The sequence below is a fragment of the Pseudomonas sp. CP-1 genome, from assembly GCF_021213715.1.
Taxonomy (GTDB): Bacteria; Pseudomonadota; Gammaproteobacteria; order Pseudomonadales; family Pseudomonadaceae; genus Pseudomonas; species Pseudomonas aeruginosa.
The window spans coordinates 1-55,802 of record NZ_JAJQKY010000004.1 but is presented as its reverse complement, the minus strand read 5'-3'; the positions used below and the strand labels follow the sequence as shown (position 1 = coordinate 55,802).

At 66.7% G+C, this 55,802-nt stretch carries 53 protein-coding genes (1 of these 53 running past the window's edge); 20 read left to right on the top strand and 33 right to left on the bottom strand.

What is annotated here, in order from left to right; genetic code table 11:
* The 5 genes from LT948_RS09645 to LT948_RS09625 form a co-directional block, all read left to right on the top strand.
* Nucleotides 1-864: the 3' portion of an asparaginase gene (locus LT948_RS09645; RefSeq protein WP_003109247.1), read on the top strand. The gene continues 225 nt to the left of window position 1, outside the view; only the last 864 of its 1,089 coding nucleotides appear in the window; its start codon lies off the left edge, out of view; it ends in the stop codon at nt 862-864.
* Nucleotides 865-959: 95 nt separating this feature from the next.
* Complete coding sequence (locus LT948_RS09640) at nt 960-2,861, top strand: sensor histidine kinase (RefSeq protein ID WP_003140368.1); 1,902 nt, start codon at nt 960-962, stop codon at nt 2,859-2,861.
* Nucleotides 2,858-4,183, top strand: coding sequence for a sigma-54-dependent transcriptional regulator (locus LT948_RS09635; protein WP_003086877.1), 1,326 nt, complete (start codon nt 2,858-2,860; stop codon nt 4,181-4,183). Before LT948_RS09640 ends, LT948_RS09635 begins: the two co-directional genes overlap by 4 nt.
* Nucleotides 4,184-4,518: 335 nt before the next feature.
* A complete protein-coding gene (locus LT948_RS09630) occupies nt 4,519-5,631 on the top strand; it encodes an alkene reductase (protein ID WP_103119341.1) in 1,113 nt (370 codons plus the stop codon).
* Between the two features lie 194 nt (nt 5,632-5,825).
* Nucleotides 5,826-6,032: a hypothetical protein gene (locus tag LT948_RS09625; protein WP_003086874.1), complete on the top strand. Its 207-nt coding sequence runs from the start codon at nt 5,826-5,828 to the stop codon at nt 6,030-6,032.
* A 5-nt stretch (nt 6,033-6,037) separates the two neighbouring features.
* Here the strand turns inward: LT948_RS09625 and LT948_RS09620 are convergent, their stop codons facing one another.
* Nucleotides 6,038-6,661 (bottom strand): class I SAM-dependent DNA methyltransferase, encoded by a 624-nt coding sequence (locus tag LT948_RS09620; RefSeq protein ID WP_003086873.1) that lies wholly within the window; start codon nt 6,659-6,661, stop codon nt 6,038-6,040.
* A gap of 325 nt (nt 6,662-6,986) precedes the next feature.
* Between LT948_RS09620 and LT948_RS09615 the strand changes: the two genes are divergently transcribed.
* On the top strand, nt 6,987-8,534 hold the full coding sequence (locus LT948_RS09615; protein ID WP_003082751.1) for a TerC family protein: 1,548 nt from the start codon (nt 6,987-6,989) through the stop codon (nt 8,532-8,534).
* A gap of 55 nt (nt 8,535-8,589) precedes the next feature.
* Here LT948_RS09615 and LT948_RS09610 read toward each other — a convergent pair whose 3' ends face one another.
* Together LT948_RS09610 and LT948_RS09605 are read right to left on the bottom strand one after the other, a co-directional pair.
* Nucleotides 8,590-9,369, bottom strand: a complete 780-nt coding sequence (locus LT948_RS09610; protein ID WP_003109252.1) for an SDR family oxidoreductase — start codon at nt 9,367-9,369, stop codon at nt 8,590-8,592.
* Between the two features lie 5 nt (nt 9,370-9,374).
* Complete coding sequence (locus LT948_RS09605; protein WP_003082743.1) at nt 9,375-9,806, bottom strand: GlcG/HbpS family heme-binding protein; 432 nt, start codon at nt 9,804-9,806, stop codon at nt 9,375-9,377.
* 84 nt (nt 9,807-9,890) lie between these two features.
* Here LT948_RS09605 and LT948_RS09600 point away from each other — a divergent pair, with 84 nt between their 5' ends.
* Nucleotides 9,891-10,799, top strand: a complete 909-nt coding sequence (locus LT948_RS09600) for a LysR family transcriptional regulator (protein ID WP_003140381.1) — start codon at nt 9,891-9,893, stop codon at nt 10,797-10,799.
* A 3-nt stretch (nt 10,800-10,802) separates the two neighbouring features.
* Here the strand turns inward: LT948_RS09600 and LT948_RS09595 are convergent, their stop codons facing one another.
* The 12 genes from LT948_RS09595 to LT948_RS09540 form a co-directional block, all read right to left on the bottom strand.
* Complete coding sequence (locus LT948_RS09595) at nt 10,803-12,731, bottom strand: DNA/RNA non-specific endonuclease (RefSeq protein ID WP_023101409.1); 1,929 nt, start codon at nt 12,729-12,731, stop codon at nt 10,803-10,805.
* An 86-nt stretch (nt 12,732-12,817) separates the two neighbouring features.
* Nucleotides 12,818-14,365, bottom strand: a complete 1,548-nt coding sequence (gene ilvA / locus LT948_RS09590) for a threonine ammonia-lyase, biosynthetic (RefSeq protein ID WP_023097814.1) — start codon at nt 14,363-14,365, stop codon at nt 12,818-12,820.
* Nucleotides 14,362-14,769, bottom strand: a complete 408-nt coding sequence (locus LT948_RS09585; protein WP_003086867.1) for a YybH family protein — start codon at nt 14,767-14,769, stop codon at nt 14,362-14,364. Before LT948_RS09585 ends, ilvA begins: the two co-directional genes overlap by 4 nt.
* Nucleotides 14,770-15,034: 265 nt before the next feature.
* Complete coding sequence (locus tag LT948_RS09580; RefSeq protein WP_003082734.1) at nt 15,035-15,547, bottom strand: prealbumin-like fold domain-containing protein; 513 nt, start codon at nt 15,545-15,547, stop codon at nt 15,035-15,037.
* 59 nt (nt 15,548-15,606) lie between these two features.
* The gene (locus LT948_RS09575; RefSeq protein WP_003082731.1) at nt 15,607-15,939 is read right to left on the bottom strand and encodes a DUF883 family protein; all 333 of its coding nucleotides are present in this window, start codon (nt 15,937-15,939) and stop codon (nt 15,607-15,609) included.
* Nucleotides 15,940-16,067: 128 nt separating this feature from the next.
* Nucleotides 16,068-18,266, bottom strand: coding sequence for a TonB-dependent receptor (locus tag LT948_RS09570; RefSeq protein ID WP_023095898.1), 2,199 nt, complete (start codon nt 18,264-18,266; stop codon nt 16,068-16,070).
* Nucleotides 18,267-18,504: 238 nt separating this feature from the next.
* Nucleotides 18,505-19,395: a heme o synthase gene (gene cyoE, locus LT948_RS09565; RefSeq protein ID WP_003082726.1), complete on the bottom strand. Its 891-nt coding sequence runs from the start codon at nt 19,393-19,395 to the stop codon at nt 18,505-18,507.
* Nucleotides 19,396-19,405: 10 nt separating this feature from the next.
* Nucleotides 19,406-19,741, bottom strand: a complete 336-nt coding sequence (cyoD, locus tag LT948_RS09560) for a cytochrome o ubiquinol oxidase subunit IV (RefSeq protein WP_003109258.1) — start codon at nt 19,739-19,741, stop codon at nt 19,406-19,408.
* Nucleotides 19,741-20,370, bottom strand: coding sequence for a cytochrome o ubiquinol oxidase subunit III (gene cyoC / locus LT948_RS09555; RefSeq protein ID WP_003086858.1), 630 nt, complete (start codon nt 20,368-20,370; stop codon nt 19,741-19,743). Before cyoC ends, cyoD begins: the two co-directional genes overlap by 1 nt.
* Before the next feature lie 3 nt (nt 20,371-20,373).
* Entirely contained in the window at nt 20,374-22,350 is a 1,977-nt protein-coding gene (cyoB, locus tag LT948_RS09550) for a cytochrome o ubiquinol oxidase subunit I (RefSeq protein WP_003082705.1), read from the bottom strand.
* Nucleotides 22,351-22,356: 6 nt separating this feature from the next.
* Nucleotides 22,357-23,352: a ubiquinol oxidase subunit II gene (cyoA, locus tag LT948_RS09545; RefSeq protein ID WP_103119340.1), complete on the bottom strand. Its 996-nt coding sequence runs from the start codon at nt 23,350-23,352 to the stop codon at nt 22,357-22,359.
* 626 nt (nt 23,353-23,978) lie between these two features.
* Nucleotides 23,979-25,520, bottom strand: a complete 1,542-nt coding sequence (locus LT948_RS09540) for an MFS transporter (RefSeq protein WP_031686032.1) — start codon at nt 25,518-25,520, stop codon at nt 23,979-23,981.
* A gap of 157 nt (nt 25,521-25,677) precedes the next feature.
* Here LT948_RS09540 and LT948_RS09535 point away from each other — a divergent pair, with 157 nt between their 5' ends.
* Complete coding sequence (locus LT948_RS09535) at nt 25,678-26,292, top strand: TetR/AcrR family transcriptional regulator (RefSeq protein WP_003082696.1); 615 nt, start codon at nt 25,678-25,680, stop codon at nt 26,290-26,292.
* A 7-nt stretch (nt 26,293-26,299) separates the two neighbouring features.
* On the opposite strand, the gene LT948_RS09530 is transcribed toward LT948_RS09535, so the two are convergent.
* Nucleotides 26,300-26,686 (bottom strand): DUF4440 domain-containing protein, encoded by a 387-nt coding sequence (locus tag LT948_RS09530; RefSeq protein WP_003082694.1) that lies wholly within the window; start codon nt 26,684-26,686, stop codon nt 26,300-26,302.
* A gap of 13 nt (nt 26,687-26,699) precedes the next feature.
* Nucleotides 26,700-28,058 carry an MDR family MFS transporter gene (locus LT948_RS09525; RefSeq protein WP_003133440.1) on the bottom strand — a complete coding sequence of 453 codons (1,359 nt, stop codon included), beginning with the start codon at nt 28,056-28,058 and terminating at the stop codon, nt 26,700-26,702.
* 107 nt (nt 28,059-28,165) lie between these two features.
* Here LT948_RS09525 and LT948_RS09520 point away from each other — a divergent pair, with 107 nt between their 5' ends.
* The gene (locus LT948_RS09520) at nt 28,166-29,077 is read left to right on the top strand and encodes a LysR family transcriptional regulator (protein WP_003133443.1); all 912 of its coding nucleotides are present in this window, start codon (nt 28,166-28,168) and stop codon (nt 29,075-29,077) included.
* 50 nt (nt 29,078-29,127) lie between these two features.
* On the opposite strand, the gene phnX is transcribed toward LT948_RS09520, so the two are convergent.
* Nucleotides 29,128-29,955: a phosphonoacetaldehyde hydrolase gene (gene phnX, locus LT948_RS09515; protein ID WP_003100114.1), complete on the bottom strand. Its 828-nt coding sequence runs from the start codon at nt 29,953-29,955 to the stop codon at nt 29,128-29,130.
* A gap of 35 nt (nt 29,956-29,990) precedes the next feature.
* Nucleotides 29,991-31,106, bottom strand: coding sequence for a 2-aminoethylphosphonate--pyruvate transaminase (gene phnW / locus LT948_RS09510; RefSeq protein WP_003086851.1), 1,116 nt, complete (start codon nt 31,104-31,106; stop codon nt 29,991-29,993).
* Nucleotides 31,107-31,273: 167 nt separating this feature from the next.
* Between phnW and LT948_RS09505 the strand changes: the two genes are divergently transcribed.
* A complete protein-coding gene (locus LT948_RS09505; protein WP_003109262.1) occupies nt 31,274-32,134 on the top strand; it encodes a LysR substrate-binding domain-containing protein in 861 nt (286 codons plus the stop codon).
* A gap of 9 nt (nt 32,135-32,143) precedes the next feature.
* Here LT948_RS09505 and LT948_RS09500 read toward each other — a convergent pair whose 3' ends face one another.
* From LT948_RS09500 to LT948_RS09485, 4 genes are all read right to left on the bottom strand, one after another.
* On the bottom strand, nt 32,144-32,668 hold the full coding sequence (locus tag LT948_RS09500; protein ID WP_003086848.1) for a DUF2937 family protein: 525 nt from the start codon (nt 32,666-32,668) through the stop codon (nt 32,144-32,146).
* Between the two features lie 26 nt (nt 32,669-32,694).
* The gene (locus LT948_RS09495) at nt 32,695-33,468 is read right to left on the bottom strand and encodes a class II glutamine amidotransferase (protein ID WP_003082680.1); all 774 of its coding nucleotides are present in this window, start codon (nt 33,466-33,468) and stop codon (nt 32,695-32,697) included.
* A gap of 3 nt (nt 33,469-33,471) precedes the next feature.
* Nucleotides 33,472-33,933, bottom strand: a complete 462-nt coding sequence (locus LT948_RS09490; protein WP_003086845.1) for an HIT family protein — start codon at nt 33,931-33,933, stop codon at nt 33,472-33,474.
* A 63-nt stretch (nt 33,934-33,996) separates the two neighbouring features.
* Complete coding sequence (locus LT948_RS09485) at nt 33,997-34,470, bottom strand: hypothetical protein (RefSeq protein WP_003086834.1); 474 nt, start codon at nt 34,468-34,470, stop codon at nt 33,997-33,999.
* Between the two features lie 148 nt (nt 34,471-34,618).
* On the opposite strand from LT948_RS09485, the gene LT948_RS09480 reads away from it, so the two are divergent.
* Nucleotides 34,619-36,670: a S9 family peptidase gene (locus LT948_RS09480; RefSeq protein ID WP_003109264.1), complete on the top strand. Its 2,052-nt coding sequence runs from the start codon at nt 34,619-34,621 to the stop codon at nt 36,668-36,670.
* Nucleotides 36,671-36,746: 76 nt separating this feature from the next.
* Nucleotides 36,747-37,286: a signal peptidase I gene (lepB, locus tag LT948_RS09475; RefSeq protein ID WP_003133458.1), complete on the top strand. Its 540-nt coding sequence runs from the start codon at nt 36,747-36,749 to the stop codon at nt 37,284-37,286.
* A gap of 6 nt (nt 37,287-37,292) precedes the next feature.
* On the opposite strand, the gene hxuC is transcribed toward lepB, so the two are convergent.
* From hxuC to LT948_RS09450, 5 genes are all read right to left on the bottom strand, one after another.
* Nucleotides 37,293-39,848, bottom strand: a complete 2,556-nt coding sequence (hxuC, locus tag LT948_RS09470) for a heme receptor HxuC (protein WP_073657146.1) — start codon at nt 39,846-39,848, stop codon at nt 37,293-37,295.
* A 128-nt stretch (nt 39,849-39,976) separates the two neighbouring features.
* Nucleotides 39,977-40,960, bottom strand: a complete 984-nt coding sequence (locus LT948_RS09465) for a FecR family protein (protein WP_073657147.1) — start codon at nt 40,958-40,960, stop codon at nt 39,977-39,979.
* A complete protein-coding gene (locus LT948_RS09460; protein WP_073657148.1) occupies nt 40,957-41,484 on the bottom strand; it encodes an RNA polymerase sigma factor in 528 nt (175 codons plus the stop codon). Before LT948_RS09460 ends, LT948_RS09465 begins: the two co-directional genes overlap by 4 nt.
* 149 nt (nt 41,485-41,633) lie before the next feature.
* Nucleotides 41,634-42,083, bottom strand: a complete 450-nt coding sequence (locus LT948_RS09455) for a YcgN family cysteine cluster protein (protein ID WP_003082662.1) — start codon at nt 42,081-42,083, stop codon at nt 41,634-41,636.
* 76 nt (nt 42,084-42,159) lie between these two features.
* Nucleotides 42,160-42,435, bottom strand: a complete 276-nt coding sequence (locus LT948_RS09450) for a metal/formaldehyde-sensitive transcriptional repressor (RefSeq protein ID WP_003082658.1) — start codon at nt 42,433-42,435, stop codon at nt 42,160-42,162.
* Between the two features lie 67 nt (nt 42,436-42,502).
* On the opposite strand from LT948_RS09450, the gene aitP reads away from it, so the two are divergent.
* Nucleotides 42,503-43,459: a CDF family iron/cobalt efflux transporter AitP gene (gene aitP / locus LT948_RS09445; protein ID WP_023086424.1), complete on the top strand. Its 957-nt coding sequence runs from the start codon at nt 42,503-42,505 to the stop codon at nt 43,457-43,459.
* Nucleotides 43,460-43,470: 11 nt separating this feature from the next.
* Here the strand turns inward: aitP and LT948_RS09440 are convergent, their stop codons facing one another.
* The 3 genes from LT948_RS09440 to rnd all read right to left on the bottom strand — a co-directional run bounded on the left by LT948_RS09440 (nt 43,471) and on the right by rnd (nt 46,072).
* Nucleotides 43,471-44,403 carry a D-2-hydroxyacid dehydrogenase gene (locus tag LT948_RS09440; RefSeq protein WP_003086815.1) on the bottom strand — a complete coding sequence of 311 codons (933 nt, stop codon included), beginning with the start codon at nt 44,401-44,403 and terminating at the stop codon, nt 43,471-43,473.
* Nucleotides 44,404-44,657: 254 nt separating this feature from the next.
* Entirely contained in the window at nt 44,658-44,951 is a 294-nt protein-coding gene (locus tag LT948_RS09435; RefSeq protein ID WP_023097819.1) for a YcgL domain-containing protein, read from the bottom strand.
* Nucleotides 44,948-46,072: a ribonuclease D gene (gene rnd / locus LT948_RS09430; RefSeq protein ID WP_003086813.1), complete on the bottom strand. Its 1,125-nt coding sequence runs from the start codon at nt 46,070-46,072 to the stop codon at nt 44,948-44,950. Before rnd ends, LT948_RS09435 begins: the two co-directional genes overlap by 4 nt.
* Before the next feature lie 140 nt (nt 46,073-46,212).
* Here rnd and LT948_RS09425 point away from each other — a divergent pair, with 140 nt between their 5' ends.
* Entirely contained in the window at nt 46,213-47,274 is a 1,062-nt protein-coding gene (locus LT948_RS09425; protein ID WP_003082649.1) for an SMP-30/gluconolactonase/LRE family protein, read from the top strand.
* Nucleotides 47,275-47,421: 147 nt separating this feature from the next.
* Here the strand turns inward: LT948_RS09425 and LT948_RS09420 are convergent, their stop codons facing one another.
* Complete coding sequence (locus tag LT948_RS09420; RefSeq protein WP_003083340.1) at nt 47,422-48,201, bottom strand: GntR family transcriptional regulator; 780 nt, start codon at nt 48,199-48,201, stop codon at nt 47,422-47,424.
* Nucleotides 48,202-48,575: 374 nt separating this feature from the next.
* Here LT948_RS09420 and LT948_RS09415 point away from each other — a divergent pair, with 374 nt between their 5' ends.
* Nucleotides 48,576-49,925: an NCS2 family permease gene (locus LT948_RS09415; RefSeq protein WP_003087209.1), complete on the top strand. Its 1,350-nt coding sequence runs from the start codon at nt 48,576-48,578 to the stop codon at nt 49,923-49,925.
* 240 nt (nt 49,926-50,165) lie between these two features.
* Here LT948_RS09415 and uraH read toward each other — a convergent pair whose 3' ends face one another.
* Nucleotides 50,166-50,546, bottom strand: coding sequence for a hydroxyisourate hydrolase (gene uraH, locus LT948_RS09410; RefSeq protein ID WP_003087207.1), 381 nt, complete (start codon nt 50,544-50,546; stop codon nt 50,166-50,168).
* 372 nt (nt 50,547-50,918) lie between these two features.
* Here uraH and puuE point away from each other — a divergent pair, with 372 nt between their 5' ends.
* From puuE to LT948_RS09385, 5 genes are read left to right on the top strand one after another with little or no spacing between them, the layout of a single operon-like run.
* Nucleotides 50,919-51,845: an allantoinase PuuE gene (gene puuE / locus LT948_RS09405; RefSeq protein ID WP_003083336.1), complete on the top strand. Its 927-nt coding sequence runs from the start codon at nt 50,919-50,921 to the stop codon at nt 51,843-51,845.
* Nucleotides 51,842-52,357: a 2-oxo-4-hydroxy-4-carboxy-5-ureidoimidazoline decarboxylase gene (uraD, locus tag LT948_RS09400; protein ID WP_073657149.1), complete on the top strand. Its 516-nt coding sequence runs from the start codon at nt 51,842-51,844 to the stop codon at nt 52,355-52,357. The genes puuE and uraD overlap by 4 nt, the downstream gene beginning before the upstream one ends.
* A 17-nt stretch (nt 52,358-52,374) precedes the next feature.
* Nucleotides 52,375-53,373, top strand: coding sequence for an allantoicase (gene alc, locus LT948_RS09395; RefSeq protein WP_003120468.1), 999 nt, complete (start codon nt 52,375-52,377; stop codon nt 53,371-53,373).
* Between the two features lie 54 nt (nt 53,374-53,427).
* The gene (locus LT948_RS09390; RefSeq protein WP_003083329.1) at nt 53,428-53,937 is read left to right on the top strand and encodes an ureidoglycolate lyase; all 510 of its coding nucleotides are present in this window, start codon (nt 53,428-53,430) and stop codon (nt 53,935-53,937) included.
* Between the two features lie 48 nt (nt 53,938-53,985).
* Nucleotides 53,986-55,263, top strand: coding sequence for a urate hydroxylase PuuD (locus LT948_RS09385; protein ID WP_003087201.1), 1,278 nt, complete (start codon nt 53,986-53,988; stop codon nt 55,261-55,263).
* The last annotated feature ends 539 nt before the right edge of the window (nt 55,264-55,802 follow it).

Sequence of the window (55,802 nt, the reverse complement as noted above, 5' to 3'; positions counted from 1 at the left end):
CTCAAGGACATCGCCAACGTCCGCGGCCAACAGGTGTTCCAGATCGCCTCGGAAAGCTTCACCAACGAGAACCTGCTGGAACTGGGCAAGACCGTCGCCAAGCTGGCCGATAGCGACGACGTCGACGGCATCGTGATCACCCACGGTACCGACACCCTGGAAGAGACCGCCTACTTCCTGACCCTGGTCGAGCACACCGAGAAGCCCATCGTGGTGGTCGGCTCGATGCGCCCGGGCACCGCGATGTCCGCCGACGGCATGCTCAACCTGTACAACGCCGTGGCGGTGGCCGGCGACAAGTCGGCGCGCGGCAAGGGCGTGCTGATCACCATGAACGACGAGATCCTCTCCGGCCGCGACGCGAGCAAGATGGTCAACATCAAGACCGAAGCGTTCAAGAGCCCGTGGGGCCCGCTGGGCATGGTGGTCGAAGGCAAGAGCTACTGGTTCCGCGCACCGGTGAAGCGGCACACGGTGAACTCCGAGTTCGACATCAAGCAGATCTCCGCGCTGGCTCCGGTGGAAATCGCCTACAGCTACGGCAACGTCAGCGACACCGCCTACAAGGCCCTGGCCCAGGCCGGCGCCAAGGCGATCATCCATGCCGGCACCGGCAACGGCTCGGTGCCCGCGCGCGTGGTGCCGACCCTGCAGGAACTGCGCAAGCAGGGCGTGCAGATCATCCGCTCCTCGCACGTCAATGCCGGCGGCTTCGTCCTGCGCAACGCCGAGCAGCCGGACGACAAGAACGACTGGATCGTCGCCCACGACCTGAACCCGCAGAAGGCGCGCATCCTGGCCGCGGTCGCGATGACCAAGACCCAGGACAGCAAGGAGCTGCAACGGATCTTCTGGGAATACTGAGTGAACCCTTCCGGCGCCGCCTGCCGGCCGTGCCGGAAAACCGCCCGCTCCGCCGCCCATCGTGGCGGCGGGCTGGCCTAGCCGCGACGACTGTGATGGAATCCCCCGACCCGCCCTGCAGCGTACCTCCGTCACTGACCGTGAAGCCCCGCCTCGTCCGCCAGTTGCTGCTCCCCATTCCCCTGCTCCTGCTGATGCTCGGCTTCGGCTACGGCGGCTACCGGATCAGCGAGAGCGCCGGCATCCGTGCCCTCGCCGAGAATGGCGAACGCCAGCTGGAGCTGCATGCGCGGACGGTCGAGAGCGAGATCAGCAAGTACACCTACCTGCCCAGCCTGCTGGAGCTGGAGCGCAGCGTCAGCCACCTGCTCACCGACCCGACGCCATACCGGCGCAACCAGGTCAACGCCTACCTCGAAGGCCTCAACCGCCGCGCCGGCAGCCGCGCGGTGTACCTGCTGGACACCAACGGCCGGGTCCTGGCCACCAGCAACTGGAGCGACCCGGACAGCTACCTCGGCGAGGACCTGTCGTTCCGCGCCTACTGGCAGGACGCGATGAAGGGCAAGCCGGGCCGCTTCTACGGCATCGGCAGCACCCGCGGCGAGCCGGGCTACTACCTGGCCCACGGCCTGGTCCACGGCGGCCGGATCATCGGCGTGGCGGTGGTCAAGGTGAAGATGGACGCCCTCGAGGAGCGCTGGGAGAAGGCGCGCCTGGAAGCCTTCGTCAGCGACGAGAACGGCATCATCATCCTCTCCAGCAACCCTGCCCTGCGCCTGAAGGCGGTGCGCTCCCTGAGCGCCGACGACAAGGAGCGCCTGGCGCGCAGCATGCAGTACTACTGGTGGGCGCTGAACGAGTGGCAGCCGCTGCTGCGCGAGCCGCTGGCCGCCGGAGTGGAGAAGCTCAGTTTCCCCGCCGATGAGCAGCACCCGCGCGGCGAAGCGGTCACCTACCTGGCGCAGACCCGCGCGCTGAATGACACGCCGTGGAACCTGACCCTGCTCAGCCCGCTGGAAGACCTGCGCCGCGACGCGGTGCGCAATGGCATGCTGGCCGCCATCGGTTTCGCCCTCCTGGCCTTCCTGCTGATCGCCTGGAACGAGCGGCGCAAGGTACTCGCCACCCGCCTCGCCGCGCGCGAGGCGCTGCAACGGGCCAACGGCGAGCTGGAAGTGAAGATCGCCGAACGCACCGCCGACCTGCAGGCCAGCAACGCACGCCTGACCGCCGAGATCCACGAGCGCCAGCAGGCCGAGGACACCCTGCGCAAGGCCCAGGACGAACTGGTCCAGGCCGGCAAGCTGGCGGTGATCGGGCAGATGTCCACCAGCATCGCCCACGAACTCAACCAACCACTGGCGGCGCTGCGTACGCTGTCCGGCAACACCGTGCGCTTCCTCCAGCGCGGCAAACTGGAGACCGCCAGCACCAACCTCGCCACCATCAATGAACTGGTCGACCGCATGGGCCGCATCACCGCCAGCCTGCGTGCCTTCGCCCGGCGCAGCGACGACGCCGGCCAGGCCAGCCTGGCCAAGGCGGTGGACGCGGCGCTGCTGATCCTGCACGGGCGCCTGGAGCAGGACCCGCCGACCCTGCACCGGCATTTCGACGATGTGCGCCTGGGCATCGACCAGACCCGCCTGGAGCAGATCCTGGTCAACCTGCTGGCCAACGCCCTCGACGCCATGAGCGGGCAGGCCGACCGCCAGCTCTGGCTGGAAGGCCGGCGCGAGGAGGAGCGCTACGTCCTGCGCGTGCGCGACAACGGCCCCGGTATCCCGCCGGCGGCGCGCGTCCACCTGTTCGAACCCTTCTTCACCACCAAGCCCGGCGAACATGGCCTGGGCCTCGGCCTGACCCTCTCGGCCAGCCTGGCCACCGCCGCCGGCGGCAGCCTCAGCGTGCAGCACCCCGAAAGCGGCGGAACCGCCTTCGAGCTGAGCCTGTCCCTGGTTCCCGATTCCCCGACTGCGAGTCCCGCCCGATGAACGAGCCGCTTTCCGTCCTGATCGTCGAAGACGATCCGCATGTCTTGCTCGGCTGCCAGCAGGCGCTGGAGCTGGAGGACATCCCCTGCATCGGCGTCGGCAGCGCCGAGGAGGCGCTGCAACGGGTCGACCGCGACTTCGCCGGCATCGTCGTCAGCGACATCCGCCTGCCCGGCATCGACGGCCTGACCCTGCTGGAGCGTCTCAAGGCCCTCGACCCGAGCCTGCCGGTGGTGCTGATCACCGGTCACGGCGACATCTCCATGGCGGTACAGGCGATGCACGCCGGCGCCTACGACTTCATGGAGAAGCCCTTCTCTCCGGAACGCCTGGTCGAGGTCGCCCGCCGCGCCCTGGAGCAGCGCGGGCTGGCCCGCGAGGTCAGCGCGCTGCGTCGCCAGTTGGCCGGCCGCCAGGACCTGGCGCAACGGATCATCGGCCGCTCGCCGGCGATCCAGGCGTTGCGCGAGCTGATCGCCAACGTCGGCGACACCTCGGCCAACGTGCTGATCCTCGGCGAGACCGGCACCGGCAAGGAGCTGGTGGCGCGTTGCCTCCACGACTACAGCCGGCGCCACCAGCATGCCTTCGTCGCGCTGAACTGCGGCGGCCTGCCGGAGAACCTGTTCGACAGCGAGATATTCGGCCACGAGGCGCACGCCTTCACCGGTGCCAACAAGCGGCGGATCGGCAAGATCGAGCATGCCAACGGCGGCACGCTGTTCCTCGACGAGATCGAGAGCATGCCGGTCAACCTGCAGATCAAGCTGCTGCGGGTGTTGCAGGAACACACCCTGGAACGCCTCGGCTCGAACCAGTCGATCCCGGTGGACTGCCGGGTGATCGCGGCGACCAAGGCGGACCTCGCCGCCATGGGCAAGAGCGGCCAGTTCCGCAGCGACCTCTACTACCGGCTCAACGTGGTGAGCCTGGAACTGCCGGCACTGCGCGACCGCCGCGAGGACATCCTGCTGCTCTTCGAACACTTCCTCCAGCAATCCTCGCTCCGCTTCGACCGCCCCGCGCCGGAACTCGACCGTGCCACCGTGGCCAGCCTGATGGCCCACGACTGGCCGGGCAACGTACGCGAACTGCGCAACGTCGCCGAACGCTTCGCCCTCGGCCTGCCGGTGTTCAACAAGGGCGGCCAGGCCGTGCAGACCGGCGGCCCGCGCTTCGCCGAAGCGGTGGAGGCATTCGAGAAGGCCCTGCTCGGCGACGCCCTGGCCCGCCACCACGGCAACCTGACCCAGGCCAGCCAGGACCTGGGCATGGCCAAGACCACGCTGTTCGACAAGGTGAAGAAGTACGGCCTGCAATAGGCCGGAGCGCCCTCTTCGCCCTGCCCGCCTGGCGTGGGGCGCAGGACGCGATGCTTCATCCGGCATTTCTCACCCGCCTGCGATTCCGCTCGGCGGATAACGCCGGGGGCGTTATTCGCCCTACCCGCCTGACGCAGCGCGTCATAGGCCATTCCTCCTCCCTCGGTGCGCCCTACCCGCCGGTGTCGGGAACGCGCTATCCGGGCATTCATGAATTGAACTCAAGTGTCATTTTCCCCGGCAGCGGTTTTTCGCACGAATCGTTCCGCCAATAATGCGCTCACCTTCTTCCAGCGCGCCGCGCCACGGCCGGCCTCACGAGCGAGATCGCCATCATGCTGTTCAGCCCCTATGCCCTTGGCCACCTGACCCTCCCCAATAGCATCGTCATGCCGCCGATGACCCGTTCCCGCGCCGCCAGTGGTGAAGTCGCCACCGCGCTGATGGCCGAGTACTACAGCCAGCGCGCCGGCGCCGGCCTGATCGTTTCCGAAGGCACCCAGATCAGCCGGCAGGGCCAGGGCTACGCCTGGACACCGGGCATCCACAGCGCCGAGCAGGTCGCCGGCTGGCGCCAGGTCACCGACGCGGTGCACGCCGCCGGCGGGCGCATCTTCGCCCAGCTCTGGCACGTCGGCAGGGTCTCGCACACCTCGCTGCAACCGGGCAACGCCGCCCCGGTGTCCTCCTCGGCGCTGGTGGCCGAAGGCGTGAAAGTCTTCGTCGATCCCCAAGGCCGCGGAGCGCAGGCCGGCGGCGGCGAGATGGTCCAGCACTCGGCGCCGCGCGCGCTGGCCGTGGAGGAAATCCGGGAGATCGTCGCCGACTATGCCCAGGCCGCACGCAACGCCCTCGACGCCGGCTTCGACGGGGTCGAGCTGCACGGCGCCAACGGCTACCTGATCAACCAGTTCATCGACTCCCAGGCCAATGCGCGCAACGACCAATACGGCGGCTCGCTGGAGAACCGCCTGCGCTTCCTCCGCGAAGTCGCCGAGGCGGTCACCGCGGTGGTCGGCAGGGAGCGCATCGGCGTGCGCCTGGCGCCGCTGACCACCCTGCAGGGCGCGGTCGACGACACCCCGCAAGCCACCTACCTGGCCGCGGCGCGGCTACTGGACGAGATCGGCGTAGCCTACATCCACATCGCCGAGGCCGACTGGGAAGACGCCCCGGCCATGCCGGCGGCGTTCAAGGAAGCGTTGCGCATCGTCTACCGTGGCAGCCTGATCTACTCCGGCATGTACACCAAGGCGCGCGCCGAGGAAGCCCTGGCCAGGGGCTGGGCCGACCTGGTCGGCTTCGGCCGGCCGTTCATCGCCAACCCTGACCTGCCCTACCGCCTGGAGCACGACCTGGCGCTGGCCGACGGCGACCGCTCGACCTACTTCGGTGGCGGCGCCGCCGGCTACACCGACTACCCGAGCCTGCCGCAGGCGGCCGGTTGAACCCCCTAGCCGACCGGACCGCGAGCGCGCGGCCGGTTGGCGAAACATGCCGCCACAACCTCGCCTTTGGTCGACTAGAACCCACGGCTGGCGGGACCTAGACTCAATTCGCCAGATATTCATTATTAATAGGCCTGATTTCCTGGACAGGGGGGACCACCGATAGCATCGAGGAACATTTCGAGGAATCCGCCATGAGCAAGTCCCTGATCGTCTCCCTGGCCGCCAGCCTGGTCGTCCTGGCCGGTTGCGCCAACCCGCCGCGCAGCGTCGAGCGCCCCTACAGCGACGCCGAAATCAAGTCCTACGCCCTCGACAGCCTGGAACGCAGCGACCTCTCGCCGAAGCGCCTCGACCAGTACCGCAGCGTGCTCGGCACGCCGCACCGGCAGACCCTCTAGCGCCTTCAGACGGGGCGCCGCCAGACGCTCGCCAGCCAGGGCTGCTGCTCGCGCGGCAGGCCCGGCGGCCGGTAGTAGTGCTCCAGCTCGACGAAACCGGCTTCCTCCAGCAGGCGTTTCCAGGCCGGGTAATCGTGGTAGGCACCGTAGCGTTGGCCATTCCAGCCCTCGCGGTTGTCGCCGCGCGGGTTGGAGCTGAACAGCACGCCGCCCGGCCGCAGCGCTTCGAAGAGTTCGCCGAGCACCCGCGGCAAGGCGCTGCCGGGCACATGGAACAGGCTGGCGTTGGCGAAGATGCCGTCGAAGTGCCCAGCCGGCAGTCGCAGCGCCAGGAAATTCTGTTGCCATACCTCGCAACCGCTGTCGGCCCTGGCCATCTCGACGAAGCGCGGCGTGCCTTCGAGTCCCACCGGCTGGTGGCCGAGGCGGCGGAAGGTGGCCAGGTCGCGCCCGGGACCGCAGCCGAAATCGAGGATCCGGTACGGCGGCGGCCCGTCGATATGGCGCAGCAGCGCCTCGACGTTCTGGCTCACGTCATGGCCGCGGGTGCCCTCGCGGAAGCCTTCGGCGTTGCGCTGGTAGTCGGCCAGGGTGGTGGCGGTGATCGCGTCGAAATCCTCGGTGCTCATGTCTGCTCGCAGTGGCGGGGTTCCGCCCAGTCTAGCGCCGGCAGGGGTTTCGCCTAAGGTTTTGTAATAGTTTCCCGCTGTGGCGAGGGCCCGCGACACAGTAGGATCGACTTCCCTTTGACTCTCAATGGCCATCATGACCACCCTTTCGGAGCCCCCCAGTCGTCCTTCCGGACAACCCTCCCCGCTTCGCCTTCGCCACCTGCGTCCGCCCCTCGACGCCGAATCCCTCGCCTCGTCCCCCGCCGTCACCGCCGGCTGCCGCAGCCGCGCCGTGCAGCGTCGCGCCAGCGCGACGGCCAGCCGGACCGGGAGGTAAGCGCACATGGAATGGATAGCTGACCCGACTGCCTGGCTCGGCCTGGCGACCCTGATCGTGCTGGAGATCGTCCTCGGCATCGACAACCTGGTGTTCATCGCGATCCTCGCCGACAAGCTGCCGCCGCACCTGCGCGACCGCGCCCGGGTCCTCGGCCTGTCGCTGGCGCTGCTGATGCGCCTGGGCCTGCTGGCGAGCATCTCGTGGATGGTGACCCTCACCGAGCCGCTGTTCGAGGTATTCGGCAAGAGCTTCTCCGGCCGCGACCTGATCATGCTGTTCGGTGGCGTGTTCCTGCTGTTCAAGGCCACCATGGAGCTGCACGAACGCCTCGAAGGCCATGTCGCCCAGCACGCCGGCAACAAGACCTACGCGCTGTTCTGGCCGATCGTCGCGCAGATCGTGGTGCTCGACGCGGTGTTCTCGCTCGACGCGGTGATCACCGCGGTGGGCATGGTCGAGCACCTGGAAGTGATGATGATCGCGGTGATCGTCTCCATCGGCCTGATGATCGTCGCCAGCAAGCCGCTGACCCGCTTCGTCAATCGTCACCCGACGGTGATCATGCTGTGCCTGGGCTTCCTGATGATGATCGGCTTCAGCCTGACCGCCGAGGGCCTGGGCTTCCATATCCCGAAAGGCTACCTGTACGCGGCCATCGGCTTCTCGATCCTCATCGAGGTGTTCAACCAGGTCGCCCGCAAGCGCCGCAAGAAGAGCCTGCAGGGCCACCGCCCGCTGCGCGCACGTACCGCCCATGCGGTGCTGCGCCTGCTCGGCGGCCAGCGCCTGGAGGCCGACGAGGTCGGCGAGGAAGTCGCCGACCTGTTCGAGGAGGGCGACGACCAGGTGGTCTTCGACCGCCGCGAGCGGGTGATGATCAGCGGCGTGCTGCAATTGGCCGAGAAGCCCATCCGCAGCCTGATGACGGTACGCGCCGAGGTCGACTGCATCGACCTCGACAGCGGCCGCGAGGCGATCCGCGCGGCGCTGCTCGAATCGTCCTACTCGCGCCTGCCGCTGGTGCGCGACGGGCGCGTCGAGGAGCCGCTGGGCTACGTGCACAAGAAGGAACTGCTCAAGGAGCTGCTCGCCGGCGCCCAGCCGGACCTGGAAAGCCTGGCCCGCCAGCCGCTCAACCTGTTGCAGGACTGTTCGATCCTCAATGCCCTGGAGCAGATGCGCGAGGCCTCGACCCACGTGGCCTTCGTGGTCAACGAGTTCGGCGAATTCATCGGCCTGCTGACCCTGACCGACATTCTCGAATCCATCGCCGGCGAGCTGCCCGACGCCAGCGAGATCGACGGTCCGGACGTGGTCGAGGAGAACGACGGCTACCTGGTCAGCGGTGCCATGAACCTCAGCCAGGTGCGTCGACGCGTGGGGTTCGACGCGCGCGCCACGGAGGACTACCAGACCCTCGCCGGGCTGGTGATGAGCCTGCTCGACCGCCTGCCGGTGATCGGCGACCGCCTGCAGTGGCAGGACTGGGAACTGCGGGTGGTGGAAGTGGAAGAACGCCGGGTGACCCGGGTCCTGCTGCGCAGGGGCTGAGCGAAGCGGCGGCCGCCGATCCGGCCGCCGCCCTCCCCGGCGCAGCGGCAGACCGCTACAGGCGGCGCTGCCAGGCCTGCGCCTGCTCGTCCTTGACCACCTCGACGAAAGCTTCCGGCAACAGGGTGCGGAACGGTCCTTCGTCGGCCTCGGCCAGCTCGACCATCCGCGCGATCATTTCCTCCGGATCGTACTGCTCGAAGGGAAAGCGCACGCCGCTGTGGTCGGTGAAGTGACGCTGCGGGTCGTACCAGCGTTTCCAGGTTTCCATCATGCGATCGTTGAAACCGGTCTGGTACGGGCCGGGATTGATGGTGCCGACCTGGATGCCGAACGGCTTCAGCTCGGCATGCAGGGCCTCGGCGAAGGCCTCCAGGGCATGCTTGGAGGCGCAGTAGGGGCCGGTATAGGGACCGGTGATCAGGCCGGCGATGGACGACACGAAGAGCACCTTGCCGCCACGCTTCTGCTCGACCATGCGCCGGACGAAACCCTGGGTCAGTTCCAGGTTGGCGAACACGTTGGTCTCGAACAGCGCGCGCACCAGTTCCAGCGGGATCTCCGCGCTGGCCCCGGCCTCGGCGCTGCCGGCGTTGTTCAGCAGCACGTCGATATCCCATTCCCAGGCGCGTTCGCGATCGGCGGCGACGGTGATGTCGAGGGTTTCCACCCGCAGCGGGACGCCACGCCGCCCGGCCTCTTCGCGCAGGTCGGCGGCCTGCCCGGCGCCGCGCACGCCGGCGATCGTCCGATGGCCGCGGGCGGCCAGGCGCAACGCCACTTCCCGACCGAAGCCGCTGCCGGCCCCGGTCACCAGGATTCGCTTCTGTTTCATCTCGATTACCTCTGGATTGTTGCCATGGCCACGGCGGCCTCGGCGATGGATTGGTCCTGGGCCGCGCTGGCGCCGGAGACGCCGACGCCACCCAGGCAGGAACCGCCGGCATCGCCCAGCGGCATGCCGCCGGCGAAGCAGGCCAGCCCGCCGTTGCTCTGCTCGATGCTCCACAACGGCTGGCCCGGCCCGGCGAGTCGGCCCAGCTCGCCGCTGGGCAGGCGGAACAGCGCGGCGCTGCGCGCCTTGCGCTGGGCCAGGTCGATGGCACCGGGAACGCTGTCGTCCATCCGTACGAACGCCAGCAGGTTGGCATGGGCGTCGACCACCGCGACGCAGACCGCCAGGCGCTGCCGCTGCGCTTCGGCAATGGCCGCCGCGATGCAGCGTTGGGCATGTTGCAGAGACAGGTGGGTAGACATGGCCGGCGTCCTCATCGAGTGCTTGCGGGCCAGTCTAGAAAGGTCGAAGCTTTAACAGAACCGGCCTTCTCCTACGTAGACTTTCAAGTTTTTCTAACAATGAATCGACGCGATCCCCTCGCCGGCCTGCATGTCTTCAGGCAGGTCGCCGACACCGGCAGCTTCACCCGCGCCGCCGCCCTGCTCGGGGTGACGCCGGCGGCGGTGAGCCAGGCGATCAACCAACTGGAAGCCGAGCTGCGTCTCAAGCTGTTCCACCGCACCACCCGCGGGGTCAGCCTGAGCGAGGCCGGGCAGCGCTACCACGAACAGACCGAACAGCCCTACCGCGACCTGGTGCGCGCCCGCGAAGCGCTCGGCGAAAGCCTCGCGGAACCCTCCGGGCAGCTGCGCATCAGCGCCCTGCACCTGGCGAAGAACCTGGTGATCGCACCGATGCTCAACGAGTTCGTCCGACGCTACCCGAAGGTGCAACTGGAGATTCGCTACGAGGACCAGTTGGTGGATATCGTCAGGGAACGGCTGGATGCCGGCATCCGCCTGGCCGACGCCCTGCAGCCGGGCATGGTCGGGGTGCAACTGACAGCGCCGCTCGCGTGCCTGCTGGTGGCCACTCCGGCCTACCTCGCCGAGCACGGTACGCCGGCCAGCGTCGCCGACCTCGATGGGCATGCCGCCGTGCGCTTCCGTTTCCCGCGCAGCGGCCGCCTGCACAAGTGGCGCTTGCGGGAAGACGGGCGGGAACTGGAAGTGGACCTGCCGGCACGCTTCGTCAGCACCGACACCGAGACGATCATCGAGGCGGCCCGCGCCGGCGCCGGGATCGCCCAGGCATTCATCCGCGAGCGGGTCGCCGCGGACCTCGCCGCCGGGCGCCTGGTGGAAGTGCTGCCTGGCAGTTGCCTGCCGCTGCCGCCGATGTGGCTGTATTACCTGAACCGCCGCCACGTACCGGCCAAGCTGCGCGCCTTCATCGAACTGCTACGCGAGTGGCGGCAGCCGGCCTGAACCTCAGCGGCCCTTGCCGGCCGGCCCCGGCCGGCTCAGCAGGAGGTCGTCCGGCCCGTCGATCTCGATGAAGCGTCCGCTTTCCAGCGCCTCCTCCAGCGGCGTGCCGGCGAGCACGTCGGCCTTGCGCAGGGCGCTGGAGAAACGCAGGTCGGCGCTGGCCTCGACCTTCGCCAACGGCACCTGGTAGGTCTTGAACGCACCGTAGCGGAAGCCTTCGCTGGGCATCATCCCTTCCTGCCCCAGCAGGTAGGCGGACACTCCCAGTTCGCCGCTGTCGGCGTCGATCATCGCCACCACCTTCCAGAACTCCAGCGGCACCTGCACGCCCTGGTAGAGCGGATCGTCGTCGCGGAACACCGGGCCGGTGAACACCGAGATGCGGAAGCCCTCGCTCCTGGCGTTCTGCAGCACGTAGTCCTCCAGCGACAGCCAGCTGCGCTGGTTGAGCTGCGCCACCTGGGGCACCGCGTTGGTATAGACGAAGGTGTCGTCCTCGGCCTGCCGGGCGATGGCATCGCTGTCGCCCCAGCCGGGATCCTCGCGACGCACCATGTGGCCCTTGTCGAACGAAGCCGGGCCGTAGAAGTCCTTGTGTCCGACCTGCGCGGCCGCCTCGATGCGCGGGTCGAAGCCCCAGGAATCCTTGCGCTTGAGCGAACGCTTGAGCGCACCGTCGATATTCACCGCGGTGAGGATCGGCAAGCGCCGGCTGGCGCTCATCACCACCGAGAAATGCAGGTAGTCCAGGCGCGTGCCCTTGCCCACCGGCAGCACCTGGTGGCTCTTGCCCGGCTTGGGCAAGGTCGCCTTCGGCCCGAGGAAGGCCTCGTCGAAACCCTTGCGCTCGGCCAGGTCGGCGACGCTGCGCTGCTTTTCCTGGAAGCGCGGCGCGCCGCGCTTCAGCTCCGCCCCGGCCACCGGCACCCAGGCGCGACGCGCCAGCAGGCTGCGGATCACGCTGGCCTTCACCGCATAGTTGGTCTTGCGGAACTGGCCGCCGAAGTGCAGGCCGACCACCTCGCCGCCGTCGATCGAAAGCACCGCCGAGCCGGAATTGCCGCCCAGGGTCGAGCAGTCGTGAGTCAGGTACCAGGCGTCATGGGGCAATCCCACGACTTCGCCGGGAGCAAAACGCTTGACGTCGTAGATGTTGCCGAAGATATCTTCCATCGCCCCGGCGTCGTTGCGGCTGTCGCGCGCCGGATAGCCGACCACCGCCACCGCCTGGCGCGGCTCGGCATCCTGGCGCGCGAGGACCAGCGGCGGCGGCAGCAGGTCGCCCTTCACTACCTGGAGGATCGCCATGTCCGGCGCCTCGGAGACGTCCGGGGCGATCCACAGGACCCGCGCGATCACATGCTCGTCGCTTTCCGGCTGGCGGTATTCCTCGCGGAAGTCCACGCGTGTGCGCACCTGCTTGCCAGCCTGGTTGAGACGGAAGCGGAACAGGCTGCCCTGGCGTTCGGCGAACAGGCTGGCGACATGCCGGTTGGTGACGATCAGGTCGTCGTCGATGCGCCAGCCGGTACCGCACCAGTCCATGCTGTCGTGGTCGATCAATTCCAGCCGACCGACCGAGCGGATCGGCGTGGCCAGCGCGGCGCGATGCTTCTTCAGGCGCTGCTCCAGGCCGGCCAGCGGCGCTTCGTCGAAGATACCGTTCTTCACCAGCAGCACCGGCCGGCTCTTGAGCAGGACGATCGCCTCGCTGAAGCGCCGCGAGTCGAAGAACGAGGCGTCGGATTCCGGCGACACGCTCTTGCCCAGGTGGTCGGCGATCTGCTCGCGGCTGGCGTTGTACGCCGGCACGTTGCTCCACTCACCGCGGGCGGCGAGGTGGGCGAGTTCCTCGCGGGTGCCCTTTTCCTTCAGTACCGAGCAGACCCGCAGTTCTTCCGGCGTGGCCCGCCGGGGGTTGCGCTTGCGCATGGCCATGTCCCTCGCTGGGCGGATATCCCTGGCAGGAGTCTAGCCGAGGGACATGACAGGGCCATGTCCTGCTGGCGGAGCGCCGCTCAACCGGCGAACAGCCGGTAGGCCGGGTTGTGGGTTTCCTCCCAGTACGGATAGCCGATGGCTTGCAACGCCGCCTCCAGCTCGCCGCGCTCCTCGTCCGGCACCTGCAATCCGGCCAGCACCCGACCGTCGGCGGCGCCGTGGTTGCGGTAGTGGAACAGGCTGATGTTCCAGCGCGAGCCGAGCTTGTCGAGAAAGTTCAGCAAGGCCCCGGGGCGTTCGGGAAACTCGAAGCGGAACAGCCGCTCGCGGCGCACCTCGGTACCGTGGCCGCCGACCATGTGGCGGATGTGCAGCTTGGCCATCTCGTTGTCGGTCAGGTCGAGTACCGGGAAGCCCTGCTCGCGCAGGCCGGCGAGCAGGTCGGCGCGACTGTCGGTGAGCGGATGGGTCTGCACGCCGACGAACAGGTGGGCCTGGCGGTCGCTGTGGTAGCGGTAGTTGAACTCGGTGATCTGGCGCCGGCCCAGCGCCGCGCAGAAGGCCTTGAAGCTGCCCGGCCGCTCGGCCACGGTGACGGCGATGATCGCTTCGCGCTGTTCGCCCAGTTCGGCGCGCTCGGCAACGTGGCGCAGGCGGTCGAAGTTGATGTTGGCACCGGAGTCGATGGCCACCAGGGTCTGCCCCTCGGTGCGTTCGCGGGCCACGTACTTCTTGATTCCCGCTACGGCCAGGGCGCCGGCCGGCTCGGTGATCGAACGGGTGTCGTCGTAGATGTCCTTGATCGCCGCGCAGATTTCGTCGCTGCCGACGGTGATCACCTCGTCGACGTGGTCCTTGCAGACCTCGAAGTTGCAAGCGCCGATCTGCGCCACCGCCACCCCGTCGGCAAACAGCCCGACCTGGCCCAGCACCACCCGCTCGCCGGCGGCCAGCGCTGCCTGCAGGCAGTTGGAATCCTCCGGCTCGACGCCGATCACGCGGATATCCGGACGCAGGTGCTTGACGTAGGCGGCGATCCCGGCGATCAGGCTGCCGCCGCCGACCGGCACGAAGATCGCGTCGAGGCGGCCGCTGTGCTGGCGGAGGATCTCCATCGCCACCGTGCCCTGTCCGGCGATCACGTCCGGATCGTCGTAGGGTGGGACGAAGGTCATGCCTTCGCGCTCGGCCAGTTGCAGGGCATGGGCCAGCGCATCGGGGAAGGCGTCGCCGTGCAGCAACGCCTCGCCGCCGCGCGCCAGCACGCCCTTGACCTTGAGTTCGGGAGTGGTGCGCGGCATCACGATCACCGCCCGCACGCCCAGGCGCTGCGCCGCCAGGGCCAGGCCCTGGGCATGGTTGCCGGCGGAGGCGGTGATCACCCCGCGGGCCTTCTGCTCGTCGCTCAGGCGCGCGACACGGGTATAGGCGCCGCGGATCTTGAAAGAGAACACCGGCTGCATGTCCTCGCGCTTGAGCAGCACCCGGTTGCCCAGGCGCTGGGACAACTGCGGCGCGACCTGCAAGGGGGTTTCCACGGCGACGTCGTACACCGGCGCGGCCAGGATGCTTTCCACGTAGCCGGCCAGCAGGGGTTTGCTTGCGCTGAGGGTCGAGGCGCTCATCGGCTGGCCTCCGCGCTCGCCGCCACCGAGGCCAGCAGGTCGGTGCCGTAGGAGTTGTCCACCGCGCAGCGCCACCGGCCATCGGCCTCCTGGCGGAACACGTAGGTGGCCCGACGTTGCAGGCGTCCGGCCTTCGACTCGATCACCGCCTCGGCCATGACCAGCGCCGTATCTCCCGCCTCGATCACCCGCAGGTCGTGCTGGCGCACTCGCAGGCTGTGCTCGAAGTGCCGGGCGATGGCGTCGAACGCCTGGCGGATCTGCGCCTTGCCGCAGGCGTTGAGGCCCGGCTTGACCACCAGGGTGGCGTCGTCGCAATAGAAATCCATCAGGGCATCGAACTGCCCGGCATTGATCAGGGCGTCGGCCCGGCCAACGAGGTTCTGGAGGGTCTGGTGCTGCATGCTGTTCTCCCGGTTCGGTGGTTTTGGCCCAGGAGACAGAACGAAGAACCCGCCTCGAGGGCGGGTTCGGAGTGGACGCTGGCTAACCCGCCATAGCTGGAATGGCGGTAATAATGCTGCGGCGGGTAAGCAGGGTCGCGAAGGTCATGGGTATCGAAACTACGGCGCCGCCCCGTTGGCTGTCAAGCGGTCCGGCCGCGCTGGCAGGAAAAAGCCCCTGCCGCGATGGCAGGGGCTTGCCGTTTTGGCCGAGCGCCGCCGGAGGTCAGCGGGTCAGCAGCACCTTCTGCGGCTGCGAGCCACTTACGGTGACCAGCTTGGTGACGGTGCCGCCCTCGGTGATGGTCTTGCCATCGCTCTGGGCGCTCCAGGTCAATTCGCTGGAAATGTAGTAGGTGCCGTTGGGGATGTGGTCGAAGTCGAAGCGACCGTTCTGGTCGGTGGTCGCCTCGCGCACATAGGTGGCGCGTCGCGGGTCGAGCACCGGCGGTTGCACGTCGGGATCGCGCTTGGCGGCATCGAGGTTGCCGAACTTCGCGTAGTAGGCCTTCATGTAGCTGGTCGCCGGCTCCAGGGTGACCTTGGTGTTGGTCCCCTTCTGGATCGCACCCGACGCGCTGGTCAGGTACAGGTCGCCGTTGATCACGCCCTCGCCCACCTGCTGGGTCGCCGCGTATTCATGCTCCGGGAAATCCGGCAGGTCGTTGGGGTTGGAGGCGCAGGCCGCCAGGGCCACGGTCATGGCCAGGAGGCCGAGGTTCTTCTTGATCGAAAGCATGGGCAATTCCTTTTTTCAAGCGAAGGTAACGAGTCCGTTGTGCGGCACCGACCGCGTGCTCAGGAGCGGCGCCCGAGCAGGAAGCCGGCGAGCAGGCCCACCGCGGTGGTGATGGCCACGGTCTGCCAGGGATTGGCGCCGATATAGCTTTCCGTCGCATCCACCGCGTGGCGGCTGCGTTCGGCCACGGCGCTACCGCCCTTGCCGAGGGCATCGTTGGCCTTCTCCAGCAGCGCGCCGATCCGCGCACGGGCGCTGTCGGCCTTGTCGCCGGCGAAGGCGGCGCTGTCGGCGAGCATGCTGTTGGCTTCGGAGAGCAGTTCCTGCAGCTCGCTGTAGCTCTGGTGCTGGATCTGCTCGAGGTTGTCTTTCACTGCGTTTTTGCGTGCCATCGAAGAGGCTCCCTGAAAAATGACTTGCAAAGGAGTTGATAGGCGCCGCAGTGAAAAAGTTCAGAGGAAATCGCCGGGAAGAACCGGCGCCCAGGCAGTGGGCGCCGGCTTCCATGGCCTGCCTGCCGTCAGAACGCGTAGATCACCGAAAGAATCGCCGTGCGACCGTCGCCATACTCGATGGCCGAGGAGCGCGACTGGTTGCCGTACACCTGGCGCACCCGCTCGACGTAGGCCTTGTCGAACAGGTTGTCGAGGTTGAGTTGCAGTTTCAGGTCGCGCGTCGCCTGGTAGCCGAGCATCATGTTGTGCACCCAGTAGGCATCCAGCTTGCCGTTGTCCACCGAGGTGACGTTGCGCTGGCTGACGTAGCGTGCGCCATAGCCCAGGGTCACGCCCTCGGGCAGTTCGTAGGTGCTCCAGAGGCTCAACGAGCGCGGCGGGGTATTGCCCAGTGCCTGTCCCTCGCGCTGCGGGTTGCTGGATTTCAGGGTTTCGCTGTCGAGGTAGGTGTAGGTGGCGAAGAGGTCCCAGTGCTCGTTCAGCTTGCCGCTGGCGCTCAGCTCCAGGCCACGCACGCGCTGTTCGCCGGCAAGCACGTAGCTGCCGTCGGCCAGGCGTTCGCGGGCGTCTTCCTTCTTCACCTGGAACAGCGCCGCGTCCAGCTCCAGGCGCCGTCCGAGGAACTCCCACTTGGTGCCCAGCTCGTAGGTGCTGTTCTTCTCCGGCGCCAGGCCTCCGGTCGCCTCGGTCACGCCCGAGCCGGTGGTGACCAGGTGTTCCGCCGAGGGGTTGAAGGAGGTGCCGTAGGAGACGTACACCCGCCCGTTCTCCAGCGGCTTGAATACCAGCCCCGCCCGTGTGCTCAGCTTGCCGTCGGAACTGTCGGCGCGCACCGTCGGCTTGCCTGAGGGCGTGCTCCGCGAGGTGCCGTCGATCCAGTCGTAGCGCAGGCCCAGGCTGAGATCCCAGCGCTCGTCCAGGGCGATGGTGTCGAAGGCGTACAGCGCCTTGACCTCCAGTTCGGTCCGGTTGCGCGCGCTGTCGCGCTTGTCGGTGGGGCCGTTCCAGTAGCCCGGCGGGTTGTGCAGGTCGAAGCCGTTGGCCGGGTAGAACTTGCCCAGGTTGTAGGAGTAGGTGGTGCGGTCGTAGGTCTCGCGGGACAGCTCGAAGCCGCCGATCAGCGTATGCGCCAGGCCGAAGGTATCGAAGCGGCCGGTGAGGTTGGTCTGGTTGATCCACATCCGCGTCTTCGAATCGCGCCCGTAGGCTTGCGGTCCCGCCGGCAGGTAGCGCCCCGGCGGCAGGCCCTTCTGGTTGACGTGGGAGGCGGAGATCACCGTGTCCCGATGCAGGTGGGAATAGCGGATGAGGTTCTGCAACTGGAAGTCGTCGCTGAAATCGTGTTCGAGCTTGAGGGTGGCGACGTCGTTGTCGATCCGCTCCTCGTCCAGGTTGCGCCAGCCGAAATAATCGTGGCGGCTGACGCCGTCCAGCTTGCGCCCGTTCAGCGCCGGCACGCCATAGTCGGGAAGGTTGTCGTCGCGTTGGTGGAAGTAGCTCAGGGTCAGGCGGGTCGGGGTGTCCAGGCCGAAGGTCAGGGATGGCGCGATGCCCCAGCGCTGCTTGTCGATCTGTTCGCGCCCGGCGACATCGTTGTGGTGGGCCATGAGGTTGAGGCGGAAGGCGGTCGACTCGCCGAGCCCTTCCAGCGGCTGGTTGGTGTCCAGGGTCAGGCGCCGGTAGCGGTCCGTGCCCAGCCCGGCGCCCAGGTGGGTGAAGGCTTCGGCCTTGGGCTGCTTGCTGACCATGTTGATGCTGCCGCCGCTGGTGCCGGCGCCGCCGAACACCGAGTTCGGTCCCTTGATCACTTCCACCGCCTCCAGGTTGAACAGGTCGCTGCGGCTGGTCTGGGCGCTGTCGCGCAGCCCGTCCACCTGCATGTTGGCGTTGGCGCTGAAGCCGCGGATGTTGATGCTGTCGCCGGAACCGCCGCCGCCTTCGCCGGCGTTGAAGGTGATGCCGGAGACGTTGGACAGCACCTGGCGCAGGCTCAGGGCGTTCTGCTCCTGGATCACCTTTTGCGGCACCACCGTGACGGTCTGCGGGGTATCCAGCAGCGGCACGGCGTACTTGGCCGAGGCCGAGCGTTCGACCCTGGACGACGCCTGCTCGCCGGTGACCGTGTCGGCTCCCAGTTCCAGGGGATCGTCCTTGCGCGCCGCGTCCTCGGCCAGGGCCGGCGAGGAGCAGGCGGCCATCAGCAGCATCAGCGGCGCCAGCGGGCGTTTGGTGGGCAAGGGGGACGGCTCGTTGCGACGATCCATGAAGTACTCCATCTTGGTTATTGAGAATCATTGGCATTTGATTGATGGAGGGTTTTTTCCACAAGCCGGACAGCTCCGAAAAAGCTCCCGGAAAAATCTGATAACCAACGGCAGAGTCCCGGAACAGAGGGCTCGCCGCGCGGCCCTTCTGCCAGGCGGCGACCGCATCCCTGCCATCGCGCAGACAAAAAAAAGCCCCGCCAATCGACCGGCGGGGCTTTCCCTAAAGCGTGTCGCCTCAGAACAGCGAAGCGACCAGATGGGTGGCGGGCGCCACCTGGAAGTCGATGGACATCATCACGCTCAGCGCGGTGATGGCGACGATGGAGAAGGCGAACAGCTTGCGCGCCCAGACCCGGTCGTCGGCAGTCCAGTAGCCGGTCAGGGCGATGGCCAGCCACCACAGGCTCACCGCCACCGCCACCAACAGGTAGCCGTAGCCGGCGTAGCCGCCCAGGCACAAGGCGAGGGTCGCCGCCATGAAAGCGAGGATGTAGAGCACGATGTGGATCTTGGTCACCGCGATGCCGCGCGCCACCGGCAGCACCGGGATGCCGGCCGCCTCGTAGTCCTTCAGGCGGAAGATGGCGATGGCATAGGAGTGCGGCATCTGCCACAGGCAGAAGATCGCCAGCAGCGAGGCAGCTCCGGCGTCGAACTGGCCGCTCACCGCGCAGTAGCCGACCACCGGCGGCATCGCCCCGGAGAGGCTGCCGACCAGCGTGCCGTACTGCGAACGACGCTTGAACCACAGGCTGTACAGGCCGACGTAGACGAAGTAGCCGAAGCCGGCCAGCGCGGTGGTCAGCGGGTTGGTCCGCCACCACAGCAGGCCGAAGCCGGCGACCCCGAGGACCAGGCCGTGGGCCAGGGCAGCCTTCAGCGAGATCTGCCCGGTCACGGTGACCCGCCCGCGGGTCCGCTCCATGTGCCGGTCGATGTCGCGGTCGATGCAGTTGTTCAGCACGCACCCACTGGCGACCACCAGCGACAGGCCGATGACCGTGGCCAGCAACAGCATCGGCTCGACGCTGCCGCGGGCGGCGAGGAAGTATCCCCCCGCCACCGCGATCAGGTTGCCGAAGATGATTCCCGGCTTGGCCACCAGGAGATAGCGTTTCAGCTTCACGTCATGGCCCTCAGGGCATCGGCATCATCAGCATGTCGGCGCTGAAGATGATCCACAGCGAGAGACCGACCACCAGCAGGATGACGATCACCGTGAAGATGAACGCCATCACGTTCCAGCGCCCTTCCGACGACATGTTCATGTGCAGGAAGCAGATCAGGTGCACCACCACCTGCACCAGGCCGAGGACGACCATGGTGAGGATGGTCGCGTGGCGCGAGAAGCCGCCGTCCATGACCATGTAGAACGGGATCGCGGTGAGGATCACCGAGAGCACGAAGCCGATCGCGTAGGAACCCAGGCTGCCGTGGCCGGCGCCGTGGTTGTCGTGTGCAGCGCTGCTCATTACAGGGCCCCCATCAGGTAGACGACGGTGAAGACGCAGATCCAGACGATGTCGAGGAAGTGCCAGAACAGGCTCAGGCACATCATCCGGGTGTTGTTCTGCGCGGTGAGGCCGCGGGTCCAGATCTGCGCCATCAGCACCAGCATCCACAGCAGACCGGCGCTGACGTGCAGGCCGTGCATGCCGACCAGGGTGAAGAAGGACGACAGGAAGGCGCTGCGGCTCGGGCCGAAACCTTCGGCGATCAGGTGGTGGAACTCGTTGATCTCCATCCCGATGAACGCGGCGCCGAGCAGGAAGGTGACCCCGAGCCAGGCGATCGCCTGGCCCTTGGCGCCCTTGTGCGCAGAGAGCATGGCCAGGCCGTAGGTGCAGCTGGAAACCAGCAGGATGGCGGTTTCCACCAGCACGTAGGGCAGCTCGAAGATGTCCTTGCCGCTGGGGCCGCCGGCGGTGTGGTGAACCAGCACCGCGTAGGTGGCGAAGACGCTGGCGAACAGCACGCAGTCGGTCATCAGGTAGAGCCAGAAACCGAATACGGTGTTGCCGCCGCTATCGTGTGCATGATCGTGGTCGTGGCCCACTTCGTGGGCGTCGGCCAGATGCTTGTTCAATACTGCCGTCGACATGGTTCAGACCTGCTTGGCGAGTTGCTGGAAACGGGCGCTTTCGATCTTCTCGATCTCTTCGGGCTGGACGTAGTAGTCGACGTCCTGGTTGTAGCTGCGCACGATGAAGGAGCCGATCATGCCGACGAAGCCGACCGCCATGAGCCACCAGATATGCCAGATGGCGGCGAAGCCGAAGACGAAGGCGAACACGGCGATGGAGAAGCCCGCGGCGGTGTTCTTCGGCATGTGGATCGGCTGGTAGGCCGGCAGCTTGCGGTAGGCGGTGCCGGCCTTCTTCATGTCGTGGAAGGCATCCACGTCCTGTACCTTCGGCAGCTCGGCGAAGTTGTAGAACGGCGGCGGCGAGGAAGTGGCCCATTCCAGGGTGCGGCCTTCCCACGGGTCGCCATTGACGTCGGCCAGTTGCTTGCGGTTGCGGACCGAGACGAACAGCTGGATCAGTTGGCAGGCGATGCCGCAGAAGATCAGCACGGCGCCGAAGAACGCGACCACTAGGTAGGGCTTCCACAGCGGGTTGTCGTAGTGGTTCAGGCGACGGGTCATGCCCATGAAGCCGAGGATGTAGAGCGGCATGAAGGCCATGTAGAAGCCCACCAGCCAGCACCAGAAGGAGCGCTTGCCCCACTTCTCGTCGAGGGTGAAGCCGAACGCTTTCGGGAACCAGAAGGCGAAGCCGGCCAGGTAGCCGAACACCGCGCCGCCGATGATGGTGTTGTGGAAGTGGGCGATCAGGAACAGGCTGTTGTGCAGCAGGAAGTCCGCGCCCGGGATGGCCAGCAGGACGCCGGTCATGCCGCCGATGGTGAAGGTCACCATGAAGCCCAGGGTCCACAGGATCGGCGTGCTGAAGCGCAGGCGGCCCTTGTAGATGGTGAACAGCCAGTTGAACAGCTTCACCCCGGTGGGGATCGAGATCAGCATGGTGGCCACGCCGAAGAAGCCGTTGACGTCACCGCCCGAACCCATGGTGAAGAAGTGGTGCAGCCACACGGTGAAGCCGAGGAAGGTGATCGCGGCGCTGGCCCAGACCATCGATTTGTAGCCGAACATGCGCTTGCCGGCGAAGGTCGCGGTGACCTCGGAGAAGATACCGAAGGCCGGCAGGATCAGGATGTACACCTCGGGATGGCCCCAGGCCCAGAAGAGGTTGATGTACATCATGGCGTTGCCGCCGAGCTCGTTGGTGAAGAAGTGCATGTCCAGGTAGCGGTCGAGCGACAGCAGGCCCAGCGCAGCGGTGAGGATCGGGAACGAGGCGACGATCAGGATGTTGGCGAAGGTGCAGGTCCAGGTGAAGATCGGCATCTGCATCAGCTTCATGCCCGGGGCACGCATCTTGAACACGGTGACCAGGAAGTTGATCCCCGTGAGCAACGTGCCCATCCCGGATATCTGTAGCGCCCAGATGTAGTAATCCACCCCTACCCCGGGGCTATAGGCCAGCTCCGACAGCGGCGGATAGGCCACCCAGCCGGTACGGGCGAATTCGCCCAGGCCCAGCGACACGTTGACCAGCATGGCGCTGACCACGAGCAGCCAGAAGCTCAGCGAGTTGAGGAAGGGGAACGCCACGTCGCGCGCGCCGATCTGCAGCGGCACGGCCAGGTTCATCAGGCCGGTCATGAACGGCATGGCCATGAAGATGATCATGATCACGCCATGCGCGGTGAAGATCTGGTCGTAGTGCTCCGGCGGCAGGTAGCCGTGGTTGGCGCCTTCGGCCAGGGCCAGCTGGCCGCGCATCATGATCGCGTCGGCGAAGCCGCGGACCAGCATGACCAGGGCGACGACGATGTACATCACGCCGATCTTCTTGTGGTCGACCGAGGTCAGCCACTCGGTCCACAGGTAGGTCCACTTGCGGTAGTAGGTGATCGCACCGACCACGCCGAGGCCCAGCAGGGCGACGACGGCCAGTGTGACCATGACGATGGGCTCGTGGTAAGGCACGGCCGAGAGTGTCAGTTTCCCGAACATCTGCGCTTACTCCTGGGTACTCGGTTGCATGTGCATGTCCTTCATGTCTTTCATGCCCTGCATGGCTTGCATGTCCATGTCCTGCATGTCGTGACCGGTCATGGCGGCTTCGTGCTCAGCCCCGGCGTGCTCGCCGTGCGCGGCACCCTTGGCGTCGCCGTGGTGCTCGTACTTGGTGAGGATGTGGCCGAACAGTTCCGGGCTGACCGAAGAGAAGTAGGTCGGCGGAACGTTCTCGCTCGGCTTGACCAGCTCCGGATAGGTGCCGATCGACAGGCTGGTCGGTGCAGCCTTGACCTTGGCGACCCAGTCCTGGAAGCCCTGCTCGGAGGTGGCGATGGCCTTGAAGCGCATGCCGGAGAAACCGCCGCCGCTGTAGTTCGCGGAGATACCGTCGAACACGCCTTCTTCGTTGGCGATCAGGTGCAGCTTGGTCATCATCCCGGCCATCGAGTAGATCTGGCTGCCCAGCTGCGGGATGAAGAACGAGTTCATCACCGAATCCGAGGTGATCTGGAAATTCACCGGGGTGTCTTTCGGGAAGGCGATCTCGTTGACCGTGGCGATACCCTGCTCCGGGTAGATGAACAACCACTTCCAGTCCAGCGAAACGGCCTGGATGGTGACCGGCTTGACCTCGGAGTCCAGCGGACGGTATGGGTCGAGCTTGTGGGTGCTTTCCCAGGTGATCCAGCCGAGGATCGCGATGATCACGCAGGGCACCAGCCAGACCACCGCCTCGATGCGGTTGGAGTGGTGCCAGTCCGGCTTGTACTCGGCCTGGGTGTTCGAGGCGCGGTACTTCCAGGCGAACGCCAGGGTCATCACGATCACCGGGATGACCACGATCAGCATCAGCAGGGTCGCGGTAATGATCAGGGTGCGCTCGTCCATGCCCACCTGCCCTTTCGAGTTGAACAGGGTCATGTCGCAGCCGCCGAGCAGCAGCGCGGGCGCTAGGGAAAGCCATTTCAATGCGGCAAACGGGTTTGCTTTGGTCATCTTCCGGCCTTAATCGATGGAAGGAGCGAGTGGTCGCTCATGGATGTCTCCTTGCAAGGCTTGTGGCGGAGACCGCTGGCTTCAGCCAGTTCCAGACATGCAGTCGCCACCGGGGTACGGAACGGCCATTGCCCGGCCACGGGAGAAGGCAAGCGGATACCTTTCCCGATTCCGGTGACGGACTCGTTCCACGCGCTGAGTCGTTCCTTGATGAACAGCGTTTTCGAAGCTGTGCCGGAAGAGGCCAAGGGCGGCCAAGGCACGTGCATGCCTGGGCGAGAAGGATTGCCCTTCCCGCCGGGTGATCAGGTCGCAGTTATCGGTCGGCTATTTGTTGTGCAACAGGCAAGGCAGGAACCCATTTATCGCGATGCGGAGCAGAGACTCGCGCGACGCTCGTTGGACCGAAACTGAGCGTCAGTTATTACAATTCATTTCAGCTGAGGAGCCTATGACACATTTTGCAATAGACTTTCTCAAACATAGATAAAGTAGGGCTTTTACCTGCCTGCGACAGGTTGTCGCAGGTCATACCCTAGCACAACAGTTGGAATACGCGAATATTCTTCGCTTCGAGCAGCATAGCGCAAGGAAATCGCCCCCGCGCCAGCATCGTGACCCGAGAGTCAGCGTCTATCGGCCTGCAACTGTACCCCTACCGTTCGTCCAGATGCGCCAACTGTATCCGCCGCCGGGCCGGCGCTAACGCGCAAGCGCCAGAGCAGCGCGGCGGCCAGCAGGGCGCTGGCTCCGGCCACCAGCATAGCCAGACGGAAGCCCTCGGCCAGCGCGGCCGGCAGCTCGGCGTCGAGCCCCGCCAGGGAACCAGGCAAGCGATGGGCCGTGACCGCCTGGGTGGCGAGCCGTTGCGCATCGGCAATCCCCAGCCCCTCCAGCCGATCGCCCAGGACGACGATCGCCCGCCCGCTCAGGAGCGCTCCCAGCAACGCGATGCCGACGGCCATGCCGGCCTGGCGCAGGGTATTCATGGTCGCCGAGGCCATCCCGGAACGCTCGCGGGCCACGCTCGCCATGACCGCCAGACCGGTGCCGGGAACGGCCAGGCCCATGCCCAGGCCGAGCGCCACCAGCAACAGGCCGACCCAGGGATACGCGGTTCCCGTACCGCAAGCGGCCAGCGCCAGCATGGCCAGGCCGATCACCAGGTAGCCCAGCACCAGCAGGCGTCGCAGCGGTACGTGCCGCTGCAACCGGCCGAACAGCATGGACAGTGCGCCCATGGCGAGGAACTGCGGCGCCAGGTAGAAGCCGGCCTGCTGCGCCGAGGCACCCTGCACCTGCTGGAAGAACAGGGAGAGGAAGAACAGGCTGGCGTAGCCGGAAAAACCGAGGACGAACGAGGCCAGGTTGCAGACGGCGAACCCGGCCTGGCGGAACAACCCCAGGGGCAGCAGCGGTCGGGCGGTCCGCCGCTCGACGAAGAGGAAGCCAAGCAGGCCGACCCCGGCCAGGAGCAGCGCCAGCCAGGCCGTGGGAGACAACCAGCCGCCCTCTCCCGCGGCGATCAGGGCGTAGGTCAACGCCCCCAGCCAGACCACGCTGAGCAGCTGCCCCAGGGGATCGAAGGCGGCGTGCTCGGGGTGCGCGGTTTCCTCGATGCCCCACAGGCCCAGGGCGAGCGCCAGCAGGCCGAGCGGCAGGTTGATCAGGAAGATGCTCTGCCAGCCGGCGTGCTCCACCAGCAGGCCGCCGAGCAGCGGGCCGAGGATCAGCGACAGCGCGCTGAAGGAGGTCCAGCCGCCGATCACCTGGGCGCGCTGGCCGGGATCGTGGAAAGCCTGGGTAAGGATCGACAGCGCGCCGGGTATCAACAGCGACCCGGCGATGCCCTGGACCGCGCGTCCGAACAGCAGCAGCGGCAGCGAGGTGGCCAGCGCGCAGAGCAGCGAACCGAAGCTGAACAGGCCGACCCCGAGCAGCCAGGTGAGCTTGCGACCGTAGCGGTCGCTCAGCGGTCCGGAAGACAGCATGAAGGCGCTCAGGCACAGCGCATAGGCGTCGACCACCCACTGCAGGCCGGCCAGGTCGGTATCCAGGGCGTACTGCAGCGTCGGCAGGGCGAGGTTGACGATGCTGATGTCGAGCGAGGCGATGAAGGTTCCCAGGTAGATGGCGGCGACCAGGGCGACACGACGCGAAGGGTTCATGGAGTACTCCGATGAGAGGGCGCTGGCCCAGGAATAATCCATTGACCGACGGTCAGTCAATAAATATCGCGAAACATTCTCATCTTCCTGTCATGCCTCGTCTTCCCCTCCACGCTCTTTTACACTGCGGCCAACCCAACCACCGGACCCGCGCTCCATGCCCGATCGCCACGCCGAACAGCCTGCCCGCCAACCGCGCACCAAGCCTGCGGAGGTTCGTCTCGAGGAACTGATGGCGGCGGCGCAGCAACTGTTCCTAGACAAGGGTGTGGACGCCACCACCATCAGCGACATCGTCGCTGCCGCGGGGGTCGCCAAGGGTACCTTCTATCACTACTTCCAAGCCAAGACCGACATCCTCCTGGCCCTGCGCGAGCGCTTCACCCAGGCTTTCCAGCAGCGCATCGCGAATGCCGTCGAGGCCTGTCCGGCGAACGACCATCCCGGCCGCCTGCGCGCCTGGACCGAGAGCGGCCTGGCGGGCTACCTGGAGGGCTACCGGCTGCACGATGTGGTCTACAGCGAACACCATCACCACCAGCGCGGCAACCAGGAGCGCGACCGCGTGCTGGAGCAATTGGCGGAGCTACTGGAGAACGGCGCGGCGGCCGGCGCCTGGCCGCTGCGCAACCCACGGCTGAACGCCCTGCTGCTCTACTCCGGGCTGCATGGCGCCGCCGACGACGCCATCGCCGGCGGCCGCCTGGATACCCAGCCGCTGGCCGGCGAACTCGCCGATGCCTTCCTGCGCCTGCTCGGTGCCAGCGACTGAGGCAGGCTCAGCCGCAGAAGGTTTCCTGCAGGTGGCGCCAGTACAGCCGCCCTTCGTCGTCACGGTGCAGGACTACGGTGGACAGGCGCTCGCTGCGACCCGCCGCGTCGGACTGGATTTCCCGATAGGCCAGGGTCGCGCCATCCACGCCTGAAGCCAGCAGACTCTCGCCGTCGATCTCGATGCGCAGCCCAGGACGGGTGCCGCCCTTGCTGCGGAACAGCTCGCCCAGAGCAGTCTTGTCCAGGACCACGCCATGCGGCGTGACCATCGAGAAGTCCTCGGCGAAACGCGCCATCAACGCATCCAGCGCGTCAGCCCGTGAGTCGCCGGCCAGCCAGTCGCGGATCGCCACGTGGGCATGGTGGATTTCCCGGCGGTAGGCACAAGTCATGGTGTAGCTCCTTTCAGGTCTGGACCAGGGCGCGAACCCCGGCGGAATCGATACGCCTCACCCACGGCAGAGGCAATAGCGTGAAAGCGGCGGCGAACAGGAAGCAGTGGACGAAGGCCGCGGGGTCGGCCCGCGCCTGCAACAGGTTGAGCAACCCACCGAGCACGGCCATGCCCAGGCAGAACGCCAGTTGCCGATTGATGTTCCACAAGGCGCTGGCATGGCCCATGCGCGCCGCCGGGACGTCGAGCAAGGCCATGCCCTGTGCCGCGCTGCTACACAGGCTGCCGCCGAATCCCATGGTCGCGTAGGCCCCCGCCAGTTGCCAGAAGCCGCTCCCCTCCCCGCTTCGAGCCAGCCACAGCAGGCCGCCGGCCTGTATCGCCATGCCCGCCAGCAGCAAGGATTTCGGCCCCCAGCGATTGAAGCGTCGCCGGGTCAGGCCGATGGCCAGGCCGGCCGCCAGCGCCCAGGGCAGCATCAGCGCACCGGCACGGCTCGCGCTGAGGCCGAGGGGGCCTTGCAGATAGAGCATGGCGACCAGGTTGGCGCCCATGAAGGCTCCCGGCACGCAGAGATAGACCAGCATCGCCGTACGCAGCAATGGCGCCTCCAGCAAGCCAAGGTCGAGCAGCGCGTCGGTACGAGCGCGCCCGTCACGCCAGTAGCAGCAGCCCAGCACGCAGGCCAGCAGCGCCAGGAGCAGGCCACGCCCGCCGCCGCCGGGCGATCCCAGCCAGGCGAGCGCCACCAGCAGCGTGGCCAGCGCCGCCGAGCCGAGCAGCAGGCCGCGCAGGTCCAGGCGCTGCGCCGCATGCTTGTGCCTGGGCAGCCAGCGCATCGCCAGGGCCAGCACCAGCAGCGCCGGCGCCACGCTGGCGAAGAAGATCCCACGCCAGGACAGGCTGTCCACCAGCCAGCCGCCGAGGGCAGGCGCCACGGCGGGAACGATCAGCGCCACCAGCATCACCCGTGCGGTCAGGCCGGCCCGTGCCGACGACGGGACATTCCGATAGGCCATGGCCTGGCCGAGGGGGATCAGTAACCCGCCGGCCAACCCCTGGCACAGGCGCCAGACGATCAACGTCGCCGCCGATCCAGCCAGGCCGCAACCCAGCGAAGCGCTGGCGAAACCGGCCAGTGCCAGCAGCATCAGTCGCCGTTCTCCCAGGCGCGAAGCGAGCCAGACGCTCAACGGAATCACCAGGGTCAAGCCGAGCAGGTAGGTGTTGCCGATCCACGCCAGGGTCGCCACCGAAGCGCCAAGGGAACGCCCGATGTCCGGGTAGGCGACGCTGGCGATGAAGATGTTCACCAGGTCCAGGGCGAACCCCAGCAGGTACAAAGTGGCCAGGCGGGACGGTTGATTCATGGGCGCTCCGGAGGTTTGCCGGGGAGCATAGCGAGGCGCTCGCGCTATCTGGAGAGGCTAATCGCGCATAGACTGTCAAATCGAATTTGACAATAGGGTCGCCTTCCATGGTCAGCCTCGACCGCTTCGAAACCTTTCGCGCCGTGGTCGACTGCGGTTCCCTCAGCGCCGCCGCCGACACCCTCGGCCAGACGCGTGCGGTAGTCAGCTTCAACCTCAAGCGGCTGGAGGCCGAGCTGGGCGTTTCTCTGCTCAGCCGCAGCACCCGGCGGTTGGCCCTGACCGATGCTGGCGAACGCTTCTACCAGCGCTGCGTGAAGGTGCTCGACGAGGCGCGCCTGGCCATCGACGACGCCCGCGCCGAGCATGGCGAACTGCGTGGCAGCCTGCGCGTCACCACCACCCAGGAATACGGCCTGCGCCAACTGGTGCCGGCCCTGCAGGCATTCGCCCGGCTGCACCCGGCGTTGCAGGTACAATTGTCGACCTCATCGCTGCATGCCGACCTGATTGGCGAACGCTTCGACGTCGCGATCCGCCTGGGGCGCCTGGAGGACTCCACCCACCATGCGGTGCAACTGGCCAGCTTCGAGGTCCTGGCGGTGGCCAGCCCGGCCTGCCTGGCGGCGCTCGGCGAACCGCCGCCGACCGACCTGGAGAGTCTGGAGCGCCTGCAGAATCTCGGTCACAGCCGGCTGGCGGACTCCCTGCCCTGGCAAGTACGCGCCCCCGACGGCGCCCTGCGCAGCTACCGCGGACCGCGCCATCCCATGCTGCTGGCCGACAACGCCGCGGCCCTGCGCGCCTTTGCCCTCGACGGCCTGGGTATCGCCGTGCTGCCGGACTGGCTGGTGCAGGCCGACTTGCGCTGCGGCGCACTGCAACGCCTGCTGGCGGACCACGGGTTTCCGCTCCAGGGCGTGCATGCCGTTTATCCGCCGACCCGCCACCTGCCGTCGAAGGTCCGCGCGTTCATCGACTTCCTCAAGACTCGCCTGGGGCACCCGGACGCCGGTTAGAAAACCGAGGCCGCCGCGGTTGCCCGCGGCGGCCTCGGCACAGACGTGGCTCAGTTACCCTGCGGCATCTCGCCGCGCGCCAGGCGCGCATTGATGTCGCGGACCACCGCCGGCAGCTCGGCGATGGTCTCGATCAGGTAGTGCGGACGCGAACCTTCGAACATCTGTTCGATACGCGTCCGCTCGCGCTCCAGTTCGGCCGCCGGCAGCGCCTTGTACTGCTCGTAGGTGAGGCCCAGGGCATTGCCCGAGCAGGTCAGCGCCACCGTCCACATCCCGGCGCGGCGCCCTTCGAGGATACCCGGCCAGGTGTCGTCGACCTTCACGCAGGCCGCCACATCGTCGATCCCCAGGGCGATCACGTTGGCCAGCGCCTGGGCCGGCCATGGCCGGCCGTTGGGCACTTCGTCGGTGGCCACCACGTGGTCGGCGACGTAACCGTTGGTCTCGGCCAGGGCTACCACCTTCTCCATCACCACCGCCGGATAACCGGAACAGGAACCGATCTTCAGGCCCATCCCGCGGAGTTCGGCGATCGCCTGCAGGGCGCCGGGGATCAGCGCCGAATGTTCGGCGATCTTTTCGATCTGCAGCGGCATGAAGCGCTCGTAGATGGCGGTGACATCGTCGTCGCTGGGCAGGCGGCCGAAGACGGCGCGGTAGCGCTCGGCGATCGCCGGGATGTCGCAGAGGGTGCGGATGTGGTCCCACTTGCCCATTCCCATCGGACCGCGCGCTTCCTCCAGGCTGACCTGGACGCCGAATTCGGCGAAAGCCTCGACGAAGATTTGGGTCGGCGCGAAGGAGCCGAAATCGACCACGGTTCCCGCCCAGTCGAGGATGGCGGCCTGGAGGGTGGCTGGCTGGTTGTAATTCATTGTCGTGAACCCTTTTCTGCTCGTTGTCGTTCAGTTCAGATCTCGAGGACTTCCAGTTCGCGCAGCGCCTCGCCGATGGCGGCGACCGCCTGCCGCATCTCCGCGGCGTCGACGTGGCCGATGCAGCCGACGCGGAAGGTTTCCACCTGGGTCAACTTGCCCGGATAGAGGATGAAGCCCTTCTCCCGCACGCGTTGGTAGAAGTCGGCGAAGCGGTAGCGCGGATCGCGCGGCGCGTGGAAGGTAACGATGATCGGCGCCTGGATTTCCGCCGGCAGGAAGCTGCGGAAACCGAGCCGGGCCATCTCGCCGAGCAGCGTTTCGCAATTGCTCGCGTAGCGCCGCTGGCGCGCCGGCAGGCCGCCCTCCTCTTCGTACTGGCTGAGCGCTTCGTGCAGGGCGGCGACCACATGGGTCGGCGGGGTGAAGCGCCACTGCCCGGTCTTGCGCATATAGGCGTGCTGGTCCTGCAGGTCCATGGCCAGGGAGTGGCAGTTGCCGGCGCTGGCTTCCAGGGCGGCGCTGCGGGCGAAGACGAAGCCCATCCCGGGGACGCCCTCCAGGCACTTGCCGGAGGCGGCGATCAAGGCATCGAACGGAACTTTCCGGGCATCGATCCCGATCGCCCCGAAGGAGCTCATGGCATCGACGATCAGGCGCTTGCCGTGACGCTCGACGACCTTGGCGATGGCCTCGAGCGGATTGAGGATGCCGGTGCTGGTCTCGCAGTGGATCAGCGCCACATGGCTGATCGCCGGATCGGCGGCCAGCAGGCGCTCGACGTCAGCGGCGGTGGTCGGCACGTTCTCTTCGGTCTCGAAGGTGCTGAAGGGCCGTTGCAGGACCTCGCAGATCTTCGCCAGGCGCTTGCCGTAGGCACCGTTGATCAACACCAGGACCTTGCCGTCGCGCGGCACCAGGGTGCCGATCGCCGCTTCCACGGCGAAGGTGCCGCTGCCCTGCAACGGTACGCAGGTGTGGCTGCCTTCGCCGCCGACGATCTTCAGCAGGCGCTGGCAGACGCTGGCGGTGAGTTCGTTGAAATCGCTGTCCCAGGAGCCCCAGTCGACCATCATCGCCCGACGGGTACGGTAGGAGGTGGTCAGCGGACCGGGGGTCAGCAGGATAGGTGCGCGTTCGGCAGTGCTCATGCTCATTTCCTCTGCGGGAATCGGCGAAAGAAACCGGATCGGGCTTCGCGGCCCGGGCGGTCGTTCCGCGCCGGCGTTCCGGGGAAGCCTGGAGACATAAGGTGAGCGCCGCGCTACTATCGTTCAAATTGTTTGTTCCGATGCCAGCCATAAGCCAGGCCGATACCATGAATCTCTTCCAGCTCCGCGCCTTCGACGCCGTCGCCCGCGAAGGCAGTTTCACCCGCGCCGCCGAGCGCCTGTGCATCAGCCAGCCGGCGGTGACCGGACACGTCAAGGCACTCGAGGAGCACTACCAGGTCACCCTGTTCCGACGCACCGCCCGGCGCATCGAACTGACCGAGGAAGGCTCGCGCCTGGTGGCGATCACACGCACCCTGTTCGCCCTGGAGGAAGAAGCCGAGGCCCTGCTCGACGCCAATCGACAATTGGTCTCCGGCCGCCTCGAGGTCGCCGCCGACGGCCCGCACCTGGTGATGCCGATGCTCGCCCGGCTGCGCGCGAGCTATCCGGGAATCACCGTCAACCTGCGCCTGGGCAACGCCCAGGAAACCCTCGCGGCGCTGCTCAGCGAACACGTCGACGTCGCCGTGCTGACCGAGGTCGAGGCGCGTCCCGGGCTGTTCCTGGAGGAGTTGGTGAATTCGCGCATCTGCGCCCTGCTGCCTCGCCAGCATCCCTGGTGCGAACGCAGCGAAGGCGTACCGCTGGAAGAACTCGACCAGCAGATCATGGTGCTGCGCGAACCCGGCTCGATCACCCGCCGCACCTTCGACCGCGCCTGCGCCAGCCAGGGCGTGCAGCCGCGGGTGCTGCTGGAGCTGGACAGCCGGGAAGCGGTGACCGAAGCGGTGGCCGCCGAACTGGGCGTCGGCGTGGTGTCTTCCCTGGAGGTCGGCAACGATCCGCGGGTTCGCGCGGTGCCGCTGGTCGGTCCCGAGCTGACCAACTGCCACCTGATCGGCTGCCTGGAGAAGCGCCGCGGCCTGCGGGTGATCAGGGCGTTCCTGGAACTGGCGGCGGCCTGAGTCGCGCCGTCAGCTCCAGTGACGCTCGCGGGTGCGGCGGTCTTCGCCGAAGCCGAACAGCGAGGCCAGCGAATACACGATCAGCTCGGCGATCCAGGCGACCAGCAAGGCGCAGCCCAGGCCCCAGGCGATCACCTCGGGCTTGAGCAGGACCTGGTAGCTGTAGCTGGCATAGGTTTCCATCAGCAACTCATGGTTCGGTGCGCGCAGCATGTGCCAGGCGCGGGCGTACCAGGGCCCCTGCATGGCCTGCCACTCGGCGTCGAGCATGCGCGCGCGGCGCATCAGGCGGTCGAGGTTCTCGCCGTCGCGCTGGAACACCGGATCGCTGTTGCTGCGGTAATGCCTGACCAGTTCCTCCAGGCTGCCGTTGAAGAACTGTCCGGCGGTCTGCTGGAAGCCCTGGATGTTCTGCGCGGCCTCCAGGCGATGGGCGTCGACGCGTTTGGCGTAGTCGTCGATGAAGCCGGGCACCTGCACCCCGAGCAGCAGGCCCAGGGTGAACAGCACCAGTCTCAGGTAACTGCGGAACATGCGCTCTCCTCGTCCACGGCGGCGATTCAGACCCGCCCCTTGGCCAACACCTCGCCGCCCCACCAGAGGACCCACTCGCCGCTCTGCTGCAAGGTCCAGTTCTCGTTGTCGGTGAGCGGCTCGGTGGCGATCACCGTGACCACGTCGTCCGGCGTGGTTTCCGCATGGAAGTCCACGGTCAGGTCGGCATCCTTCAACCGTGCCGGGCCGAACGGCGCGCGGCGGGTAATGTAGGCGAGTTTGCTGGAGCAGAAGGTGAACAGCCAGTCGCCGTCGCTGATCAGGGCATTGAACACGCCTTTCTTGCGATATTCGTCACAGGCCGAGATCAGCACCGGCAACAGCACCTCCACCGGCACCGGCTCGGGGAAAGCCCGGCGCACGCGGTTCAGCAGGTCGCAGAAGGCCGCCTCGCTGTCGGTCTCGCCGACCGGGCGGTAGAAGCCGGGCTTGGGCTGGAAGTCGGCCAGTTGGCCATTGTGCGCGAAGGTCCAGTAGCGCCCGCCGAGTTCGCGGATGAAGGGGTGGGTGTTGCTCAGCCCGACCTTGCCGACGTTGGCCTGGCGGATGTGCCCGATGACCGTCTCGCTCTTGATCGGGAAGCGCTGCACCAGCCGCGCCACCTCCGAATCGACGCTCGCCAGCGGGTCCTGGAACAGCCGCACGCCGCGTCCTTCGTAGAAGGCGATGCCCCAACCGTCGCGGTGCGGGCCGGTGCCGCCGCCGCGCTGCATCAGTCCGGTGAAGCTGAAGACGATGTCCGTCGGGACGTTGGCGCTCATGCCCAATAGTTCACACATGGCTCAAACCTCCCTGAGCAAGGCTGTACGTAGTAGTTCTCCTTCCCGCTGCAGACGCGCCTGCAGGCTCGCGCGACCGATCGGCAGGAAACGGGTCAGGGCGCGCCAGAGCAGTCGCGGCAGGTCGCCGCGACGCCGGGGAATCAGGTGCAGATGCAGGTGCGCCACGTGCTGGTTGGCCGCCACGCCATCGTTGAGCAACAGGTTGATGCCTTCCACGCCGAAACCGGCCCGGCGCAACGCGCGACCGGTACGCTCGGCGAGCGCCGGGAGGGCGTCGCGGGCGGCGGCGGAAAGATCGCTCAGGTGCGGGGCGTGCTCGCGGGCTACGATCAGCACGTGCGCCGGTCGCAGCGGAAAGATGTCCAGCAGGACGATGAAATGCTCGTCCTCGAAGAGTCTGTGCGCCGGCTCGCGGCCACCCGCTATGGCGCAGAACACGCAATCCATGGGAAATCCCGACATAGGCCTCGCCTCATGCTGAACGCCTGCCGGGCGTAGTGCAAGAATGGATTTCGTCGCGAAAGGCTACAGGCGCGGCTCGATGCGCATGCGCCGGTCGCCGTGCTCGTCGGTGCGGGTGTCGACGTCCGGCATCAACTCGGGCTGCATCATCTGCCGCAGGGTCGGCTCGTCCTCGGCGTCCTGCGACGGATGCCGGCGATTCTTCCAGGCCCGCTCCAGCGGCCAGCGGATGGCGGCGATCAGCAGGTACAGGCCGAAACCCAGCAGCGCCACCAGGGCCAGGTCGGAGACCGCGCGCCAGGCGTTGTTGCCGACCTTGAACACGACGTCCAGCGCGGTGATCGCGATGGCCGGGGCGTAGAGGTCGTTCTGCGGGTCCACCGGAGTCGGCGTGAACAGCAGGATGAAGACGATCAGCCGCAGGGGTTCACGCAGCCAGCGCCACATCCAGCCGGTCATCAGCCAGAACACCAGCATCAGGCCGAGTCCGGCGATGGCGTAGGCGCCCCAGGCGATCAGATAGTCTTGTTCATTCATGCGGCGTGCGTGGCGATAGCGGTGATGGGGGGCTTATGATAGCCGCTTTTGCATGCCGACGCGCCTACCCACCGATGACGGGCGCCGCGCCGCCAGTTTTATTCAGATTTCCCGGCCTCGCGCATGGCCGGACCGACGAGGATTCCCGATGCCCCATCCGCAGCCCCCCATCGCCCGCCGCGACGCCGGACGCGACCCCTACGCCTGGCTGGAGGAGCGCGACGCCCCGGAGGTGCTCGACTACCTGAAGGCCGAGAACGCCTACCTGGATAGCGAACTGGCCGACCAGGCCGGGTTGCGCGAGACCCTGTTCGAGGAGATCAGGGGACGCATCCGCGAGACCGACCTGTCGTTGCCCAGTCCCTGGGGTCCGTGGCTGTACTACCAGCGCACCACCGCCGGCGATGAATACCCGCGCCACTACCGCTGCCCACGTCCGGCGGACGGCAGCCTGGCGGTCGACGAAGGCGCCGAGCAACTGTTGCTCGATCCCAACCAGTTGGCCGACGGCGGCTTCCTCTCCCTCGGCGCCTTCAGCATCAGCCCCGACCAGAGCCTGCTGGCCTACAGCCTGGACACCAGCGGCGACGAGATCTACCGCCTGTTCGTCAAGGACCTCGCCAGCGGCGCGGTGCAGGCCCTGCCCTTCGACGACTGCGACGGCAGCCTGACCTGGGCCAACGACAACCGCACACTGTTCTTCGGCGAACTGGACGACACCCACCGCCCGCACAAGCTCTATCGCCACCGCCTGGGCGAGGCCGGCGCCGAGCTGGTGTTCGAGGAAGGCGACGGGCGCTTCTTCCTGCACTGCTACCGCTCCAGCTCGGAACGCCAGTTGATCCTCCTGCTCAACAGCAAGACCACCAGCGAGGCCTGGGTGCTCGACGCCGACCAGCCGCAGGGAACGTTCCGCTGCCTGGCGCCGCGCGAGGAAGGCCATGAGTACTACCCCGACCACGGTCGCCTCGACGGCCGGGGCCTGTGGTTGATCCGCAGCAACCAGGCGGGGATCAACTTCGCCCTCTACCAGGCCGAGGAGTCGCGGCCGACTCGCGAGCACTGGCAACTGCGCGTGGCCCACGACCCGCAGCGGACCCTGGAAGATGTCAGCCTGAACGCCGAGGCGGTGATCCTCGGCCTGCGCGACGGCGGCCTGCCGGTGATCGAGGTGCAACCGCAGGGCCTGCCGGCCTACCGCGTGCAGTTGCCGGACGCCGCCTACAGCCTCTACGTGCAGGACAGCCTGGAATTCGACAGCCCCTGCGTGCGACTGCGCTACGAGGCCCTGAACCGTCCGGCGCAGGTACGCCAGCTGAACCTCGCCGATGGCACGCAGACCGTCCTCAAGCAGACCCCGGTGGAAGGCCCCTTCGACGCCGACGCCTACGCCAGTCGGCGCATCTGGGCCAGCAGCGGCGACGGCACGCAGGTGCCGGTCAGCCTGGTGGCGCGCAAGGAAGTCCTCGACGGCATCGCCGCCGGGCGCCCCGCGCCGCTCTATCTCTATGGCTACGGCGCCTACGGGCATAGCCTCGATCCCTGGTTCTCCCACGCCCGCCTGAGCCTGCTCGAACGCGGCTTCGTCTTCGCCATCGCCCATGTCCGTGGCGGCGGCGAACTGGGCGAAGCCTGGTACCGGGCCGGCAAGCTGGAACACAAGCAGAACAGCTTCGACGACTTCATCGCCTGCGCCGAGCACCTGCTCGCCGAGGGCTACTGCCGTCCCGAGGGACTCGCCATCAGCGGCGGCAGCGCCGGCGGGCTGTTGATCGGCGCGGTGCTCAACCAGCGCCCGCAACTATTCGGCGCGGCGATCGCCGAGGTGCCGTTCGTCGACGTGCTGAACAGCATGCTCAATCCGGACCTGCCGCTGACCGTCACCGAATACGATGAGTGGGGCAACCCGCAGGAGCCCGAGGTGCATGCGCGGATCGCCGCCTACGCGCCCTACGAGAACGTCAGGGCCCAGGACTACCCGCACCTGCTGGTGGTCGCCGGCTACAACGACAGCCGCGTGCAGTACTGGGAAGCCGCCAAGTGGGTGGCGAAACTGCGGGCGACCAGGACCGACGCCAACCTGCTGCTGCTCAAGACCGACCTCGGCGCCGGCCACGGCGGCATGAGCGGCCGCTACCAGGGGCTGAAGGACGTGGCGCTGGAATACGCCTTCCTGCTCAAGGTCCTCGGCCTGGTATGACGACCGCGGGGGCCGGCGACGCCGGCCTTCCGCCACGAAAAAGGGAACCTTCGTGAAACGACGCTTCTGGCCCGCCATGGGCCTGCTCGCCGCGATCATGCTGGCCGTCTACCTGGCGAATCCGTTCGGCACCGCCAGTCTCGACCCGCGCGCGCGGCTCCTCGGCGTGGCGCTGTACAAGATCCCTTCGCGCTCGATGGAACCGACCTTGCAACAGGGCGACTTCATCCTCGCCAACGCCGCGCGCTACGCCTTCGCCGACCCGCAGGTCGGCGACCTGGTGGTGTTCCGCTTCCCGCCGCAGCGCAGCATCGCCTATGTGAAGCGCATCGCCGGGATACCCGGCGATCGCGTGCGGATCGATGGCGGCCGGCTCTACGTCAATGACCACCAGGTGACCGAGCCCTACCTGGCGCAGCAGGCGCTGCGCCAGCCGGACTCCCTGCGCATGGCCGAGCGGACCGTCCCCGCCGGCCACTACTTCATGCTCGGCGACAACCGCGACAACTCCAACGACAGCCGCTACTGGGGCTACGTACCGCGCGCCGACCTGGTCGGCCGGGTGTTCGTCGTCTGGTATGCCGAGGACACCCGGCGCATCGGTTCGGTGCGCTGACGCCCCTCAGAAGAACTGGGTGACGCTGATCTTGGCGTTGCGTCCCTGGCTGTAGACCAGGTCGCCGCCCAGCGGCTGGCGATAGGAGCGGTTGAACAGGTTGTCCACGGTGAAGTCGATGCGGGTGTCCTTCAGGCCCAGCTTGGCCGGGACCCACTCGGCGAACAGCCGATGGGTGTCGTAGCTGTCGTTGGCCGCGTGATCCCAGTAGATATCGCCGGAACCGGTACCCATCCCGCCGCTGTAGCGATCGCTGGGCAGGCGGTCGGTCTTGCGCACGAACTCGCCCTGCCAGCCGAGCTTGGCGTCCCATTCCGGAACCTTCAGGCCGAGCATGGCCACCCACTTCGGCGGCGGGATGTCGCGCGCCCACACGTTCGGTCCCCAGGGATTGCTGTAGGCACCATCGTGCTTGCCGGTCATCCACGAGTAGGACAGGCTGCCGAACAGTCGCTGGCTGTCGTAGAAGCTCTCGATCTCGAAGCCCTTGATGGTCAGGCCCGGCAGGTTGCGGTAGTTGCTCAGCGGCAGCATGTCGCCGCAGCTACCGCCGATACTGCCGTTGTCGATCGACTGCTGGCGGCAGCCGACGCTGCGGGTGCGGAATATCTCGTCCTTGATGCGGTTCTGGAACAACGTGGTGCGGATCTGCAGGCTGTCGCCGGCGACCAGCAGGTCCGGCAGGTTGATCACGCTGCCGCCACGGATCGCATGGATGCGCTCGGCGTCCAGGTCGCGGCTGCTGCCGCCGATGGTCGAACTGTTCTGCACTTCGTACTGTTCGTCGATCACCGGCGCTCGCCAGGTCTCGGTGTAGTCGGCGAAGAACGCCAGGTTCGGCGTCGCGGTCCAGAACACCGACAGCCGCGGCGACCAGCCGGAGTAGGTCTGGGCGCGATAGTCATGGCCGAGCTTGGGATTGTCGTAGATCGGCGCCAGGTTGGCCTGGCCGTCGTTGCGCACGCTGTCGAAGCGCATCGATGGAGTGACGGTCAGGCTGCCGTAGGTGATCGCGTCCTGGATGTAGAAGCTCTGCGTGTCCTGCTTGCCGGCCGGCATGAATGCCGGTTGCAGCCAGCCGTAGTTGTAGCGCGGGGTCTCATAGGTCTTGCCCGGCATGTGCATGAGGATGTCGCGCTTGTGCTTGTGCAGCGCCGCGCCCAGGGTCAGCTCGTGTTGTAGCGCTCCGGTATCGAAACGGCTGGTGTTGCGCAGTTCCAGGACCTTGTCCTGGTACTCGGTACGCATCCGCTTGCCGCCGGTGGCGAGCTGGTAGAAGGCGGTGTCCTCGCGACGGTCGAGCTGCTCGGTGCGGGCGTCGGAATAGCTCAGTTGCAGGTCGATCCAGGGATTGTCCAGCGGATGGTAGTTGTACTTGCCGGTCCAGGTGGTGTCGGTGGTATCGCGGTGGGCCAGCAGGCGGGTCAGGCCCAGCTCGTAGCCGTAGCGGTCGATGGTCCACTGGCTCGGCGGGGTCGGGTAGCTGCTGGCGGAGAACGGCGTCCAGCGCGAGCTTTTCGAGCGCAGGTAGGTGAAGCCCAGGTCGTGCTCCTCGGTGGGGTGCAGGTTGAGCTTGAACAGGCCGGTCTTCTCGTCCTGGGCGCTGTTGGGCAGGCGCTTGGGGTTGATCGGGTAGTCGGTGGGCGACAGCGGCAGGTTGTCGGCCAGCTTCATGTCGCGGCCGTCGCGGCCGTTGAGGTAGAGCAGGGCATCGACGCGGCGGTCTTCGCTGCGACCGAACACGGCGCCGGAGTAGATCTTCTGCTGGTCGTTGGAGTGATAGCCGTACTTGAGCATGGCGCCGACGTCGCGGCCTTCGCGCAGCAGGTCCGGCGCGTCCTTGGTCTCCATGTGCACGGTGCCGCCGAAGCCGCCATTGCCGGTGAACACCGAGTGCGGCCCCTTCTCCACCTCGATGCGCTTGATCATTTCCGGTTCGATGAACACGGTGCCTTGCTGGTAGCGCTCGAAGCCGCTCTTCTGCGCGCCGTCCAGGGTATAGGGCACGTCCTCGGCGTCACCCAGGCCCCAGATGTTGGTGGTCTGTCCGCCCGGCTTGGGCGAGCCGCCCATGGTCACTCCGGGCAGGGTCTGCAGCAGGCTGGGGATGTTGTCCGCCTGCTGGCGTTCGATATCCCGCCGGGTCAGGGTCGAACGGCCGACGTTGCTGGCGTCCACTTCGCGACCGTTGCCGACGATGGTCTGCGCGTCCAGTTGCAGCGCGTTGTCGCTGTAGGCGTCGACCTGGCGTCGGCGCACCACGTAGCCGCCGCCCGCCTCCACCAGCTCCAGCTCGGAACCGACCAGCAACCGCTCCAGCGCCTCGCGCACCCCGTAGCTGCCGCTCAGCGCCGGAGCGCGCAGGCCCCGCAGGAGCGACTCGTCGAACAGCACCTGGACCTGCGCCTGCTGCGCCAGGCGCGACAGCGAGGCGGCCAGCGGCTGCGCCGGCAGGTCGAAGCGTCGTTCGGCAGCGCTGGTGCCGGCGGCCCACAACGCGGCGCCGAGCACGGCGGCGGAACACAGCGGGCGCCAGGCGGCGCGGGTGAAAGGCAAGGTCATGCTGGAACTCTCCCCAAGTGACTGCTGGATGTCGCCGGCAGCGGCGACGGACAGCAGAGAAGACGCAGCAGGGAGAAAAACCCACATATGCGAATGAAAAATATTTTCATTAACGCTGAAGACGCGCCTCAGCGCGCCAGGATCAGCACCTCGCCGCCAGCCTGCGGCTGTACCCGCACCGGCAATAGCGCCGGCAGAGCGAGGAGAAAATCGTCGGGGCGGGCGATCCGCACCGTGCCGGAGACTCGCTTGCCGGCAAGCCGGGGATCTCCCAGGCGGATCGGCGCGGCGCGATAGCGCGACAGTTCCTCCACCAGTTCGCCCAGCGGCTTGTCGCGGAACACCAGTTGCCCATCGCGCCAACTGGCGACCTGCTCCGGCGCCACATGGCCGAGTTCCAGGCGCTGGTCGGCGAGGTCCAGGCGCGCGCTGTCGCCAGCCAGCAGCACATGTTCGGCATCCTTCTCCAGGGACGGCTGCAACGCCACGCGCCCCTGTTTCACCGCCACGGCGAGGGCCTGCGCGTTGCGCCGGACGCTGAACTGGGTACCGAGTACGGTGACCCGGCTGTCGCCGCTGCCGACCCGGAAAGGCCGGGCCAGATCGTGGCTGACCACGAAGAACACCTCGCCTTTCTTCAACAGCACGTCGCGGGTGCGCTCGGCGTAACGCACCTGCACCTGGGTATCGACGTCGAGGAACAGCTTCGAGCCGTCCGCCAGGACCACCTCGCGCTGCTCGCCAGGCGCCGTGCCGTAGGCGAGGTTCGGCCCGAGCGACTGGTCGCGCCAGAACAGGGTGGCGACGAGCAGCGCGCAGGACACGAAGAACGCCGCCGCCAGCGCCCGGGGCAGGCGCCAGGCCGGCACCGGCTCGGGAATATCCTCCAGCGCCGGGCGCGGCAGGCCGTCGAACTCGCGCCAGAGCCGCTCCATGCCCTCGAGCGCTTCGCGATGGCGCGGATCGGCGCGTAGCCAATCCTCCAGCTCGGCCCGGCAGGCAGCGCTGAAATGCCCGGAACGACGCCGGCTGAACCAGTAGGCGGCGCGGTGATCGATGTCCTCTTGGGTTTCGTCGGCGAACAGCGGTTCCAGTCGTTCCAGCGGCTTCATCCTTCGCCTCCCTGGCCAAGCCGCCGCTTGCAGTGCATCAAGGCGCTGGCGATGTGCTTTTCCACCATGCTCAGGGAGATTCCCATGCGCTCGGCCACTTCGACCTGGGACAGGCCGTCGAACTTGTGCAGGACGAACGCTTCGCGCCGCCGCGGCGGCAGCTCGGCCAGCGCGGCCGCCAGGTGGCTGAGGCGCTGCTGCTGTTCGAAACGCTCGCCCGGCCCGGCCGCCTCGCCTTCCAGCGCGGCGGGTTCGTCGTTCGCCGCCGGCCGGTCGAGATCCTGGCCGCGGCTCTGCTGCCGGCGCCAATGGTCGCGCAACAGGTTGCGGGCGATCTGGAAAAGAAATGCGCGCGGCTGCTCGACCGATTGCCGGCCCGGCCATTTCAGCCACTGGGCGAAAGTATCCTGGGCGAGGTCGGCGGCGTCCGCCGAACTGCCCAGGTGCTTGCGCAGGAAGCGCAGCAACTCGCCATGGAACGCCTGATAGGCATGCGAGACGGAACCACGGAAGCGCTCATCCATCCGTGCATCCTCCGGCGGCGCCCCCCGCGCCGTTGACCCGCTGCAACACCTCGCCTCCCCGCTTCCGTCGGATACGGAAGTCCCTTCGCAAATATGCGAATGATAATACATATCATTTCACAAGGTAAGGAAGTGCGACGGACGCGAGCTCAGCCGGCGCGGAAGATCAGGTAGTCCTCCCAGTCGTCCTCGGCCACCTGGGTCTCGCTGAGCATGCGCCCGGACTGGGAAATGCGTTCCTTGTGGACCCGCTCCGGGTCGCCGCAGACCAGGTGGTGCCAGAGCGGCAGGTCCTTGCCTTCGGCAACCAGGCGATAGCCGCAGGTCGGCGGCAACCACTGGAACTCGTCGGCCTGCGCCGGGGTGAGCTGGATGCAGTCGGGGACGAAACGGATGCGCTCGGCGTAGTTGGTGCAGCGGCAGCTTTGCAGGTCGAGCAGCTTGCAGGCGATACGCGTGTAGTAGACGCTGCCGTCGTCCTCGTCCTCGAGCTTCTGCAGGCAGCACAAGCCGCAACCGTCGCACAGCGACTCCCACTCGTCCTGGTCGAGTTGGGCGAGGGTCTTGCGTTTCCAGAAGGGTTCGACTTTGGCGGCCATGGCATCGGGGGCTGGTGAAAAGGCGCGATAGTCTAGTCCCCTGCCCCCTCCAGGCCAAGCACCGGCCGGCACATGGCTACTTCAGGTAGGAGCGCAGCGCGGTCACCACCAGCTCCAGGTCTTCGCGACGCTGCTCCGCGCTCGCCTGCTCGGCGCCGAGGTGTTCGCGGATGTGCCCCTCCAGCACTTCGTTCATCAGGCCGTTCACCGCACCGCGGATCGCCGCGATCTGCTGCAGCACCGCCGCGCATTCGCTGCCCTCTTCCAGCGCCTGCTCCAGCGCCCGGGTCTGCCCGGCGATGCGGCGCACCCGCGCCAGGAGCTTCTTCTTCCCATGGATGGTATGGGCCACCGCTCTCTCCTCAAGGTAATATACTGGGGTATAGTATATTTTCAACGTCTCGACAGGACAGTAGCCAATGCCCGGCACCCCGACTACCCGGCCCCTGCGCCACTCCCATCGGTTCGACCAGGGCAACCCGCTGGCCGAGCGCAACACGCGCTGGGCGGTATTGCTCACCGCCTGCATGATGGTCGCGGAAATCGCCGGCGGCTGGCTGTTCAACTCCATGGCCCTGCTCGCCGACGGCTGGCACATGAGCTCCCATGCCCTGGCCCTGGGTCTTGCGGTACTCGCCTACGGCGCCGCGCGGCGCTATGCCAACGACCCGCGCTTCAGCTTCGGTACGTGGAAGATCGAGGTGCTCGGCAGCTACACCAGCGCCCTGCTGCTTCTGCTGGTGGCCGGGCTGATGCTCTACCAATCGGTCGAACGCCTGCTCGACCCCAGCCCGATCCACTACCAGCAGGCGATGCTGGTCGCCGCGCTCGGCCTGCTGGTCAATCTCGCCTGCGCCTGGCTGCTGCGCGACGGCCATGCCCACCACGGGCACGGCCACTCGCACCATCACCACGACCACGACCATCATGCCCACCGGCACGATCTGAATCTGCGCGCCGCCTACCTGCACGTGCTGGCGGATGCCGCCACCTCGCTGCTGGCGATCGTCGCGCTGGCCGGCGGCCTGCTGTGGAACGCGGCCTGGCTGGACCCGCTGATGGGTATCGTCGGCGCGGTACTGGTCAGTGTCTGGGCATGCGGCCTGATCCGGCAGAGCAGCCGGGTATTGCTGGATGCGCAGATGGATGCGCCGGTGGCTGCGGAAATCCGCGCGGCGATCGCCAGCAGCCCGCTGCCGGCGGAACTGCTCGACCTGCACCTATGGCAGGTCGGCCAGGGCAAGTACGCCTGCCTGCTGAGTCTGCTGACCACCGAGGAAGGCAGCGCCGACTATTTCAAGCGCCGCCTGGCCGAGCATGAGGAACTGGTGCACATCACCGTCGAGGTGAATCCGCTGCTCCCGCTCGCTGCCTGAGGGAACGCGGCTCAGTAGCCGCGAGCGAAGTCCACCTCGCCACGCATGGCGGTGCCCGCCCAGAAGCGCGCGAGGTTGTCGCGGAACAGTTCGACCATCGCCCCCGGCAGGGTCGGCGCGGCGGTGTGGCCGGTCAGCAAGAGGCGCGGGGTATGCCAGAACAGGTGGTTGGCCGGCAGCGGCTCTTCGCGGCAGACGTCGATCACCGCGCCGGCCAGTTGGTTGTTCTCCAGCGCCGCCACCAAGTCGGCGTCCACCACCGCGACGCCACGCCCGGCGTTGATGAACAGCGCCGTGGATTTGAGCCGGGCGAACAGCGCACGGTCGTAGATGTCGTGGGTATCGGGGGTGTCGGGCAGCAGGTTGATCAGGTAGTCGGCCGTCTCCACCAGGCGGCCGAGGTCGTCGAGCGAGCCCATGCGGTTGAACGGCACCAGCGAACGCGGATTCTTCGCCACCCCGGTCAGGTCCATGCCGAAGCCGGATAGGGTATGCGCCACCGCCTGGCCGATCTCCCCGGTACCCACGATCACCGCCTGCCGGCCACGCAACCCGCCAGGCGTGCGGCTATCCCATTGCGAACCGACCTGGCTGGCCAGGCGACCGAGGAACTGGCGCTCGTGGGCGAGCATGTAGGTCAGCAGGTATTCGCTCATCACCTGGCCGAAGATGCCTACCGCGCGTGTCAGGCTGTAGTCCTTCGGCAGGTCGGCGGCCAGCAGCGGCGTGATGCCCGCCCAGGTCGACTGCACCCAGACCGGATGCACGCCTTGGCGCAGCATCTGCGCCACCAGGTCGGGCTGGCCGAGCCAGATCGAGCACTCGCTGGCGGCGTCGATGAGTTGCAGGGGGTCGTCCCCCGCCACCACCTTCAGGCTGGGGTCGGCCGCCATCAGCAGCGCGGCATAGAGAGCGTGGTCACGTTCGAGAATCAGCAAGCGCATGGGTCACACTGCCAAGCCGGACAAGGGCTGGCGATCAGGCCGGAGAATATTGTTCTTTCATGCATCACGGCTCCTGGAGGGAAGCCCTCGAGAGCAGCAGGATTGGCGCTGGTAGACCACGGTCGCTGCCAGGGGTTCCGCTATCGTGCGACATCTTGCGGACATCATGCACCGAAGGCGCAGCCTTGCACAGAGCGGGTTTCACGTCGTGAAAGTGGCGCCGGTAAGCCGGCGCCAGCGGGGTACGGCTCGCGTCAGAGCGGGTCGTTCATGCGCAGCAACTCTTCCGGGAGATGCTCGATGTACTCTTCTTCGCCCGGCGGCATCTGCAGGTGGAAGCCCTGCTTCTCGATGTTCTCCAGGACCTTGGCGACATCCTCGCGGGCCAGTTGGCGCTCGGAGGTGAGCAGCAGGTCGAAGACATGTTGCGGCGCGCCGAACGGCACCAGCAGGGCCTCGGGCACGCGGCTCAACGCCTCGCGCTTGTCGACGTAGAGGTACATCTCGTTCTTGCGCGGGCTCTTGTAGACGGAACAGATTCGTTTCATGCGCTCTCCAGGGCGTCCAGCAGGGCCTGGCCCATGCGTTCGCGGCGCCAGCCGCGGAGGGAATCGGGCAGTTCGTAGGGACCGTCGGGATAGCCGCTCTTGAGCAGTGCCTCGAGGATCTTCTTGCGCAGCATCAGCTCGGGCGCCATGCCCAGGGTCTCCGCTTCGCGCTGGCCGATGGCGCGCAGGCTCTTGAGCAGCGGGGTGACCTCCGGCGGCAGCGGCTCGGGCAGCGCCTCGGGCCATTCGCTCTGCGGCAGGCGCGCAGCCTGGGCGATCAGTTCGATGAGGAAGTCGCCGTCCTGGCGCACGGTGCGCGGATGCATGTCCTCGATCGCCGCCAGGTCGGTCTTGTTCTTCGGCAGCAGGCGCGCCAGCGGCCACAGGGTGCGTTCGCGCAGCACGTGGTTGCGCGGCCGGTTGCGCAGGCGTGCCTGCTCCTCGCGCCAGGCGCAGAGTTCGCGGAGCACCGCCAGTTGCTGCGGACGCAGCCGCCAACCCAGCTTGACCTCGCGGTAGGCCTCGCGCGGATCGCTCTCGCGGCAGAGGTTGGCGACCAGTTCGGCGCCGTCCTCCAGCAGCCAGGCGCGTTTCTCCTCGCTCAGCCGCGCATCCAGGGCCAGGTAGACCTGGGCGAGGTGCTGGACGTCGTCGGCGGCGTAGCGCATCTGCATCTCGGTGAGCGGCCGTTGCAACCAGTCGGAACGGGTCTCGTCCTTGGGCAGGTCGATGTCCAGCACCTCCTTCACCAGCTTCGAATAGCCCATCGAATGGGCCATACCGAGATAGGCGGCGGCCAACTGCGTATCGAACAGCGGCACCGGCAGGCTGCCGGTGAGGCGCAGGAACACCTCGAGGTCTTCGCTACAGGCGTGCAGCACCTTCACCACCCGCTCGTCTTCGAGCAGTTCGGCGAAGGGACTCCAGTCCTGGATCAGCAGCGGATCGATCAGCCACTCCTGCCGGCCATCGCCCACCTGCACCAGACCGGCCGCGGGATAGAAGGTATCGACGCGCATGAACTCGGTATCGAGCGCGAGGTACGGCTGTGTGCGCCATTCCCGGCATTGCTGCGCCAGGCTGGCATCATCGCGGATCCACTGGATTTCGGGCGCGGTCACGAACATCTCCTTGGTCAAGTGCGGCGCATTATATAGAGCCTCGCGCCCTGCGAGCATTCCGCTCGGCACCGCGCTTGCCGATGAACGTAGCGAATGTCCATACTCCGCCCCTTGTCCGACAATCCGAACAAGGGAACTGCATGAAGAAGCTCAGCGGAATAATCGTCCTCCTGCTGGCTGGCGCGGCTCTTTACCTGGCCCTGAAGACCAGCCCGATCGACCCGCTCGCCTGGGATGCCCCGGCCGCTCCGCAGATGACCGGGGTCCTCGAACCCAACGACACCCTGATGAAGGCCGAGCTGCTTGGCCAGGGCCAACTGCACGGCCCCGAGGACACCGCCGTGGACAGCCAGGGCCGCGTCTATGCCGGTCTCGCCGACGGCCGCGTGGTACGCCTGGACGCCAGCGGCAAGGTCGAGACCTTCGTCGACACCGGCGGCCGCCCGCTGGGCATGGACTTCGATGCCGCCGGCAACCTGATCCTCGCCGACGCCTGGAAAGGCCTGCTGCGCATCGATCCGCAGGGCAAGGTGGAAACCCTCGCCACCGAGGCCGACGGCGTCCCCTTCGCCTTCACCGACGACCTCGACATCGCCAGCGACGGCCGCATCTACTTCAGCGACGCTTCCAGCAAGTTCCACCAGCCCGACTACATCCTCGACCTGCTCGAGGCCCGACCGCACGGCCGCCTGCTGCGCTACGACCCGTCCACCGGCAAGACCGAGGTGCTGCTCAAGGACCTGTACTTCGCCAATGGCGTGGCACTCTCGGCAAACGAGGACTTCGTACTGGTCAACGAGACCTACCGCTATCGCATCACCCGCTACTGGCTGAAAGGCGAGAAGGCTGGCCAGCACGAGGTGTTCATCGACAACCTGCCGGGCTTGCCGGACAACCTCCAGGGCGACCGCAAGGGTACCTTCTGGGTGGCCCTGCCGACCCCGCGCAAGGCCGACGCCGACTTCCTCCACCGGCATCCCTGGCTGAAGGCGCAGCTGGCCAAGCTGCCGCGCATGTTCCTGCCCAAGCCGACCGCCTACGGGCTGGTCATCGCCATCGACGAACAGGGCAGGATCGTCCGCAGCCTGCACGACACCAGCGGCCACCACCTGCGCATGATCACCTCGGCGAAGCCGGTGGGCGACCAGCTCTACTTCGGCAGCCTGGAAAACGACCGGATCGGCCGCCTGGCGATCCCCTGAAAAAGCCGAGCGTCTAGTCCTGAAATAGGTTTACACCTTGCTCCATCTAGTTCTCCGGAAAATCGGCATGGGAGGTGTAAACCTTATTCAGGACGGGACAGCGGAAACGAAAAAGCCCCGCATCGCGGGGCTTTTTCATGCTTCGGATCAGGCCGCCGAGTCGCTGTCGGCCTTGGCCCGGCGAGGCTTCTTCTTGCCGCCGAGGAGGTGCGAGAACACCGCGTGCAGGTCGCCGGAAGCGTTGTCGCTCTCCAGGTTGAGCTTGCTGTCGATATGCTCCATGTGGTGCATCATCAGGGTCACCGCGCGCTCCTTGTCGCCTTTCTCGATGGCGTCGAGGATCTCGTTGTGCTCGTCGAACGAGCAGTGCGAGCGACCGCCGCTTTCGTACTGGGCGATGATCAGCGAGGTCTGCGACACCAGGCTGCGCTGGAAACTCACCAGAGGAGCGTTGCGCGCCATCTCGGCGAGCTTCAGGTGGAACTCGCCGGACAGGCGGATGCCGGCGCCCCGGTCGCCACGGGCGAAGCTGGATTGTTCCTGCACCACCATCTCGCGCAACTCGGCCAGGCGCTCGGCGGTGGCGTTGTCGGTGGCCAGTTCGGTGATGGCGCGCTCGACGGTGCGGCGGGCGAAAAGGATCTGCCGGGCCTCGTCGATGCTCGGGCTGGCGACCACCGCGCCGCGGTTCGGCCGTAACAGCACCACCTGCTCGTGGGCCAGGCGCGAGAGGGCGCGGCGAATGATGGTGCGGCTGACGCCGAATATCTCGCCGAGCGCTTCCTCGCTCAGCTTGGTGCCGGGGGCCAGGCGTTGTTCGAGGATGGCGTCGAAGATGTGGGCGTAGACGATCTCGTCCTGGGTACCGCTGCGGGCAGCCTTGCCGGTGCGCGGCGGCTTCCTGATGTGTTGCAACTGATCGGTCATCGGTCTCGAACCTTGTGCGTCCGGCTTGTGGCCTGGGCTGATCCTGGCTCACGGGCGTGGGTGAGGCACGCCGGCGGCTGATAGCGAAATAGTGTACACAAGCAGCGGCATCCGGCGCACCACCCCTTTCCGCCCCTCGTTCCGAGCGCGCGGCACCGCCCGGAAGGACGCGTGACGGAAAGCTGATAAAAATGTGGCGAAACACCCTCAAACATTCTTTGACCTTTTTGTATACAAAGGCATAATCGCTCGCACGAGTTCTTGACCCAAAGGTCAGAAAATCGTGCCCTCACATCACCTTCGAGCCGCGTCAGGGACCTGGTAACCAACCGGCCCGCAGGACCTAACAACAAGAGCGATGAGGAGTACCTGCTGTGGAAAGCACCAAACAAGAAGAACAAGGGATCTACGCTGCGACACCGCCCGCCACCGGCCTGCTCGAACGCCTGTTCAAGCTCCGCCAGCATGGTACGACGGTCAGGACCGAGCTGGCGGCCGGGCTGACCACCTTCATCACCATGGCCTACATCATCTTCGTCAATCCCAACATCATGGCCGACGCCGGCATCGACCACGGCGCGGCGTTCGTCGCCACGTGCCTGGCGGCCGCCCTCGGCTGCTTCCTGATGGGCTTGTACGCCAACTGGCCGGTGGGCCTGGCGCCGGGAATGGGGCTGAACGCCTTCTTCACCTACACCGTGGTCGGCACCATGGGCTACAGCTGGCAGATCGCCCTCGGCGCGGTGTTCATCTCCGGGGTGATGTTCATGCTGCTGACCTTCTCCCGGGTCCGCGAATGGCTGCTCAACAGCATCCCCCGCAGCCTCAGGTTCGCCATGGGCGCGGGTGTCGGCCTGTTCCTCGGCCTGATCGGCCTGAAGACCGCCGGCATCGTGGTGGCCAGCCCGGCGACCCTGATCAAGCTCGGCCACCTCACCTCGCCCGGCCCGCTGCTGGCGGCACTGTGCTTCCTGATGATCGCCGTGCTCGAGTACCGCCGGGTGTTCGGCGGCATCCTCATCAGCATCCTCAGCGTCACCCTGGTCGGCTGGGCCCTCGGCCTGGTGCAGTACGGCGGGGTGTTCTCGGCGCCGCCGAGCCTGGCGCCGACCTTCCTGGCGATGGACATCGCCGGCGCGTTCAACGTCACCATGATCAGCGTGATCCTGGCCTTCCTCTTCGTGCACATGTTCGATACCGCCGGCACTCTCATGGGCGTCGCCCAGCGCGCGCACCTGGTGAAGGAGGACGGGCGCATCGAGAACCTGTCGAAGGCGATGAAGGCCGACAGCGCCTCCAGCGTGTTCGGCGGCATGCTCGGTGTCCCGCCGGTGACCAGTTACGTGGAGAGCGCCGCGGGCGTGGCCGCCGGCGGACGTACCGGGCTCACCGCGGTGGTGGTCGGCGTGCTGTTCGTCGCCGCGATGTTCTTTGCCCCGCTGGCCGGGATGATCCCCGCCTTCGCCACCGCCGGCGCGCTGATCTACGTGGCCATGCTGATGATGGGCGGGATGGCGCACATCGACTGGGACGAGCACACCGAAACCATCCCGGCGATCGTCACGGTGATCATGATGCCGCTGACCTTCTCGGTGGCCGACGGTATCGCCCTGGGCTTCATCACCTACGTCGCGATGAAGGTCCTCACCGGCAAGCACCGCGAAGTCTCGGCCAGCCTCTATGCCTTGTTCGTGATCTTCGTCGCCAAGTTCATCTTCCTCTGACCCGCCCGGATGGCGGATGGCCGCACGCGGCTATCCGCCTCGAACCTGTCGTTGCCCCGCAGGGCTCGCGACGCGCAGCTTCATCCCCCGCCCATTCGTACCCTGCGCCGCATTTCCCTTCCTGCCCACGAGTGGCGGATAACCGGCAACCCTCGGCGCACTCCCCGCGAACGAAAAAAAGCCCGCTCGATGGCGGGCCAGGGAAAAGGACTCGGAGAGTCAGTGTTTCGTGGCACGCACCTAGCTGCCGCGATAGGTCGAATAGCTGTAGGGCGAGATCAGCAGCGGTACGTGGTAGTGATCGTCGGCGGAGGCGATGCCGAAACGCAGCACCACCTGGTCGAGGAAGGCCGGCTCCGGCAATTGCACGCCGCGGGCGCGATAGTAGTCGCCGGCGTTGAACACCAGTTGATAGACCCCGGGACGGAAGTCCTCGCCTTGCAGCACCGGCTGGTCGCAGCGGCCGTCGTGGTTGGTCAGGGTGGTGGCGATCAGTTCCAGTTGCTGGCCTTCTACCCGGTACAGCTCGATCTTGATGCCATGGCCGGGGCAGCCGTGTGCGGAATCCAGTACATGCGTGGTCAAACGTCCCATGGGTTGCGGGCGCCCGCTGGCGGACACCACTCCTCCTCTTGCCTTCGTTCGATGGGGATCGCTCCGGGACCTGCCCGGCGCCGCTCGCTTGCAGCCCGCCAGGGAGCCGCTTGCGAAGCAATATAAGTTATCCTTCGATGAATTGTATACAAAAAACACCGCCACAACCGAAAATGCGGCAGCCGCCCCGAAATCGGGCATTCCTTCCACAAGCCCCACCCCGCAGGGCCTCATTCTTCGCTAACTGACCAGTCGGGCAGGTTTTTTGCTGGATGAATGGCAGGGATCGGCAAACAGGATTGTATTTACAGACCGCAGGCAAACTTGTATACAATAAATCCATCACGGCATCCCCGGCCCGTCCGGCCCGCCGCCCCATCCACAATAAGGAACACTGCTGTGAGCGCTGACTACCCACGCGACCTGATCGGATACGGCAACAACCCTCCCCACCCTCACTGGCCCGGCGATGCGCGCATCGCCCTGTCCTTCGTGCTCAATTACGAAGAAGGTGGCGAGCGCTGCGTCCTGCATGGCGACAAGGAGTCCGAGGCGTTCCTTTCCGAAATGGTGGCTGCCCAGCCCTTGCAGGGCGTGCGCCACATGAGCATGGAATCGCTCTACGAATACGGCAGCCGCGCCGGGGTCTGGCGCCTGCTCAAGCTGTTCAAGCGACGCAACGTGCCGCTCACCGTGTTCGCCGTGGCCATGGCGGCGCAGCGCAACCCTGAGGTGATCAGGGCGATGGTCGCCGACGGCCACGAAATCTGCAGCCACGGCTACCGCTGGATCGACTACCAGTACATGGACGAGGCCCAGGAGCGCGAGCACATGCTCGAAGCCATCCGCATCCTCACCGAACTCACCGGCCAGCGCCCGGTGGGCTGGTACACCGGACGCACCGGCCCGAACACCCGGCGCCTGGTGATGGAGGAAGGCGGCTTCCTCTACGACTCCGACACCTACGACGACGACCTGCCCTACTGGGACCCGGCCAGCACCGCGGAGAAACCGCACCTGGTGATTCCCTATACCCTGGACACCAACGACATGCGCTTCACCCAGGTGCAGGGCTTCAACAATGGCGAGCAGTTCTTCCAGTACCTGAAGGACGCCTTCGACGTGCTCTACGAAGAAGGCGCGACGGCGCCGAAGATGCTCTCCATCGGCCTGCATTGCCGGTTGATCGGTCGCCCGGCGCGGATGGCCGCCCTGGAGCGCTTCATCCAGTACGCGCAGAGCCACGACAAGGTCTGGTTCGCCCGCCGCGAAGACATCGCCCGCCATTGGCACCGTGAGCATCCTTTCCAGGAGACCGAGGCATGAGCCGTTTCCAGACCCTGACCCCCGCCTCGCTGTCCCGCGAGGCCTTCGTCGAAGCCTTCGCCGACATCTACGAACACTCCCCCTGGGTCGCCGAGAAGGCCTATGACCTGGGCATCGACGACAGCCTCAACGATATCGAGGGCCTGCACCAGCGCATGGCCGACATTCTCCTGTCGGCAAGCCACGAAGCCCAGCTGGCGCTGATCAACGCCCACCCGGACCTCGCCGGCAAGGCGGCGATCCGTGGCGAACTGACCGCCTCCAGCACCTCCGAGCAGGCCGGCGCCGGGATTCACGAATGCAGCGCCGAGGAGTTCGCCCGCTTCACCGAACTCAACGACGCCTACAAGGCCAGGTTCGGCTTCCCCTTCATCAAGGCGGTGAAGGGCAGCAACCGCCATCAGATCCTGGCGGCATTCGAGGAACGCATCCAGCACTCCGCCGACGAGGAGTTCGCTACTGCGCTGGCCGAGATCAACAAGATCGCCCTGTTCCGCCTGCAGCAGCTCTGAGGCCTGCGGAGACGAGCATGAACGCCGAACACTCGCCCTTCCGCCACTATCTCGACCTCGCCGACGCACGCCTGGGCAGCCAGGTGGTCGCCGTCAGCGACGAATGGTTCGCCCCGGCCAGCCGCATGCTGCAGGCCGGCGAACCGGTGTGGAAGGAAGGCGTATTCGACGACAGCGGCAAGTGGATGGACGGCTGGGAAACCCGCCGCAAGCGCTTCGAGGGCCATGACCAGGCGGTGATCCGCCTGGGTGTGCCGGGCGTGCTGAAGGGCGTCGACATCGACACCCGCTTCTTCACCGGCAACCATCCGCCGGCGGCTTCCCTGGATGGCTGCTTCTGCACCGAAGGCGACCCGGACGACAGCACGTCCTGGAGCGAAGTGCTGCCGGCGGTGGGGCTGCAGGGCGATAGCCATCACTACCACCCGATAGACGACGAACGTCCCTGGACCCACCTGCGTCTGAACATCTACCCGGACGGCGGTATCGCCCGCCTGCGCCTCTATGGCGTGCCCTACCGCGACTGGAGCAGCCAGCCGCCGGGAACGGCGCTCGACCTGGCCGCAGCGGTCAACGGCGGCCGGGCGCTGGCCTGTTCCGACCAGCATTTCGGACGCATGGGCAACCTGCTCAACCCCGGACGTGCCATCAACATGGGCGACGGCTGGGAAACCGGCCGCCGCCGCACGCCGGGCCACGACTGGGTGATCGTCGCCCTCGGCCATCCCGGCAGCATCGAGGCGGCGGTCGTCGATACCTTGCACTTCAAGGGCAACTATCCAGAAAGCTGCAGCATTCAGGCCGCCTTCGTGGAAGGCGGAAACGAGGCCCGGATCGAGGCACAGAGCCTCTTCTGGCGCGAGCTGCTGCCAGCGCAGAAGCTGGAAATGCACCAGGAACATCGGTTCGAGCGGCACCTCAACGCCCTCGGCCCGATCACCCATGTACGCCTGAACATCTTTCCCGACGGCGGCGTCAGCCGCCTGCGCCTGTTCGGCAGGCCACAATTACCGTGAGACCCGGGCCCCGCGTGCGTCCGGAATACAACAAACAGAATCGACAGGATCAGTATGCGCACTCTCAAGATCGAGCCGTTGACCAAGGAAGCCTTCGCCCCGTTCGGTGACGTGATCGAAACCGCCGGCAGCGACTATTTCATGATCAACAACGGCTCCACCCGCCGTTATCACAAGCTGGCCACGGTCGAGACCGCGCAACCGGAAGATAACGCGATCATCAGCATCTTCAGCGCCGAGAAGCTGGAAATGCCGTTGCGCATCCGCATGCTGGAACGCCATCCGCTGGGCAGCCAGGCCTTCATCCCGCTGCTCGGCAACCCCTTTCTGGTCGTGGTCGCGCCACTTGGCGATGTACCTGTACCGGGCCTCGTCCGCGCCTTCCTGACCAACGGAAGGCAGGGCGTCAATTACCACCGCGGCGTCTGGCACCATCCGGTGCTGACGATCGAAAAGCGGGATGACTTCCTGGTGGTCGATCGCAGCGGTTCCGGGAACAACTGCGACGAGCATTTCTTCACCGAGGACGAACAGCTCCTCCTCGACCCCCAATCAAACCAATAAGAGAGGTCCTGCCGCCGGTCCGCCGGCCAGGGCAAGAGGTACAAGACTGTGGAAGCACATCTCATCGAATGGCTGAACCTGCTGGTGCGCTGGATTCACATGATCGTCGGGATCGCGTGGATCGGCGCTTCGTTCTATTTCGTCTGGCTGGAGAACAACCTCAACCGCAGCAACCCGCGTGAAGGCCTGTCCGGAGACCTCTGGGCAATCCACGGTGGCGGCATCTACCACCTGGAGAAGTACAAGCTGGCTCCGCCGAAAATGCCGGAGAACCTGCACTGGTTCAAATGGGAGGCCTACTCCACCTGGATGTCCGGGGTGGTGTTGCTGACCATCGTGTTCTACCTGAACCCGACCCTCTACCTGATCGCCCCCGGCAGCGACCTGGCGCCGGCGGCGGCCATCGCCATCGGTATCGGTTCGCTGGTCTGCGGCTGGTTCGTCTACACCATCCTCTGCGATTCGGCGCTGGGCAAGACCCCTGCCCTGCTCGGCCTGGTCCTGTTCGTCCTGCTGGTCGCCGCCGCCTACGGCCTGACCCAGGTGTTCAGCGGCCGCGGCGCCTACCTGCACGTCGGCGCGATCATCGGCACCATCATGGTCGGCAACGTGTTCAGGGTGATCATGCCGGCCCAGCGCGCGCTGGTGAAAGCCATCGAAGAAAACCGCGAGCCCGATCCGGTGCTGCCGGCCAAGGGCCTGCTGCGCTCCCGGCACAACAACTACTTCACCCTGCCGGTGCTGTTCATCATGATCAGCAACCACTTCCCGAGCACCTACGGCAGCCAGTACAACTGGCTGATCCTGGCCGCCATCGCGGTGCTCGCGGTACTGGTACGCCACTACTTCAACACCCGCCACGAAAGCAACCGCTTCGCCTGGGCACTGCCCGCCGGAGCGCTGGGCATGATCGCCCTGGCCTTCGTCACCACGCCGAACTACCAGCAGGCTTCCGCACCGCTGGCCAGCACCCCGGCGGCGGCACCGGCACAACCGGCGACCGGCGGCGACGCACCAACCGCGCCCGCCGCGCCCCAGGCCTCCAATGCCGGGACCGCGAGCGGAGCCGACTTCGACAAGGTCCATCACGTGATCCAGGAGCGCTGCACCGTCTGCCACTCGGCGAAACCGACCAGCCAGCTGTTCAGCACCGCGCCAGGCGGGATCATGCTCGACACCCCGCAGCAGATCCAGCAACTGGCACCGAAGATCCAGGCCCAGGCCGTGGCCTCGCAGATCATGCCGCTGGGCAACATCACGCAGATGACCCAGGAAGAACGCAACCTGATCGGCAGCTGGATCGCCAAGGGCGCACAGATCAACTGAGCCTTGGCCGAAAGGCGAAGAACCGCACCTCCGGTTCCCCGCAGCAGAACAACCCTGCTGGCCCTACCCCAAAAGCCCTCTCCATAGAGGGCTTTTGGCCATAACTCGCCATATCTTTCAGCCCCCAACCTCTCCGATAACTCACTTTCCTTCACCCTGGGCCGATGGAACGAAACCGTGCGGCGCGATCTTCGCCTACCTTGCCAATGAAGAACTGTGCAACTTTTTGGTTGATAACGTTGTGGATAGAACGCTAGGGAACAAATACCCAAAGGGCTCCGAGAGAGTGCGCAACTTTTTGCAAGCGGTGCGCAAAAAGTTGCGCAATTTTCAGTGTTCTTCCCATGAGAATCGCCAGCGAATTTTTGGTTTCCCCCAATAACGCCTTGATGGAAAAGAGTTTCAAGACCAGTGGCACAGTTCTTGTCTAGCACCGGTGACCCCGGCATATCGCCTGGGCACTTTCAACGACAAGGAACGTATCCATGGCAACCCCCGCCTATATGTCCATCACCGGCACCAAGCAGGGCCTGATCACC

What these genes read in the sequence shown, in the direction of transcription:
- LT948_RS09600 (WP_003140381.1), top strand. Translation starts at nt 9,891, where the DNA reads ATGAATCGACGCGATCCCCTCGCCGGCCTGCATGTCTTCAGGCAGGTC.
- LT948_RS09570 (WP_023095898.1), bottom strand. Translation starts at nt 18,266, where the DNA reads ATGGATCGTCGCAACGAGCCGTCCCCCTTGCCCACCAAACGCCCGCTG.
- lepB (WP_003133458.1), top strand. Translation starts at nt 36,747, where the DNA reads ATGGGCCTGCTCGCCGCGATCATGCTGGCCGTCTACCTGGCGAATCCG.
- LT948_RS09525 (WP_003133440.1), bottom strand. Translation starts at nt 28,058, where the DNA reads ATGAATCAACCGTCCCGCCTGGCCACTTTGTACCTGCTGGGGTTCGCC.
- LT948_RS09575 (WP_003082731.1), bottom strand. Translation starts at nt 15,939, where the DNA reads ATGGCACGCAAAAACGCAGTGAAAGACAACCTCGAGCAGATCCAGCAC.
- LT948_RS09420 (WP_003083340.1), bottom strand. Translation starts at nt 48,201, where the DNA reads ATGACCGATCAGTTGCAACACATCAGGAAGCCGCCGCGCACCGGCAAG.
- LT948_RS09465 (WP_073657147.1), bottom strand. Translation starts at nt 40,960, where the DNA reads ATGAAGCCGCTGGAACGACTGGAACCGCTGTTCGCCGACGAAACCCAA.
- uraD (WP_073657149.1), top strand. Translation starts at nt 51,842, where the DNA reads ATGAGCCGTTTCCAGACCCTGACCCCCGCCTCGCTGTCCCGCGAGGCC.
- LT948_RS09485 (WP_003086834.1), bottom strand. Translation starts at nt 34,470, where the DNA reads ATGAATGAACAAGACTATCTGATCGCCTGGGGCGCCTACGCCATCGCC.
- alc (WP_003120468.1), top strand. Translation starts at nt 52,375, where the DNA reads ATGAACGCCGAACACTCGCCCTTCCGCCACTATCTCGACCTCGCCGAC.
- LT948_RS09440 (WP_003086815.1), bottom strand. Translation starts at nt 44,403, where the DNA reads ATGCGCTTGCTGATTCTCGAACGTGACCACGCTCTCTATGCCGCGCTG.
- LT948_RS09455 (WP_003082662.1), bottom strand. Translation starts at nt 42,083, where the DNA reads ATGGCCGCCAAAGTCGAACCCTTCTGGAAACGCAAGACCCTCGCCCAA.
- LT948_RS09535 (WP_003082696.1), top strand. Translation starts at nt 25,678, where the DNA reads ATGCCCGATCGCCACGCCGAACAGCCTGCCCGCCAACCGCGCACCAAG.
- ilvA (WP_023097814.1), bottom strand. Translation starts at nt 14,365, where the DNA reads ATGAGCGCCTCGACCCTCAGCGCAAGCAAACCCCTGCTGGCCGGCTAC.
- LT948_RS09580 (WP_003082734.1), bottom strand. Translation starts at nt 15,547, where the DNA reads ATGCTTTCGATCAAGAAGAACCTCGGCCTCCTGGCCATGACCGTGGCC.
- cyoB (WP_003082705.1), bottom strand. Translation starts at nt 22,350, where the DNA reads ATGTTCGGGAAACTGACACTCTCGGCCGTGCCTTACCACGAGCCCATC.
- LT948_RS09425 (WP_003082649.1), top strand. Translation starts at nt 46,213, where the DNA reads ATGAAGAAGCTCAGCGGAATAATCGTCCTCCTGCTGGCTGGCGCGGCT.
- LT948_RS09495 (WP_003082680.1), bottom strand. Translation starts at nt 33,468, where the DNA reads ATGTGTGAACTATTGGGCATGAGCGCCAACGTCCCGACGGACATCGTC.
- cyoC (WP_003086858.1), bottom strand. Translation starts at nt 20,370, where the DNA reads ATGTCGACGGCAGTATTGAACAAGCATCTGGCCGACGCCCACGAAGTG.
- LT948_RS09540 (WP_031686032.1), bottom strand. Translation starts at nt 25,520, where the DNA reads ATGAACCCTTCGCGTCGTGTCGCCCTGGTCGCCGCCATCTACCTGGGA.
- cyoD (WP_003109258.1), bottom strand. Translation starts at nt 19,741, where the DNA reads ATGAGCAGCGCTGCACACGACAACCACGGCGCCGGCCACGGCAGCCTG.
- LT948_RS09435 (WP_023097819.1), bottom strand. Translation starts at nt 44,951, where the DNA reads ATGAAACGAATCTGTTCCGTCTACAAGAGCCCGCGCAAGAACGAGATG.
- LT948_RS09585 (WP_003086867.1), bottom strand. Translation starts at nt 14,769, where the DNA reads ATGCAGCACCAGACCCTCCAGAACCTCGTTGGCCGGGCCGACGCCCTG.
- LT948_RS09505 (WP_003109262.1), top strand. Translation starts at nt 31,274, where the DNA reads ATGAATCTCTTCCAGCTCCGCGCCTTCGACGCCGTCGCCCGCGAAGGC.
- LT948_RS09530 (WP_003082694.1), bottom strand. Translation starts at nt 26,686, where the DNA reads ATGACTTGTGCCTACCGCCGGGAAATCCACCATGCCCACGTGGCGATC.
- LT948_RS09610 (WP_003109252.1), bottom strand. Translation starts at nt 9,369, where the DNA reads ATGAAACAGAAGCGAATCCTGGTGACCGGGGCCGGCAGCGGCTTCGGT.
- LT948_RS09615 (WP_003082751.1), top strand. Translation starts at nt 6,987, where the DNA reads ATGGAATGGATAGCTGACCCGACTGCCTGGCTCGGCCTGGCGACCCTG.
- LT948_RS09635 (WP_003086877.1), top strand. Translation starts at nt 2,858, where the DNA reads ATGAACGAGCCGCTTTCCGTCCTGATCGTCGAAGACGATCCGCATGTC.
- LT948_RS09620 (WP_003086873.1), bottom strand. Translation starts at nt 6,661, where the DNA reads ATGAGCACCGAGGATTTCGACGCGATCACCGCCACCACCCTGGCCGAC.
- LT948_RS09500 (WP_003086848.1), bottom strand. Translation starts at nt 32,668, where the DNA reads ATGTTCCGCAGTTACCTGAGACTGGTGCTGTTCACCCTGGGCCTGCTG.
- LT948_RS09605 (WP_003082743.1), bottom strand. Translation starts at nt 9,806, where the DNA reads ATGAGGACGCCGGCCATGTCTACCCACCTGTCTCTGCAACATGCCCAA.
- phnW (WP_003086851.1), bottom strand. Translation starts at nt 31,106, where the DNA reads ATGAGCACTGCCGAACGCGCACCTATCCTGCTGACCCCCGGTCCGCTG.
- LT948_RS09595 (WP_023101409.1), bottom strand. Translation starts at nt 12,731, where the DNA reads ATGCGCAAGCGCAACCCCCGGCGGGCCACGCCGGAAGAACTGCGGGTC.
- LT948_RS09460 (WP_073657148.1), bottom strand. Translation starts at nt 41,484, where the DNA reads ATGGATGAGCGCTTCCGTGGTTCCGTCTCGCATGCCTATCAGGCGTTC.
- LT948_RS09390 (WP_003083329.1), top strand. Translation starts at nt 53,428, where the DNA reads ATGCGCACTCTCAAGATCGAGCCGTTGACCAAGGAAGCCTTCGCCCCG.
- aitP (WP_023086424.1), top strand. Translation starts at nt 42,503, where the DNA reads ATGCCCGGCACCCCGACTACCCGGCCCCTGCGCCACTCCCATCGGTTC.
- cyoA (WP_103119340.1), bottom strand. Translation starts at nt 23,352, where the DNA reads ATGACCAAAGCAAACCCGTTTGCCGCATTGAAATGGCTTTCCCTAGCG.
- LT948_RS09480 (WP_003109264.1), top strand. Translation starts at nt 34,619, where the DNA reads ATGCCCCATCCGCAGCCCCCCATCGCCCGCCGCGACGCCGGACGCGAC.
- LT948_RS09625 (WP_003086874.1), top strand. Translation starts at nt 5,826, where the DNA reads ATGAGCAAGTCCCTGATCGTCTCCCTGGCCGCCAGCCTGGTCGTCCTG.
- LT948_RS09640 (WP_003140368.1), top strand. Translation starts at nt 960, where the DNA reads ATGGAATCCCCCGACCCGCCCTGCAGCGTACCTCCGTCACTGACCGTG.
- LT948_RS09630 (WP_103119341.1), top strand. Translation starts at nt 4,519, where the DNA reads ATGCTGTTCAGCCCCTATGCCCTTGGCCACCTGACCCTCCCCAATAGC.
- phnX (WP_003100114.1), bottom strand. Translation starts at nt 29,955, where the DNA reads ATGAATTACAACCAGCCAGCCACCCTCCAGGCCGCCATCCTCGACTGG.
- hxuC (WP_073657146.1), bottom strand. Translation starts at nt 39,848, where the DNA reads ATGACCTTGCCTTTCACCCGCGCCGCCTGGCGCCCGCTGTGTTCCGCC.
- LT948_RS09520 (WP_003133443.1), top strand. Translation starts at nt 28,166, where the DNA reads ATGGTCAGCCTCGACCGCTTCGAAACCTTTCGCGCCGTGGTCGACTGC.
- LT948_RS09490 (WP_003086845.1), bottom strand. Translation starts at nt 33,933, where the DNA reads ATGTCGGGATTTCCCATGGATTGCGTGTTCTGCGCCATAGCGGGTGGC.